Raw genomic sequence first — 54,079 nt, 5'->3', positions numbered from 1 at the left:
TGCGCGATGTCGCGCTGGATGGCACCGGGGTTCTGGACCAGGTAGCCGAGCACGAAGCTCTGCGCGTGGCTGAGGTCGCGCTCCCGGATCCAGGCCTCGCCGGCCCGCATCTGGGCCCAGCCGATCCAGCGGACGAGTCCGAGGCTGGTGGCGAAGGCGTTCTCCGGTGCATCCATAGTCAGAACTCTAATTGTTAGAACTCGAACTGTCAACCGTCGAACTGGGACCGGCTTCCGCTGCTGGGACGTGCACGCACGGCACAGATCCGCGCATCCTCGACCAACTCGCCCGTCGCGCTCCGACCTAGCGTCCCTTGGCATCCACCTGCACGAACCAGGGAAGGCGATGACGTCATGAGCGAGTCCCCTCGACAGACACTGACCGAGCGTGAGCTCGCCGAGCTCGAGGCAGCCAACGGCTCGGGTCGACGACCCGTGATGTTCGTCCACGGGCTCTGGCTGCTGTCCAGCAGCTGGGATCGTTGGCGCACGCTGTTCGAGGGGGCCGGCTATGCGACGGTGGCTCCCGGCTGGCCCGACGACCCGGAGACCGTCGCTGAGGCGAGGGCCAACCCCGAGGCTTTCGCGCACAAGATGGTGCAGGCCGTGACGGACCACTACCTCGAGGCGGTCCGCGAGCTGACCGTGAAGCCCGCGATCGTCGGCCACTCCTTCGGCGGTCTGATCGTGCAGAAGATCGCGGGCGAGGAGGTCGCCGCCGCGACGGTGACCATCGATCCCGCCCCGGGCCGTGGTGTCCTCCCGCTGCCGGCATCTGCTCTCAAGGCCGGCTCGCCGGTTCTGGGGAACCCCGCGAACTCCCGCCGCGCCGTGACCCTGACGTTCGACGAGTTCGTGTACGGCTGGGCCAACAACCTCGAGGAGGACGAGGCCAAGGCGCTGTACGAAGACTTCCACGTGGCCGCGTCGGGCGTCCCCATCTTCCAGGCTGCCGCGGCCAACCTGAACCCCTTCAGTGAGGCGAGGGTGGACTACAAGGCGCCGGACAGGGGGCCGCTGCTGGTCGTGTCCGGGGAGAAGGACCACACCGTCCCGCACGCGATCTCCTACGCCGCCTACAAGAAGCACAGCAAGAACGCCTCCGTGACGGAGTTCGTGGAGATGGCGGGCCGTGGCCACTCGCTGACCATCGACCACGGGTGGCAAGAAGTCGCTCAGACCTCGCTCGAGTTCATCGAGCGCTTCGCCCCGGCCTCGCCCGCGTAGTCCCGACCTCCGACGGTGGTGTGTGCTGAGCGTGCAGTCCTCGGTGCCGTGTCTGCGGCTCGGCCGCGGCGGGGTTGTGCGCTGAACAGACCGCGACGATGCTGGACCCGCCTGGCCACCGGGCCGCCACATCGATGCTCACCGGGCAGGGATGGGGTGCGGGCATGACGACCGTCTGGAGCGCCACCGAGGCGCCGGGCGCCGATCGCGCCGCCGCCGTCCGTGACGCCGTCGGCAGCAACGTCGTCCGCGTCGACATCGACCTGCCGGAGGATCCCCGCGACATCGACGTCGAGCTGGCCCTCTCGGCCGCCGGACCGGTCCAGGTGCTGACTGTGCGGTCGATCGCGACGACCGTGACTCGCAGCCCCCGGCTTGCGCACGACGGTTCGGAGCCCCAGCTGTTCCTCACACTGCAGGGCAAGGGCGGCTCGGCGATGGCTCAGCACGGCCGGCATGTCCGGTTGGGCACGGGCCAGTTCGCCGTCTACACGACGACGAGCCCGTACACACTGATGTTCGACGGTGGCCTGGACGCGCACTTCTTCCGGATCCCGATCGCCGAGCTCGCGCTTCCCGACTCCGCCATCCGCGAGGTCTCCGCCCGAGCGCTCGGGGGCAACGATCCGGTCGCAGCACTCACGTCCTCGTATCTCGGCCAGCTCGCCCTGAGCCCCGGACTGCGGTCCCGTGCGGTCGCCGACAGCCTGGCCCAGCCCACGATCGACCTGGTCCGCGCGGCCCTGGTCTCCAGCCTCGGTGACCCTGCCCTCGGCAAGGAGTCGCTGCAGACCACTCTGGAGATGCGGCTCCTCGACTACCTGCGCTCGCACCTGGCCGACAACGACCTCAGTCCTGGGAGCGTCGCGGCGGCGCACAACATCTCGGTCCGGCACCTCTACACGGTGCTCGGTCGCTCGGGTGTGAGCTTCGGCGACTGGGTTCGCACGCAGCGGCTGGAGGCATGTCGCCGCGAGCTCTCCCACCCGCACGCCCGGTCGCGGACGATCGCCTCGATCGCCCGCCAGTGGGGCTTCCTGGACGCGACGCACTTCAGCCGGGTCTTCCGGGAGGCGTACGGCATCACGCCCCGGGAGTGGCGCGAGCTCAAGACCGAGCAGCGAGCGCCCGGGCTCGCCTAGGAGCGCGGGACCGCGGGCCAGGGGCTCAGCGATGCCGGCGTCCCGGACCGACGCCACGATCACGGCCACCCCCGACAAGGGGCGACGATCGGACCGACGATCGCCGACAGCGTCACGCCCCGGCGGCTGCGGCCATGCGAAGGGCCCGTGAGCAGCTGCTCACGGGCCCTTCGACCGGCGGAGGATGGGGGATTCGAACCCCCGAGGGCTTTCACCCAACACGCTTTCCAAGCGTGCGCCATAGGCCACTAGGCGAATCCTCCCGGCCGACAGAGGATACCCGAACGCGGGCTCCTGACCGAACCGCCCCGGGCTCAGGTGTCCCAGGTGTACCAGAGCAGGTGCGTGCGCTCGTGGTCGATGTACAGGTCGATGGTCACGGGGCCGCTGGAGCCGTCGGGGCGGGTGCCCATGGCGGAGCAGCTCATGACGAACGCCTCGGCGCCCGGCGCGGGGAGCCGGACGATGTCGCGGGCGTCGCGCGCGACCGCGGCGCCGGTGACAGAGGCGAGCGGGTCGAGGTCCTTCTCGACGGCGGCCAGCTGGATGGCCTCGTCGGCGACGTCGTCGCACGTCATCGTCGTCACGGATCCGACGTTCCCGCGGTCGTGCTGCTCGCGGTAGACCGGGATGGCAGCGGCGACCAGCAGGGCGACCACCACCGTGCCCGCGACGATGCCGCCGACGATCAGCAGACCGGTCCGCGGTGCCCGCCGGGTCGGCTCGACGGCAGGCGGGACCGCCCCCGTCGGCGCCGGACCGTAGTGCTCGGTCCAGAACCGGCCGTCGAACCAGCGGACCGCGGACGGGTCCTTGGGGTCCGGGTACCAACCGGGTGCCGCGTTGTTCATGGTCCTGTCCGGATCACTCGTCCCAGGCGTAGGCGACGAGCTGCTGGGTGCTCGAGTCGATGTAGAGGTTGGCCGTGACCGGCGCCGTGGTGCCGTCCGGCTTGGTGCCGGTGCCGACACAGCTCAGGACGAATGCCGGGTCCCCGCCCGCGGACGGGACGCGCACCGAGCCGCGGTTGTCCTGCGACATCGACACCCCGGTCATCGAGACCAGCGGGCCGGCGTCCTGCGACTGCCCGGCGTCGGAGATCTGCACGGCGTAGTCGGCCACCTGCTCGCAGGTCACCCCGTCGAGACCGATGCCCGACGCCTCCGACCTGGCGCGCTGGTTGAGGTACACCGGGATGGCGATCGCCGCGAGGAGGGAGATCACGACGAACCCGACGACGATCGACGCCAGGACGATGAGCGTGATCTTCCCGCCGCCCATCTTCTTCTTGGCGGGCTGCTCCCACGGCTGCGGTCCGCCCTGCCAGGGCTGGCCGGGCGGCGGGAAGCCGGGTGCCGGTGCGGTCGGGGGCGCCGGGAAGGCGGCGGGCGCCTGACCGAACGGTGCCTGGCCGAACGCGGCCGGCGGCTGCCCGAACGGAGCGGGCGGCTGCCCGAACGGGACGGGGGCCGGAGCGATCGGGGGGAGCGACTGGGCCACGTAGGGCGGGAGATCGGGCTGCGCGACGGGCGCAGGTGCGTACTCGGCGCCGTACTGCGCCGGAGCCGGCGCGAACTCGGCGCCGTACTGCGACGGAGCCGGCGTGAACTCGGCGCCGTACTGCGCCGGGGGTGCCGACGGGGCCGGCGCGTACTGCTGCGGAACGCCGGGCATCGCCGGCGGTGCCGGTGCGAAACCCTGGCCGTAGGGCGGCGCGGCCGGCTGCGCGTAGGGCTCGGCGGCGGCCTGCTCGGGGGCGGCGGGCAGCTCGGGCGCGACCGGCTGCTCGGGTGCGGCCGGCTGCCCGGGAGCGGTCGGCTCGGCGACGGCAGCAGCCGCGGGCTCGTCGTACCCGTACTCGTCCTCGAACTCGTCCGGCTCGTCGGGCTCGAGCAACGGGATGACCATCGCGACGGGCGGGTGCGGGCTGGGCACCTCCTCGGTGCGCGCCGGCAGCGTCGCGACGGCGGCGCGGGGGCGCGTCGCCTCGGCGGCCTCGGCGGTCGGTGCGGGTGGCGGCAGAGGGGCGGATCCGGGTTCGGGCGCGGGCTGGCTGTTCGCCGTCCAGGTCTGGCCGTCGAACCACCGCACGCGTGTCCGGTCCGCCGGGTCGCGGTACCAGCCCTGAGGTGTCGTGTTCATCGTGAAATGGACATCGGCACGGAGAAGCCGCTGCTGAAGCCCGAGTTTGTTGCCATTGCGTGACGGCTCAGCCACGTAGTCTGCGCGCCATGGACGCGACCGAGGCGGTTCCGCCTGCCCCAGCGCCGGGTCGGCGGAGGCGGACGCTCCTCGTCGTCGGGGTCGCCCTCGCCTGCGGGTTCATCGCCTTCATGTCCGTGATCGTGTGGGCGCTGCAGGGTCTCGACACCGCCGAGGCGCGTGGGTCCTGGCCTCTGGTGGTCCTGGCCGTCGCCGTCGTCACACCGCTCGTCGTCGGCTACGTGCTGCGACGATGGCGCGGGGTCAGCTGGGGTGCGCTCGGCCTGATCGGAGGGGTCTTCCTGACGTTCGTCGGCGTCTCCGTGGTCGGGCTCGTCGTCGCGTCCGTCAGAGGCTGAAGCGCGCCACCTGGCGGATCTTGTTGGTCGCGTCGAGCGCGGCGACCTTGTACGCCTCGGACAGCGTCGGGTAGTTGAGGACGGTGTCGACGAGGTAGTCGACGGTCCCGCCGCACGCCATGATCGCCTGGCCGATGTGCACGAGGTCCGTGGCCGACGTCCCGAAGATGTGCACGCCCAGCAGCTCGCGGGTCTCGGTGTGCACCAGCAGCTTGAGCATCCCGTACGAGTCGCCGACGATCTGCCCGCGGGCCAGCTCGCGGTAGCGCGCGACGCCGACCTCGTAGGGGACCGCCGCCGTCGTGAGCTCCTCCTCGGTGCGACCGCAGTAGGAGATCTCGGGGATCGTGTAGATGCCGATGGGCTGGACCGACTGCAGCTCGCGGGCCGGCTCCCCGAACGCGTGGTACGCCGCGAGGCGCCCCTGGTCCATGCTCGTCGCCGCGAGCGCGGGGAAGCCGATGACGTCGCCGACCGCGAAGATGTTGGGCACGATCGTCCGGTACTGGTCGTCGACCTTGATGCGTCCGCGCGAGTCCGCCGACAGGCCGGCGTTCTCCAGCTGCAGCGAGTCGGTCTGACCCTGCCGGCCGGCCGAGTACATGACCGCGTCGGCGGCGATCCGCTTGCCCGACGCGAGGCGCGTGACCGTCCCGTGCGTGTTGCTCTCGACGCCGGCCACCTGCTCGCCGAACCGGAACGACACCGACAGGTCGCGCAGGTGGAACTTCAGCGACTCGGCCACCTCGGGGTCGCACATCTCGAGCATCGCGGGCCGCTGGTCGATGACGGTCACCCGGGTGCCGAGTGCCGCGAACATCGACGCGTACTCGATGCCGATGATCCCGGCGCCGACGACCACCATCGACCCCGGAACGCTGTCCAGCTCGAGCACGCCGTCGGAGTCGAGCACCCGGCTCTCGTCGAACTGCACGGTGTCGGGGCGGTGCGGCTTCGAGCCGGTCGAGATGACGACGAACCGCGCCGTGATCGTCGTCGGATGGGCCCCGCCGTCCTCGACCGCGATCGTGTGCCGGTCCACGAACGAGCCCGTGCCGTTGAGGATGTCGACGTGGTTGCGCAGCAGCTGCGCGCGGATGACCTCGATCTCGCGGCCGATCACGTGGTGCGTGCGGGCGAACAGGTCGTCCATCGTGATGTCGGACTTCACGCGGTAGCTGGCGCCGTAGACCTCTCGCTGCGCCATGCCGGTGAGGTACATGACCGCCTCGCGCAGAGTCTTGCTGGGGATCGTGCCCGTGTTGACCGACACCCCGCCCATCATGTGCCGACGCTCGATGATCGCGACCTTGTGCCCGAGCTTCGCCGCGGCGATCGCCGCCTTCTGGCCGCCCGGTCCGGAGCCGATGACGGCGAGGTCGTAGTCGTAAGGACCTTCGTCGGGAGCAGGCACGTCCAGCACTTCCTCAACCGTCATGAGCGCAGTCTGCCCACAATCCTGCTCCTGCGTGAGGGCCTTGGCACATCGGTAACCCACCGGACACACCCGGATGTGCTGAGGTGTCCCGATGAGCCCTCTGCCCGTGCGCGCCGTCCGCGTCCAGGACCGGGAGCCGGTCCCGCGCGACGTCTGGTTCACGCACGTGCCCGCGGTGGCGCAGGTGCTGCGCGAGGGCTGGCCGCTCGACCAGGTCACGGTCCTCGTCGGCGACAACGGGGCCGGCAAGTCCACGCTCGTCGAGGCCGTCGCGATGGCGTTCGGCATGGGCGCCGAGGGCGGGTCCACCGGCTCCATGCACGCGACCCGCGCCACCGAGTCCGACCTGTGGCAGCACCTGCTCCTCGAACGCGAGGCCGGAGGACCTCGGCGCGGGTACTTCCTGCGCGCCGAGACGATGCACTCGTTCTACACGTACCTCGAGGCGAACCCGGGAGGGCCTGAGCCCGCCTTCCACGAGATGTCGCACGGCGAGTCGTTCCTGTCCCTCATCACCGACCGCATGACGCCCGATCGCCCCGGCTTCTTCCTTCTCGACGAGCCCGAGTCGGCCCTGTCGTTCACCGGCTGCCTCGCTGTCGTCTCGCACCTGACCACGCTGGTCCGCACGAGCTCGTCGCAGGTCCTCCTCTCGACCCACTCGCCCGTGCTCGCGGCCATCCCGGGCGCGACGATCTACGAGGTCGGCGACTGGGGCATGCGCCGCAGCGAGTGGGAGGAGCTCGAGCTCGTCCAGCGCTACCGCGGCTTCCTCGACGACCCTCGGCGCTACCTGCGGCACGTGATCGAGGACCCCTCCTGGCTGGGCTAGAATCGTCCACGACCCCTCGTGCGGCGTCATCTCGCTGAACTCCCCCAGGGCCGGAAGGCAGCAAGGGCAGGTGAGCTCTGGCGGGTGTGCGGGGGGTCCTCGCATGCCCGGAGCCGGGCCGTGACCCGCACCCGCACCCGACCGCCCCCGCTCGGCTCCGCGAGAACAACCTCAACGACGTCATGAGAACGCTTGCCGTTCATATCCTTGTTCTCGAGCGGCACCCAGGGCGTCGCGGACGGTGAGACCCACCGTGCCGATGTCGTGGTGGGTGAACCGCAGGAGGTCGATCGCGCCGCGCATGAGCATCGCGTTCTGGCGGCTGCGGTCTCGAAGCAGCGCATCGGGTCGTTCGTGGAACTCGCGCCCGTCGATCTCGGCGACGAGCCACCGGTTCCCCGGCAGCCGCCATCCCATGTCGCCGCGCCCGAGGAATCGGCCGTCGGGTGCCTTGATCTCTACCTGCAGCTCGTCCGGCGCGACGCCGGCGTCCACGCAGTCGAGCCGCGCAATGGTCTCGAGCGGAGACTCGGCGCGACCGTCGACGAGGGCGATCCAGGCTGGCGCCTCCGCGCAACCGCGTCGACCGCTCAACCGGGTCTGCAGGCCGTCCAGCTGGGTCGGCGAGAGCATCCCGCGATGGACGAGGTCGTCGAGAACTGCCACGGAATGGACCCGCCCCAGTGCCGGGATCGCGGTGAGCAGCGCATACGGCACCGTCGCGATCCGGCGGTCGCCGAACCGGGTCGACGCGACCTCGGCGAGCTGTCGCACGAGCATGCCGTCGCGGTGCTTCCCGAACACCCCATGGGGAAGCGTGACCTCGGGACGGATGTCCAGCGGGAGCCCGCGGACACCGTGCAGCGCCAGGGCGGCAGGACCGACGGCGACCGCGTCCGGACCGTAGGCGAGCATGCCGAGCCACGCAGCGCGTCGTCGGCGATGATCCGGTTCGCGTCGGCGGTCGCGCGCCGGCTCGGTGTCGTAGACGCCCCGCGTCGGGCGAGCCCAACGGCCATCGGCGACCAGGCGGCTCCGCATCCCCATCGTGACACCGAGTGCATCGCACTGGTGCGACGAGACGAGGTCCTCCTGGCGATAGGCGAGCGAGCGCAGCGAAGCCGGCGGCTCGAACTTCGGGCGCATGCCTGATCCGACCATCCGGACCTGCCGCGCGAGAGCGACCCCGCACTCGCCGAACCACACCGGGGCTGTGGGCACGTCACGGCCGCCCGGCCCCTGAGCCCGATGTACGCCGCGAGAACAACCTCATGAACGCCAAGAGCATTCATGACGTCGTTCAGGTTGTTCTCGCGCGGGCAGGGGCGGGGGCGGGGGCAGGGGCGGGCTCGGGGAAGGGGCGCGGATGAGCGGCGGCGGGCCGGGCGGGGGCGTCGCTCGGTCTTCAGCCGCGCAGGGCCAGGCGGGTGAACGTCTGACCGGCGCCGGCTTCGCGCTTGAGCCGGCGGACGAGCTGGTCCAGCGCCGACGGGTCCGCGACGACCGCGTGCAGCAGGTAGTCGTACGAGCCGGTCACGTGGACGGCGTCGAGCACCTGCGGGAAGCCGCGCGCGAGCGCCGCCGTGAACTCCTCGTTCGTCGTCCCGTCGGCCATCCGCACCTCGACGAAGACCTCCAGACCCGCCGGCAGCGACGCGGACGAGCCGGTCAGGACGGTGAAGCCGCGGATCGTGCCGTTGTCGACGAGGCGGCGGACGCGGTTGGCGGCAGCGTTCGGGGACAGGCCGACCCGCTCGCCCAGGTCGCTGTAGGGAAGCCGCCCATCGAGCGTCAGCTCGCGCAGGATTGCCTCGTCGATGGGGTCCATGCAGCGATCATCGCAGCTCCACGACGATATCCGCAGTTTCCGCGTGACCTCGTCGGAACCCGGAACCACGCTGGCCCCATGTCGGCGTTCCTGCTCGGTGCGCTCGCCGGGCTCGCCGTCGCGATGCCCGTCGGGCCTGTCGGCGTGCTCCTGATGCGCAGCGGGCTGGTCGACGGGCTGCGCGTGGCGGTCGCGGCGGCGTGCGGGATCGCGACGGTCGACCTGCTGTACGGGGTCGTGGCGGTGGCGGTCGGCGCGCCCGTGAGCGGGCTGGTCGAGGCGCACGAGCGGGCGATCCGCGTCGTCAGCGCGGCGGTGCTCGTGGCGATCGGCGTGTACGGGCTGCTCAGGCGTCCGCAGCCCGACCAGGCGAGAGAGCCGGGATCGACGCACGGCACCTACCTGCGGTTCGTCGGGCTCACCGCGGTCAACCCGCTCACGGCGGTGACGTTCACGACCGTCGCGATCGGCCTGGCCGCCGGCCTCGGCGGATCCTGGTCGGCGGCGGTCGCGTTCGTCGCCGGCGTCGGTCTGGCGTCGCTGACCTGGCAGCTCGTGCTGGCGCTGTCGAGCGGACTGCTCGGGATGCGGATCCCCGAGGCGGCCAAGAGGTGGGTCTCGATCGCCGGGTCGGCGGTCGTCGTGCTGGTCGGCGTCGCGGTGCTCGTCTGAACCCTGGGGTGGACCGCCGTCCCCCTGGGGGTGCACGGACCGGCGCCCGGGACGCGCCCGTGGGCCGACGACCGACCGTGGGACCGTCGGCGACGCTGGACACATGAGCATCGAACCTCGGCTGTCCGCCCGCGGGCTGGTCAAGACCTTCGGCAGCACCACCGCACTGGCCGGCGTGGACGTGAACCTCCTCGACGGCGAGTCGCTGGCAGTCATGGGCCCGTCCGGCTCCGGCAAGTCGACGCTGCTGCACTGCCTCGCCGGCATCCTCGTGCCGGACCAGGGATCCGTGTCGCTGAAGGGACGCGACGTCGGCGCCCTGAACGACCGCGAGCGCTCGCTGCTGCGGCGCCAGCACTACGGCTTCGTGTTCCAGTTCGGGCAGCTGCTCTCGGAGCTGCCCGCGGTGGAGAACGTCGCGCTGCCGGCCATGCTGCTCGGCGCGAGCCGCAAGGACGCGACCGCGCAGGCGATGCGCTGGCTCGGCTCGCTCGGGCTCGCCGGGATGGAGGGCCGGCGCCCGGGCGAGCTGTCCGGCGGCCAGGCGCAGCGGGTCGCGGTCGCGCGTGCCCTGATCACCGGTCCGGACGTGGTCTTCGCCGACGAGCCGACGGGTGCGCTCGACCAGTCGACCGGCTACGACGTCATGCGGATCCTCGTCGAGACGACGAAGGCTGCGGGGGCCTCGCTCGTCGTCGTGACCCACGACGCGCAGGTCGCGGACTGGTGCGACCGACGGATCGAGGTGCGCGACGGGCTCGTCGTCGGGGCCGGGGTCCCCCGATGAATCCCGTCGTCGCCCTCGCGCCCCGGTTCCAGCGCGCCGGCGGCCGCGACTCGCGCGTCACCACCGTGCTCGCCATCACGGCGTTCGCCGTCACCACCGGTCTGACCCTGTGCGTCGTCGGCGGCCTGCTCGGCTTCATCACGCGTGCCGACGAACCCCTGGCGCCCGGCGAGACCGACATCCGCTCCGTCTACGAGATCCTCGCGTGGGTCGCGGTCGTCCTGCTCGTCGTCCCCCTCGTCACGCTCGGCGGCAGCGCCGCTCGCCTCGGGGTCGCCCGCCGCGACGCGCGTCTTGCCACGCTGCGCCTGCTCGGCGTGACGTCGCGCGAGGTGGTCGGGCTGACCCTCGTCGAGACCGCCTGGCAGGGTCTGATCGGCGCACTCCTCGGCATCGCGCTCTACGGGCTGCTGCTGCCGTTCGCCGCGATGCTGCCGTTCCAGGGCACGACGTTCACGGTCGGCGAGCTGTGGGTGGGGTGGCAGGGGCTGCTGATCGCGCTGGTCGCGGTGCCGCTGCTCGCCGGGCTGTCCGGGGCGTTCTCGCTGCGTCGGGTCGCGATCTCGCCGCTCGGGGTCGCGCGACGGACCATGCCCAAGGCGCTGGGCTTCGTCCGGCTGCTCGTCGCGCTCGCCGGGATCGGGCTGTTCATGATCGTCAGCGCGGTCGGGGGTGCACTCGGTGCGGCCGCGATCGCCGCGCTCGTCGGCGCCCTGGCGGTCGGCTTCGCGACGCTCAACGCGGTCGGGCCGTGGGTGCTCGGCCTCGTCGGCAAGGTCCAGCTGCGCCGCGCGACGACGCCCGCGCGACTCCTCGCGGCCCGCCGCCTGCTCGACGACCCTCGTGCCGCCTGGCGCGTGGTCGGCGGGCTCGGGCTGGCCGGGTTCGTGGCCGGTGCGCTCGCCGTGATCCCGTCCCTGACCCGGGTGGACGCGTCGCAGGACCCGCAGGGCGCGATCCTGCTGGACGACCTGGTCACCGGGGCACTCGTGACGCTGGTCGTCGCGTTCCTGCTGGCGGCCGTCTCCGCGGGGATCGCGCAGGCGGCAGCGGTGCTCGACCGTCGTCGCGAGATCGCCCTGCAGAACCTGGCCGGGATGCCCGTCGAGCTGCTCGACTCCGTGCGCCGGCGGTCCGTGCTGGTGCCGCTGCTCTTCGTGTCGGTCGGGTCGGCGGCGGTCGCGCTGCTCATGTTCCTGCCGTTGCTCGGCACCGTCGCGGTGACCGACCCGACCGGGCTGCTGCTGCTCGTCACGTTCCTGGCGGTCGGGTGCGCGCTGGTGTTCGCGGCCACCGAGACGTCGCGCCCGCTGCTGCGGTCGGTGCTCGCCGACACGGTGGTGCGCGCGGACTGAGCCACCCGGGCGACCGGGCTCAGGTCCGACATCTCGACAGTCGATACGTGGAGGGAACGTATCGACTGTCGAGATGGAGGATCTCCGCTCAGGGGAGGGCCTCGCGACACTCGTCGATCGCCTCGTGGGCCCAGCGGACCTGCTGCGGCGTGCCCCAGCGCTGCGCGGCGTCGAGGGCCTTCTCGAACTCGGTCAGGGCGGCCGCCGGGTCGCCGGCGTCGAACAGCGACCAGCCGCGGTTGTTGTGCAGGGCGACGCGCCAGCGCAGGGTGCGCTCGTCGGTGACGGCCTCCAGGACGCCGAGCGCGCGCGTCGTCGCGGAGTCCGACCGCGCCGGGTCGGCGATCGCGAGCATGTGCAGGGCGTCGACGACGAGGAACGGGTCGACCTTCTCGGTGGCGGCCTCCTCGAAGAACGGGATCGCCTGCGCAGCGCGGCCGGCGCTGTTGTGGACGCGCCCGTGCTCCAGCGCCAGGCGCGCGCGGACGGTCGGGGTGTCGCGATCGATCGTCGAGAGCAGCGCCGCGGCCTCGTCGTACCGCTCCTGCAGGCCGAGGCTGCGGGCGACCTGGGTGAGGAGCTCGTCCCGTGCGCTGCCGGTCGTCTGCGCAGCCGCCGTGCGGAGGCGGCCCTCGCTCGCGACCGGGTCGGAGAAGTCCCAGAGCACGTCCAGCGCGCGTTGATCGATCGCCACGAACGGATCGTAGGTGTTGGTGGGGGCGTCTAGGGTTCTGGCGTGAGCACAGCCCTGTACCGGCGGTACCGGCCCGAGAACTTCGCCGAGGTGATCGGGCAGGACCACGTCACCGCACCCCTGCGGCAGGCGCTGCGCAGCGGTCAGGTCAACCACGCGTACCTGTTCTCCGGCCCGCGCGGCTGCGGCAAGACGACGTCCGCGCGCATCCTGGCCCGCATCCTGAACTGCGCCCAGAACACCGAGGAGAGCCCGACCGACACCCCGTGCAACGTGTGCGAGTCGTGCGTCGAGCTGGCGCGCGGCGGCCCGGGCAGCCTGGACGTCGTCGAGATCGACGCGGCCAGCCACGGCGGCGTCGACGACGCGCGCGAGCTGCGGGAGCGCGCCACGTTCGCGCCCGCGCGCGACCGGTACAAGGTGTTCATCCTCGACGAGGCCCACATGGTGTCCAACCAGGGCTTCAACGCGCTGCTCAAGATCGTCGAGGAGCCGCCGCCGCACATCAAGTTCATCTTCGCGACGACGGAGCCGGACAAGGTCATCGGCACCATCCGCTCGCGGACGCACCACTACCCCTTCCGGCTGGTCCCGCCGGACGTCCTGGTCCCGTACCTGCAGCAGCTCTGCGACTCCGAGCACGTCCAGGTGGCCTCCGGCGTGCTGCCGCTGGTCGTGCGCGCGGGTGGCGGATCCGTGCGCGACACCCTCTCGGTCCTCGACCAGCTGATCGCCGGGTCCGGTGGTGCCGAGCTCGCCTACGAGGGTGCGGCCGACCTGCTGGGGTACACCCAGGCCTCGCTGCTCGACGACGTCGTGGAGGCCGTGGCGGCCCGCGACGGAGCGTCCGCGTTCCGGGTGGTCGACCGCGTCATCTCGACCGGACACGAGCCGCGCCGGTTCGTCGAGGACGTGCTCGAACGATTCCGCGACCTCATCGTCATCGCCGCGTCGGGGGACGCCGCCGAGGCCGCCCTGCGCGACGTGCCGTCCGACCAGCTGACGCGGATGCGGCTGCAGGCTGGGCACCTGGGCGCCTCCGAGCTGTCGCGGTCGGCCGACCTGGCCAACGCCGCGCTCACCGAGATGACCGGCGCGACCTCCCCGCGCCTGCACCTCGAGCTGCTCATGGCGCGGCTGCTGCTGCCGGCCGCCGAGGACACCCGGTCGTCGATCGGCGCCCGCCTCGACCGGCTCGAGCGCGGGCTGCCCGCCGACGGGGTCCGCGTCCCGGTCGCGACGACTCCCGCGGCCCTCCCGCCGCCGGAGCCGGCCCCGCGGCCTGCTCCCACGGCCGCACCGGTGGCCGACCCGGCGCCCGTGCCTGCACCCGCAGCCGAGACGGCGCCCGTCGCGCGTCCGGCCGAGCAGGCGGTCACCGAGCCCACCGACGTGCCGGCCGTGCCCGATGACGTGCCCGACTCGCCGGCCGAGCGTGACGTCGAGGCAGGGTCCGACGTCGAGCCGGTCGTCCCCGAGGCGGTGGCGGCGGTCGAGACCCAGCCCGCCGCCGGCGTCGATCCCGAGCCCGTCGCAACGCCTGCGCCGGTCGTCGCACGGGCGCCGGTCGCTTCCGCGCCGGCCGGTGGCGGTCCGGAGACCGAGGTCATCCGTCGGCGCTGGCCCGAGGTGCTCGAGACCGTCAAGGGCCTGCGCCGCGTGACCTGGGCGCTCATCGACCCGCGCAACGCGCAGGTCGCGGACCTCGACGCGACGACCCTGCGCATCGCGTTCGACAACCCCGCGCTCGCGACCACGTTCCGCAACGGCGCCCACGCGGACGTCGTCGCCCGAGCCGTCCGCGAGACCCTCGGGTTCGACGTGCGCGTCGAGGGCATACTCGCCGAGCAGGCCGCGGCCGCGACGGCCGTCAAGGAAGCCCCCGTCCGCCCGGTGAACGACCGCGAGAACCCGCGCGCGGTCACCCCGGCCGAGGCGGCGGCGTCCTGGGACGACGAGCCGCCCGCCGCCGAGCCCCCGCTGGACGACCCGGGCGAGCCGGCCCACGCGCCCGAACCGCCGGAGGACCTCGACGCCACCGGCCCGGGGCCGCAGGGATCCGCCCGGGAGCGCGGCATGGCCGCGGCGCGCGAGTCGGCGGCCCGGGTCGTGCCCGGGGTGCCCGACGAGCCGTCGCCGGACGACCCGGAGATCAGCGGCTCCTCCCTGATCGGTGCGCCGCTGGTGGCGCAGATGCTCGGCGGCACGGTCATCGACGAGCAGCTGGACGACGGCACGGCGTGACCGAGGGTGAGGGTGCCGGGCGCGAACCGTCGGGGAGCGCAGGCGACCTGCACCACCTGGAGATCTGGGTCGGCGACCTGACGGCTGCGGAGCGGTCCTGGGGCTGGCTGCTCACCGCGCTCGGCTACCGGGAGAGGGACCGCTGGACGGGCGGCGTGAGCTGGTCGCGGCCGGACGGACCGTACGTCGTGCTCGAGTCGGGCCCGGACGTCGTCGCGACCCGTCACGACCGCCTCCGACCGGGCCTGAACCACCTCGCGTTCCACGCGGGCTCCCGCAGCGACGTGGATCATCTGGTGGTCCAGGCCCCTGAGCATCGGTGGACGCTGCTCTTCGCGGACCGGCACCCGTTTGCGGGCGGCCCGCAGCACTACGCGGCGTACCTCGAGGACGACAGCGGCTTCGAGGTCGAGCTCGTCGCCGGCGGGGCCCGCGCGCCCGCCGGTTCCGCGGACCCGACCCCGTAGGCTGGCGGGCGTGTACGAGGGTGCGGTCCAGGATCTGATCGACGAGCTCGGGCGGCTGCCCGGCGTCGGTCCCAAGAGCGCCCAGCGCATCGCGTTCCACCTGCTCGCGGCGGACCCGGCGGACGTGCGACGGCTCGCCGACGCGCTCACCGAGGTCAAGCTGCGGGTCCAGTTCTGCGAGATCTGCGGCAACGTCGCGCAGGAGACGCAGTGCCGCATCTGCCGCGACCCGCGCCGCTCGCTGGCCACGATCTGCGTGGTCGAGGAGCCCAAGGACGTCGTCGCGATCGAGCGCACCCGCGAGTTCCGCGGCAGGTACCACGTGCTCGGCGGCGCCATCAACCCGATCGCGGGTGTCGGTCCCGATGACCTGCGCATCCAGTCGCTGCTCACGCGGCTGGCCGACGGCACGGTCACCGAGGTGATCCTCGCCACGGACCCCAATGTCGAGGGCGAGGCGACAGCGACGTACCTGGCGCGCATGCTGGTACCGATGGGCCTGACGGTCAGCCGGCTCGCCTCGGGTCTGCCGGTCGGCGGCGACCTGGAGTACGCCGACGAGGTCACGCTCGGGCGGGCATTCGAAGGTCGACGCCGGATCAGCGCGTAGGGAGGACGGGACGATGACACCGCACCAGACGACGGTCGACGCCGATCTGCGGGACATCGCGGTCTCCGTGGCCGACGAGGCACGCCGCTACCTGAGCACGGTCACCGAGGTCGCGGCCGGCTCCGCCCCCGACGCCGCCCTGCCGCTCTTGCTGCTGGCCGTCTCCGACATCCTCGCCTCGGGCGCCCGCCTGGGCGCGACGACCGACGTGGTGCCGCTCGAGCGGTTCGAGCCGGACCTGGGCCCGGACCCGGACGTCGACCCGCTGCGCGCCAACCTGGCCAACGTGTTCGAGGGCATCGACGAGTACGCCGAGGTCGTCGACCCGCTGCTGGGCGTCGAGGTCGAGCGCTCGAGCGTCTCCGGCGACCTCGTCGCCATCGCCGGGGCCTTGGCCCAGGGCCTGCGCCACTACGAGAGCGGCCACGTGCTCGAGGCCCTCTGGTGGTGGCAGTTCAGCTACCTGTCGGACTGGGGCGAGCGCGCGTCGAGCGTGCTGCGCACCCTGCAGGCGATCCTCGCCCACCTGCGCCTCGACGTGGAGGACGACGTCGCCGCCGAGGCGGAGTACGACGCGCTCCAGCCGTGACGTCCGAGCAGACGTAGGCCCGGGCGCACCTCTGCTCGGACGTTGCGCTACGCCACGCGCGTGCCGCGGGCCAGCTTCTTCTGCGGGATGCGCAGGCGGCGGACGGCGACCGTGAAGCCGGCGGCGCCGAGCAGGAGGTTGGCGCCCAGGCCCCAGAACCAGAACGGGTTGTCGGAGATCTCCGGCCGCTCCAGCGGGGTGCCGTTCACCCAGCACTCGTCCGTCGAGGTGGTGCCCGCGCGGAGGATCCGGACGCCCGAGCGGATGACGGCCAGCGGATCGTCGAAGGGCTCCGGTCCCGTGCGGGCCGCCTCGGCACCGTCCGCGAGGACCACGAACGGGTTGATGCCCAGCAGCCACCAGGTCCGTTCGGTGTGCGCGACGTCGCGCTGCGCGGTCACGTAGTCGCACTCGTAGTCCTGGCCGTCGGCCGTCGGGACCGTCGTGTAGACCTGCACGGTCTCCTCGCGGGTGATCGACGGGTACGTCGTCGCGAAGAGGATCGGGGTGAGCAGGGTCAGCGCGGCGACCGTCAGGAACGTCAGCACGGTGGACCCGGCCGTGCGTGCGACGAGCGAGGAGTAGCCCAGGCCGATCCCGCAGACGGCGGCCAGCAGCAGCGCGACGATCACGACGACCCGGACCAGCGACATCACCGGCGTGCCGCCCATGACGAGCGCGAGGATGAGGAACGGCAGGCTCTCGACGAGGAACGCGCACGCGGCGAACCAGGCGGCGAGCACCTTGCCTGCGGCGATCTGCGACGGCGTCAGGAGCGTGACCTGCAGCGTCGCGAGCGTGCCCGCGTTGCGGTCGCCGTTGATACCGGTCGACGTGAGCGTCGGCGTGACCAGCAGGCCCAGGCCGAGCACCAGGAACGAGACGACCGCGAACAGCAGCGGCCCGTTCGACGAGGACGAGGCGGCGTCGTCCGACAGGGTCGCCAGAGCGCCGGACGTGAGCAGGGTGATGCCGCCGACCACCACGAACCACACGACCAGGGCGACGATCCACCGCGTGGACCGCACGCGCTGCCGAAGCTCCAGCACGGTGACGGTCCAGACGCCCGACCACCAGCCACCCCGCTCGGTGGGGACGGAGGGCTCGATCGGAGGATCGACCTCGAGCTCCACGGTCTGCGTCGTCATCGCCGGTCCTCCTCGAGCGCCAGGTAGGCGTGCTCCAGGGCGCCGCCGACGGGATGCAGGGACACGATCGGGACGCCGGCCGCGACCGCGTCCGCGACGAGCTGCGCCGCACCCTCGTCGCCGTCGATCTCGACGAGGACCGCCCCGGGTGCGTCACCGGGCCGCCACTGCGCCCCGACGGAGGTGAGCCAGGCCGGCAGCGCGTCGGTGAGGGCTCGGACGTGCCAGGACCGCTGGGAGGGACCCTGGGACGGGATCACCGTGCGGCCGCGGGAGAGGAAGACGGCGTCGTCGGCCATCTCCTCCAGCTCGGACAGGACGTGGCTGGAGACGAGCACCGCGGTGCCGTCGTCGGCGAGGCGCCGCAGCAGGATCCGCAGGTCGACGCGCGACCGTGGGTCCAGGCCGCTGGCGGGCTCGTCGAGGAGCAGGACGTCGGGGGAGTGCACGAGCGCGCGGGCCAGGCCGAGGCGCTGCTTCTGCCCGCGGGACAGGACGCTGGCCGGGCGGTCGGCGAACTCGGTGAGGTGGACGGTCTCGAGCAGCTCGGCAGCCCGGGAGCCGGCGTCGCGCACGCGGTAGGCGCGGCCGAACGTGGTCAGGACCTCCCGCGCGGTCAGCGAGTCCCAGGTGCCGAACGTGTCGGGCATCCAGCCGGTGCGGGCGCGGGCTCCGCGGCTGTCGAGCACGGGGTCGATCCCGGCGATGAGCGCCTGGCCGCTGTCGGGCACCAGCAGCCCCGCCAGCACCAGCAGCAGCGTCGTCTTGCCCGAGCCGTTCGGGCCCACCAGTGCCGTCACCGCACCGGCCCGCGCCGTCAGGTCCACGCCGTCGAGGGCCTGCACACGACCGAAGGCGCGGCGCAGGCCGCTGACCTGGATACCGGCGTCGTCGTCCATGGGCGACACGCTAGGACCGGGACGACGTCGGCGTCCCGGAACTCTGTGAAGTGTCTGTGTCGATCCGGCATCTGAAACCGCGTTTCCAGCAGATGAACACCGCCGTACACTCGCCCGGTCCAATCCCGAGCCCGCGAAAGAGCTCCCCCGTGGCCCTGATCGTGCAGAAGTACGGCGGTTCCTCCGTCGCCGACGCCGCCAGCATCAAGCGTGTCGCCAAGCGGGTCACGGAGGCGAAGCGGGCGGGCCACGACGTGGTGGTCGTCGTCAGCGCGATGGGTGACACGACGGACGAGCTCATCGACCTCGCCCGGCAGGTCACGCCGCTGCCGCCGCAGCGCGAGATGGACATCCTCCTGACCGCGGGCGAGCGCATCTCGATGTCGCTCCTGGCGATGGCGATCCACAACCTGGGCGTCGAGGCCAAGTCGTTCACCGGCCAGCAGGCGGGCGTGCTCACCGACGAGGCCTACGGCAAGGCCCGCATCATCGACGTGACGCCGAGCCGCATCCGGCAGACGATCGCGCAGGGGTCCGTCGCGATCGTCGCCGGGTTCCAGGGCGTGAACCCGTCTACCAACGACGTGACGACGCTCGGCCGCGGCGGCTCGGACACCACGGCGGTCGCCCTGGCGGCAGCCCTGAAGGCCGACGTCTGCGAGATCTACACGGACGTCGACGGCGTGTTCACCGCCGACCCGCGGATCGTGCCGAACGCGCGCAAGCTCGAGCGGGTCACCTACGACGAGATGCTGGACCTCGCGGCGAGCGGCGCCAAGGTGCTCGTCCTGCGCTGCGTCGAGTACGCCCGCCGCTACGGGGTACCGATCCACGTCCGTTCGTCGTTCAGTACTCATACCGGCACGCTCGTGACAGACGAGCCCGCCCCCGAAGGAGAGACCGTGGAGCAGCCGATCATCGCGGGCGTCGCGCACGACCGCAGCGAGGCCAAGATCACCGTCGTCGGCGTCCCGGACGTGCCCGGCAAGGCTGCGCGCATCTTCGAGGTCGTCGCCGCCGCCGGCGTCAACATCGACATGATCGTGCAGAACGTGTCGGCCGCCTCGACCGGCCTGACGGACATCTCCTTCACGCTCCCGGCCACGGACGGCGCCGCCGGCACGGCCGCGCTCACCGAGCACCAGCCGGATATCGGCTTTGCGTCGCTGCAGTACGACGACACGATTGGCAAGCTCTCGCTCGTCGGCGCGGGCATGAAGTCGCACCCCGGCGTCTCGGCACGGTTCTTCGCCGCGCTGTCGGACGCGGGCATCAACATCGAGATGATCTCGACGTCGGAGATCCGGATCTCCGTGGTCACCCGGGCGGACTCGCTGGACGAGGCCGTACGCGCGGTGCACACGGCGTTCGATCTGGACTCCACGTCGGACAAGGCCGTCGTGTACGGCGGGACGGGACGGTAGGGCTGTGGGACTCAACATCGCGGTGGTCGGCGCGACCGGCCAGGTCGGCGGCGTCATGCGCCGGCTGCTCGAGGAGCGCGACTTCCCCGTCGACTCCATCCGCTACTTCGCCTCGCCGCGGTCCGCGGGCACGACGCTGCCCTGGAAGGGCACCGACGTCGTCGTCGAGGACATCTCCACCGAGGACCTGTCCGGGATCGACGTCGCCCTGTTCTCCGCCGGGGGCGCGGCCTCGAAGGTCCACGCCCCGCGGTTCGCCGCGGCCGGCGCGCTGGTCATCGACAACTCGTCCGCCTGGCGTCGCGACCCCGAGGTCCCGCTGGTCGTCTCCGAGGTGAACCCGGGTGCGATCGCCGACGCGGTCAAGGGCATCATCGCCAACCCGAACTGCACCACCATGGCCGCGATGCCGGTGCTCAAGGTGCTGCACGACGAGGCCGGCCTGACCCGCCTCGTCGTCTCCACCTACCAGGCCGTCTCCGGCTCCGGCCTCGCGGGTGCCGACGAGCTCGACAGCCAGATCCGCGCAGCGGTCGAGCAGGACACGCTCGCGTTGGTCCACGACGGTTCCGCGGTCACCCTGCCCGAGCCGGTCAAGTACGTCGCGCCCATCGCGTTCGACGTCATCCCGCTGGCCGGCTCGCTGGTCGACGACGGCTCGTTCGAGACCGACGAGGAGCAGAAGCTGCGGCACGAGTCGCGCAAGATCCTCGACATCCCGTCGCTGCTCGTCTCGGGCACTTGCGTGCGTGTGCCGGTGTTCACCGGGCACTCGCTGTCGATCAACGCGGAGTTCGCCTCGGCCCTCAGCCCCGAGCGTGCGCTCGAGCTGCTCACCGACGCCCCCGGTGTCGTCGTGACCGACGTCCCGACCCCGCTGCACGCCGCCGGCAAGGACCCGTCCTTCGTCGGCCGCCTGCGCCGGGACGAGGGCGTGCCGGACGGTCGCGGGCTCGCGCTGTTCGTCAGCAACGACAACCTGCGCAAGGGGGCCGCCCTCAACGCGGTCCAGATCGCCGAGCTCGTCGCCGCTCAGCGCCTGACCACCGTCTGACCACTGCAACGTCCGCACTCGTGGGGCCTATAGCCCTCACGAGTGCGGACGTTGCTGTCTCTATAGCGGCCCCTCAGGGTTGCGCCTCTCCCCGGTTCTATGGTTAGTTGGTCATGTAATGAACCAGTGAGGAGGTGATCGGCGTGTTCGACGGACGAGATCCGCTGTACGTGCAGATCGCCGACCAGATCCGGGCGGACGTGCTGTCGGGCGCGCTGCAGGCGGAGGAGCAGGTCATGTCGACCACGCAGTACGCGACGACGTTCCGGATCAACCCGGCGACCGCGGCCAAGGCGTTCACCGAGCTCGTCGACGAGGGCGTGCTCTACAAGCGTCGGGGCATCGGGATGTTCGTCGCGCCGGGCGCCCGCGAGCGGCTGCTCACCCAACGCCGGGCCGCTTTCTTCGCGGACGTCGTCGACCCGGTCGCGGCGCAGGCGAAGGTCCTCGGCATCCCGGTCGAGGACGTCATCCAGCACCTGAGGAACGGGGGACCGCGATGAGCGGCTTCGGTGTGCAGGTCAGCGACCTGACGGTCCGGTACGGAGAAACGACCGCCCTGGACGGCGTCTCGTTCGCCCTGAGGCCCGGTGTGATCACGGGGCTGCTCGGGCGCAACGGCTCGGGCAAGACGACGGCGCTGTCGGTGCTCGCGTCGTTCCTGCCCAAGAGCGACGGGACCGTGCTCGTCGACGGGGAGGAGCCGTGGGAGAACGCGCGGGTGATGGGCGGGACGTGCCTGATCCGCGAGAGCGGCGACCTGCTGCCGGACCGACCGGTGTCCGAGATGGTGCGCATGCTGGCGAACCGGCGCGCGACGTTCGACGTCGGGCTCGCGGCGAGGCTCCTCGACACGTTCGAGCTCGGGCCCGACGACCGTCCCGACCGGATGTCGCGGGGCAAGAAGTCGGCGTTCGGGGTCGTCGTCGGCATCGCGAGCCGCGCCCCGCTGACCCTCCTCGACGAGGTGCACCTCGGCATGGACGCACCCGCCCGGTACGCGTTCTACGACGCCCTCCTGGCCGACTGGCTCGAGCACCCACGCACGATCGTCCTGTCGAGCCACCTCATCGGCGAGGTCGAGCGGTTGCTGGAGGACGTCGTCGTGCTGGACCGCGGGTCGGTGCTGGTGCAGGAGGACGCGGAGTCGCTGCGCACGCGCGGCATGACGGTCACGGGTCCGGTCGACGCGGTCGAGGCGTTCGTCGTGGGGAGGGACGTCGTGGCCCGCCAGCGACTCGGGAGCACGGTCCAGGCCACGGTCGTCGGCGCGCTTCCCGACGACGAGCGCAACGCCCGCCTGGGCGGGCTCGAGCTCGGACCCGTCCCGCTGCAGGACCTGTTCGTGCACCTCACCGACCACGCGACGGAGGCCGTCCGATGAGCACCCTGACCCTGGACGCGCCCGCGCGACGCGGGGCCGTGGACCTGACCGCCCGCTGGTTCCTGAGCGCGCAGCTCCGCGTCGCGAAGTGGTTCTGGGCGATCGCCGTCGTCGTGTCCGTGCTGGCGATCTCGGTCTACGCGCTGGTCGCCGACGAGGTCACGACGAGCGTCGTCGCCTTCGGCCGGCAGGCGACCATGTGGGTCCCGTTCTCGATCTTCATCGGCCTGACCGCCGTCTACCTGCCCGTCCACGTGGCGTCGGGGCTCACGCGTCGTTCGCTGTCCCGGGGCTCGGTGATCGGCGCCCTGAGCACCGCACTGCTGTACGGCGGCGGGTACGCACTCCTCCTCGTGGCCGAGCGTGCGACGTACGCCGTCTTCGGGTGGCAGTGGAAGATCGCCGAGGGCGTGTCCGTGAACGTCGGGTCGTCGGGCTCGTACCTCGCGGCGTTCCTCGTCGCGAACGCGGCGACCCTCGTCGTCGCGTACGTGTCGGGACTGCTCGTCGCGGCCGTCTACCTGCGGGGCGGTGGCTGGTGGGGGACGCTGACCCTGCCGCTGACGGTCGGCCCGCTCCTGGCGCTGTCGAGCCTGCTCGGGTGGGGCACCGGGCTGTTCGGCGGTGTTCGCGGCCTCCTCCTGGGCAGCGTGCTCGCTCTGGTCGTGGCGGCGGTCCTCGCTCTCGTCTACGACCAGCTGGTGCGCGGTGCGCGGGTCCCGACCAAACGGTAGGGCTGACCCCACCACGCGTTCGTGGGTGGGCTGGCTGTCTGGTCGTGGCCCGCGACCCCTAGCGTCTGTGTCATGACCTCAGACCTCTCGACGGACCTGGACGCGGGCAGCGCCGGCGTCCCCGGCGCCGCCGACCTGCGTGTCGTCGCGCCGGCCTTCACCGGCTGGCGGCCGCTGCTCCTCGCTCCCGTGTCGGGTGCCACCTGGGCGGGCATCTCGCAGACGGTGATCGGCGCGTTCTTCGTCGGCGCCGTGCTGACCGCCGCCGTGGTCTGGCTCTCGGTCGCCGCCGGCGTGCTGGTGCTGTTCGTGGGCATCCCGATGCTCGTCGTCGCGCTGCTCGCCGCGCGCCCGTTCGCCCGGCTCGAGCGGGCCCGCCTGCACGCGATGCTGCGGGTGGACATCGACGTCCCCACCTACAAGCGTCCGCGTCGGCCGGGCTGGTGGGCGTCCTGGACGGCGGTGCTCGGCGACAGCCGCTCCTGGGCGCACCTGGCCTACCTCGTGGTGGGGAGCCTGATCCTGACCGTCTCCACGGTGATCGTCTCGTTCGGCCTCTCGGGCGCGCTGGCGCTGCTGGGCTTCGTGATCTTCTACGGCGACACGGTGACGATGCCCGTGCCCGCGCCCCTCCTGGTCGTCGCGGCGCTCGTCGCGGCCTGGGTGGGTGCGCTCGGGGTGCAGGCCTCGTCGTTCGGGCTCGTCCGCGCGGCCCGGTCGATGCTCGGCGGGTCGCCGCGTGCGGAGGCCATGGAGGCCGCGCGGCAGGCACGGGCCCGGGCCGACGAGGCCGAGGGCCGCGCCGTCGTCCTGACGCAGACCCGCACGGCCGCCGTCGGTGCCGCCGACGAGGAGCGCCGCCGGATCGAGCGCGACCTGCACGACGGCGCGCAGCAGCGGCTGGTCGCCCTCGGCGTCGAGCTCGGTGCCGCCCGCCGCAAGGCGTCGAGCGACCCGGAGGCCGCCGCGGCGCTGGAGCACGCGCACCAGGAGGTCAAGGAGACCCTTGCCGAGCTGCGCGACCTCGTGCGCGGCATCCACCCGGCCGTCCTGACCGACCGCGGGCTCGACGCGGCGCTGTCAGCGCTGGCCGCCCGCAGCCCGGTGCCCGTCACCGTGGACGTGCCCGGGCCGCTCAACCGCGCCAGCACCTCCGCGCAGGCCGCCGCGTACTTCGTCGTCGCCGAGGCCCTGACCAACGTCGCCAAGTACGCCCAGGCCTCCCAGGTCACGGTGACGGCGACGATCACCCCGTCGCAGAACCTGCGGCTGCAGATCTCCGACGACGGCGCCGGCGGCGCCACCCCGACGCCCGGCAGCGGTCTGGACGGGCTGCGCAGCCGCGTCGCCGCGCTGGACGGCACCTTCGACCTGGACAGCCCGGCCGGAGCCGGCACCCGACTCACCGTGGAGGTGCCGTGCGCATCGTGATCGCCGAGGACTCCGTCCTCCTGCTCGACGGCCTGACCAGGCTGCTCGAGGCCGAGGGCCACGAGGTCACCGGCTATACGACGGCGGATCAGACCGTGGCAGCCCTCGGGGCCGGCGTACAGCTGCCCGACGTGCTCGTCACCGACGTCCGGATGCCCCCGACGCACACCGACGAGGGCCTGCGCGCGGCCGTGCACCTGCGGAGCGTGCACAAGCGGCTGCCGATCCTCGTGCTCTCGCAGTACGTCGAGCAGCGCTACGCCCAGGAGCTCTTCGCGGGCGACGTGCGCGGCCTGGGGTACGTGCTGAAGGACCGGGTGGCCGACGTCGACGAGTTCCTCGACGCCCTCGGCCGCGTCGCGTCCGGCGGCACCGTGATCGACCCCGACGTCGTCGCCCAGATCCTCGCCCGGACCAGACGGTCGGGCCTCGAGACCCTCACTCCCCGCGAACGCGACGTGCTGGGCCTCATGGCGGAGGGCCGCTCCAACGCGGCCATCGCCGAGCGGCTGGTGGTCGGACTGCCCGCCGTCGAGAAGCACGTCACCTCCATCCTGACCAAGCTGGGGCTGGCCCAGGACGCCGACGACCACCGTCGCGTGCTGGCGGTGCTCCGCTGGCTCGAGCACGAACCGGGAGACCACTCATGACCACGACCCTCGCCCGCCCGCCCGCACCGCCGCAGCGGTCCGAGGGGGCGCGCGTCCTGCTCTGGTTCGGCGCCATCCTCGGAGCGCTCATGCTCGCCGCGGGCGCCTACAGCCTGGTCAACCTGCTCGTGTACACCAACGGCGACCCGTCGACCGTGGTGGGCACGGCGTCCTACGACGCGGCTCCCGTGGTCGAGATCGTGGCCGACGGCGACATCACCGTGACGACCGGGGACACCGGTGTGGACGTCGAGCGCACGTCGCGCACCGCGTCGACCGAGGCGAAGTACACGGCGTCCCTCAGCGGGGAACGCCTGATCGTGAAGCACACCTGCGACTGGTGGCGGCCCGGGTTCTGCACCGCCGGCCTGAACGTCCGGGTGCCCGAGGGCACCGAGGTCGTGGTCCGGGCCTCCGACGGGTCCGTCGAGGCGACCTCGCTGACCGGCCCGCTGACCATCCGCACGAGCGACGGGTCGACGGTCGTCGAGGACGTCTCCGGCGACGTCTCGCTGCACGCGTCGGACGGCAGCGTCTCGATCGACGACGTCCGTGGCGACGTCGACGCCCGGACCTCGGACGGATGGATCGACGTCTCCCGCGTGACGGGCGAGGTCTCCACGCACACCGAGAACGGGCACACGACCGTCGAGGCGGTCGAGGGCGACATCGACGCCCGCGCCTCGGACGGTGACGTGACGGTCTACGGCAACGGCGAACCGGTCGCCCTGACGATCGCGGCCCGCGACGGCAGCCAGACCGTCGACGCCCCGACCGACCCCAACGCCTCCGTCAAGGTCGGCATCCACACCGCCGACGGCGACGCGTCCTACCTGGGGCCGCGCAGCTGATACCCGGCGCGGTCGATCGCGTACACATGGGCCGGGACACCGTTCGACGGAACGACGGTGTCCCGGTCCAGGTGCATCCCGAGCTTGGTCATCACGCGCTCCGAGGCCGTGTTCTCGACGTGGCAGACGCTCACCACGCGGTCCAGGCCCACGTCCTCGAACGCGAACGCCAGCACCGCCTCCGCACCCTCCGTGGCCAGCCCCCGCCCCCACGCGGCGCGCGAGAGCCGCCAGCCGATCTCGACCGCCGGCAGGATCTCCGGCAGGAACGCCGGCACGGCAAGACCGACCCAGCCGACGAGGTCACCGTCCTCCTCGGCGGCGAACAGCCCGAATCCCTGGGCCTCCCACGCCGCGCGGAACCGGTCCAGCGCGGCGGCCGTCTGCGCACGGTCCCGCGGGCTCCCGTCGCCGATCCAGCGCATGACCTCCGGGTCCGCGTCGATGGCGGCGAGGGCGTCCAGGTCGTCGTCGCGCCACTGCCGCAGCAGCAGCCGGTCGGTGGTGAGCTCGGTCATCAGACCTCCCAGGAATACGACGGCCGGGCGGGTGCAGCGGTGACGTCTCGACGGGTCCGCTGTGTCGAGGCACGGCAGCCGGCACCGGCCCCGAGCGTAATGTCCACCTGCGCATCGGGGTCGGTCGGCTCGCTCGAGCACCGCATCCGACTGTCAGACTGCCTCGCATGGCTCAGATCGACACGGGCGCCACGCAGGCGACCCCGCTCTGGCGTCCTCACGTCCACTTCACCGCTGTCGACACGTGGCTCAACGACCCGAACGGGCTCGTATTTCACAACGGCGTGTATCACCTCTACTTCCAGAACAACCCGACCGGGGACCGATGGGGAGACATCGCCTGGGGGCACGCGACTTCTCCTGACCTTCTGACCTGGACGGCCCAGCCGATCGCGATCCCGGCCACAGCCGACGAGATGGTCTTCTCCGGCAGCGCCGTGGTCGACGTGCGCAACACCGCAGGATTCGGTGCTGGCGCGATCGTCGCCGTCTATACGAGCAGCTACAGACCAGGCTCGCCGCGCGAGGGGGTTCAGGCGCAGTCGCTCGCGGTGAGCGTGGACGGCGGCTACACCTTCGAACGGCACGCCCACAACCCGGTGCTCGACGAGCACCTGGCCAACTTTCGCGATCCCAAGGTCTTCTGGTTCGGCGGCGACGACGGACATTGGGTGATGATCGTCGCCGAGCCGCACGACCACCGCGTCGGCGTCTACACGTCGCCCGACCTGCGCACGTGGGCCCGCGCTTCCACCTTCGGGCCGATCGGCAACGTCGGAGGCATCTGGGAGTGTCCGGACCTGGTTCGTGTGCCGGTCCGCGACGAGGACGCGTGCGCATGGGTGATGATCATCAGCCTGAGCCCGGGCGGCGCGACGGGCGGGTCGGGCACCCAGTTCTTCGTGGGTGAGTTCGATGGCCATACCTTCTCCCCGACCCGGCCCGACGCGGCTTGGCTGGACCATGGACACGACTACTACGCCGCGGTGTCGTTCAACCATGCACCGGGCGGTGCGGCGATCACGATCGGCTGGGCGAGCTCGTGGGAGTACGCCGAACGGGTACCGACCCATCCGTGGCGCTCAGCCATGAGCCTCGCCCGGATCCTCGAGCTGGTGCGTGGTCCACACGGGGACCTCGTCCTGCACCAGGCCCCTGTCCTGCCTGACGGACACGACGTCGTCGAGCATGTGCTGAACCTCCGGGCCAGCGGCCGGGTGCGCCTGCACACCGCGGCCGACGCGGGCTCGTCGGAGGTCGAGGTGAACGTCGACCGCGAGGCGGGCACCGTCACGGTCGATCGCTCGCGTTGTGGGCCGGCCCTCGGCGAGCACTTCTCCTCCGTCGCGGTCGGGCCACTTCACTCGCGAGACGTGACCAACCTGCGGATCGTGGTGGACGCAAGCATCCTCGAGATCTTTGTCGACGGGGTCACCACATTCACCGAGCTGATCCTCCCGGACGCGCCCCTGACCGAACATGCGGTGACGTGGTCGTAGCTACGCGAGCGTCGATCGGTCTGTGCCCTAGGTGCGCGACGTGGTGCTCGGGGCAGCATCGCGCGACCGGTCACCGAAGATCTCGGCGCCCGGGCTGTTGGCCGGCGCCACGGACTCCCTGGCATGCAAGGGCAGGGGATACCGGTACACGCGTCCGTTCTCGACGCCGACACCGTTGTGCACGATCTCGATCAGAAGCTCCACCGCGCGGCGTCCCAGCTGCTCGTGGGGGATGGCGAACGACGACAGCCCGGGCCGGAGCCACTCCGCCAGGGGATAGTCGTCGAACGAGACGACGGAAACGTCATGGGGGATCGCCAGCCCGGCCTCGTGCAGCGCCTGGTAGGTGCCGAAGGCGAGGCGGTCGTTGAAGCAGATGATCGAGCCCGGCCGAGGATGCTTCTCGAGCAGGTCGCGCGCTGCCTTCCAGCCGTACGGTGGCAGCCAGTCCTCGCAGAGATGGCCTGACGCCGGCTCCAGTCCGGCAGCCTCGAGCGCCTCGCGGATCCCAGCGAGTCGTTCTGCCCCCGCGACCGTGGTGGGCGGGATGTCGTCGCGCTCCGGGCCAGCACCGATGAGGTGAATCTCGCGGTGGCCCGCCTCGATCAAGAGCCTGGCGGCGGCCCGCCCCGCCTCGATCTCGTCGGGCACGACCGCCGGGGCGACCGTCGTGTCTCGCGACAGGGTGTTGAGCAGCACGGTCGGGACGCGGTCGAGAACGGCGGGCACCTGTCGTGTGCGCGTGAACATCGAGGTCAGGATGATGCCGTCGACCTGCCTGTCGTGCATCGCGTCGAGCAGCGCGGCCTCTGTCTCGTCGTCGCCCTCGGTCTCACCGATGAACAGCATGAAGCCGTGGTCCCGGGCGGCCTCGATCGCCCCCTTGATCATGTCTCCCGCGAGCTGGGACGTCGCCACAGTGTCAGACACGAGTCCGAGGGTGCGCGTCTTACCCTTCCGCAGCCCGACCGAGACGATGTTCGGTCGGTACGACAGGTCCACGGCGGCGGCGCGGACGCGCTCCTGGACGATCTGGGAGATCCTCAGCTCGTCACCGCGGCCGGACAGGACCAACGAAGCGGTCGTGGATGACACGCCCGCTGCACGGGCGACGTCTGCCAACGTCACTCGACTACGACCCACATGACTCCTTCTGCCAGCTTGGATCCTAGACGGACGACCCCTCTGCGCGTCGATGCGCAACCCCGGCCGAACTGCCTGGGCGTAATCGATCTGTAACCGGAGCGTGCTTGACAGCACTGGTCTCGCATAGCGAGTATCGGTCGTGCTAAGCCGATTTAGCAACCGATCCGGCCTCCCCACCCGGACGCGCTTCGATGAAAGGGAGACACCGTTGTCTCGAACCAGGAAGAGGACCCGTCGCGCGACAGCCGCTGCGGCGCTGTGCCTCGCGAGCGTCATGGCCGCGGCCGCATGCAGTGCGCCCGGCACCGACAGTTCCGACTCGAACCCCACTGCCCGGAGCACCAGCGCCAGCGGCGCCGCCCCGACCTGCGGCACGGACCCCGTCGAGCTCAAGGCGTACATCGAGACCGGATTCCCGCTGCCGAAGGCGCTGTTCGACGAGTTCACGAAGCAGTACCCGAACGTGACCTTCGACGTCCGCGAGGACCAGTTCGCCGTCATCACGCAGAATGCTCCGCGAGTCCTGGTGGATGACCCGCCGGACCTCATGCGCCTGCCGCAGATGTCCGAGCTCGCCAAGGACGGACTTCTCTACAACATGGACCCGTACGCGGCGGCGTTCGGTTGGGACAAGTGGCCCGCTTCGCAGCTGGTGCAGATGCGTGTCGACGAAGACGGCCAGCGCGGGGACGGACCGCTCTACGCGATGGGACTGAACTCCTCCGTCACAGGCGTCTTCTACAACAAGCAGCTTGCCGAGCAGATCGGTATGACGAGCGCTCCGACGAGCCTCGAGGAGCTGGACTCCTACCTGCAGAAGGCCAAGGACGCCGGCATCACTCCGATCGCCCAGTTCAACGGCGGCGCGACCGGGGGTCTCGCGTTCCCGCTGCAGAACCTCATGGCGGCTTACGGCGACCCCGCACCGATCAACGACTGGATCTTCCAGAAGTCGGACGCCACGATCGACACGGACACCAACCAGCAGGCCGCCGAGCACCTCGACAAGTGGATCAAGGCTGGCTATTTCGCTGAGGACATCAACTCGCTCGACTACGCCACGATGATGAGCCGCTTCATCGGTGGTCAGAGCCTGTTCATCTTTGATGGCGACTGGGAGTCGGGCAACCTCGACAAGCAGATGCCGGGCAACGCCGGCTTCTTCCTGATGCCGTCCGCGACGGAGGGTGGGCCGCAGGCTGCGATGTCTGCTCCGCTCACCTACGGCGTCTCCGCGAAGGCCGAGCACCCGGACTGTGCGGCGTTCTTCCTCAACTGGACGGCGACCAACGAAGAGGCCCGGACGATTGGTGTCCAGGTGGGTGGATCTCGGCCGATGGGTGCGCCGGACGCTTTCATGCCGGATGTCGACCCCAACACGGTGACCGCGCAGACTCTCGCCGCCGGCTCGAAGGTCAGCGAGGACAACGGGGCGATGGACTTCATCGCCAACGCCACGGGCTCGATCTACGCCAAGAGCTGGACGCCGAACCTGCAGAAGCTGGTCGCGGGCGAGATCACGCCGCAAGAGCTCCTGCCCGCCGTCCAGAAGGACTACGAGAGCGAGCTGGGTAGCTGACATGACCGACCAGCGGCTGGTCCGGCCAGGGCCGGCGAGCCGCGGGGTATCGCACGAGGACTCGTCGTCCTCCGAAGGCAGGCGCCGCGGGTGGCTTGCTCTGGCCCTCGTGCTGCCCGCGGCGTTGTTCTATGCAGTATTCGTCCTCAGGTCGATCGCTCTGACCGTCCAGTACTCGTTCTACAAGTGGAACGGCGTGACTGCGGCGACGTGGGTCGGACTCGACAACTACGTCAGGGTCTTCCAAGACCCGGAGCTGGGCGGCTCGATCGTCAACGCCTTCGAGCTGATCATCTTCTTCAGCTTCATCCCGGTGGCACTGGGCCTGGCCACGGCTGCCACCATCCGCAAGTTCGCCACCAGTCCTCTGGCCGTGGGATCGCGCACCGTCCTGTTCCTGCCCCAGATCATCCCGCTGGTCGCCGCCGGCATCATGTGGAGCTGGATGCTGTCGACGAACGGTCTGGTCAACCAGTTCTTGCGCCTGATCGGACTCGGCTCGGTCACCAAGGCCTGGCTCGGTGACTTCGACACCGCGCTGCCCGCGGTCGGCGTCATCGGGGCATGGGTGCTGTTCGGGCTGTGCATGCTCCTGCTGCTGGCAGGGATGACGAAGATCGATCCGTCGCTCTATGAGGCGGCCCGCATCGACGGCGCGGGGGCGCTCCGGGAGTTCTTCTCGATCACCTTGCCGAGCCTTCGCCAAGAGGTCGGCGTGTGCCTCACCGTGACGATCATCGCGGCACTGGCGAGCTTCGACATCATCTACATCTCGACGCAAGGCGGACCAGGCAACAGCACGCTCGTGCCTGGGCTCGAGATCTACTACCTCGCGTTCTTCCAGCGAGAGATCGGTACTGCCTCCGCGCTCGCCGTGGTGCTCATGGTCCTCGTCCTCGTCGTCGTTCTGCCCGTACAGCGTCTGACCAGGAGCGACAAGTCATGATCGTCTCAGCCCGCGAGCGATGGATCGGACGCATCCTGCTCGTCCTCCTCATGCTTGTGACAGTCATGCCGTTCGTCAGCCTGTTCTTCACGGCGCTGCACGAAGCAGGAACGTATCCGGCGGGGCTGTCGTGGCCGGAAACGCCGCACTGGTCGAACTTCGTGACGGCCTTCCAGTCGGCGCACATGTGGCAGCTCCTGGTGTCGAGCTTCCTCATCGAGCTCGGCGTCGTGCCCATCGCGCTCCTGATCGGAACACTCGCGGGCTTCGCGCTCGGGCACCTGAACCCGCCCGGCGGACGCTGGATCTTCCTCGCGTTCCTCCTGGGCCTGACGCTGCCGTTCGAGGGCATCATCGTGCCGCTCTACAACTCGATCCGCGACATGGGCCTGCTCAACACCCGCTGGGCGATCATCCTGCCGCTCATCGGCCTGTACATGCCGTTCGCCGTGTTCTGGATGCGGGCCCACTTCATCAACATGCCTCACGAGCTCTCCGAAGCGGCAAGCATCGACGGTGCCTCGACGTGGAAGCTCTTCTGGCGGATCCACGTCCCCCTGTCCATCCCGGCGCTCTCCTCGCTCGGCATCCTGATGTTCCTGTGGACGTGGAACCAGTTCCTCCTTGCCGTGGTGCTCGTCGACGACCCCCTGAAGCGGACGATGGCCGGAGCTCTCGGCGCGTTCCAGGGCCAGTACGGGACCGATATCCCCCTGCTCTGTGCTGGCTCGCTCCTCATCCTGACGCCGACACTCATCATCTTCCTGGTCTTCCAGCGACAGTTCGTCGCCGCGCTGCTCCAAGGCTCGGTGAAGGGGTGACAGGTCTCGAACACGCCCGGCCGCTCTTCGACCGAGAGATCGCGGCGGAGCTCGTCTCCCAGGCGGACAACGTGGTGACGTCGCTCGCGCCCGACGAGATCGAGGACCTGCGCGCCAGAGCGACCGTGCCCGACCTGGCCACCGTCGCGGCGGACGCCCACTGCACCGTGAGCGAGCATCGCGCGCCCAGGTCAGCGGGAGACGTCCGCATCGTCCTGGTCCGACCCGAGCGCCCCACGAGTCCAGTGCCGGTGCTCCTGCACCTGCACGGAGGCGGCCTCGTCGCCGGCGACGTCAGCGACAACATCGACATGGCCCTGGACGTCGCTCCCGGCTGGGCAGTCGCCTCTGTCGACTACCGACTGGCGCCCGAACACCCCTACCCGGCGGCCATCGAGGACGCGTACGCCGCACTCGACTGGCTCCTTCGCCAGGCGACTCAGCTCGGTCTCGACCCCGACCGCATCGTCGTCACAGGAGTCAGCGCCGGCGGAGGATTGGCGGCTGCGCTCGCCGTACTCGCCCGCGACCGAGGCGGGCCGCCCATCTTGGGGCAGCTGCTGATCTACCCCATGCTCGACGATCGCAACGACAGCGCCTCGGGCCATCAGATGGCGGGCACGGGGTCGTGGGACCGGATCGCCAACGCCACCGGATGGGGGGCCTACCTCGGCGCGGAGGCGGGCGGCCCGGACACCCCGGGCTACGCATCCGCAGCACGGACGGCCAGTCTGCGGGACCTACCGCCGGCATTCGTCGACGTCGGCTCGGCGGAGACGTTCCGTGACGAGTGCGTCGCGTACGCCGCCCGCATCTGGGCGGAGGGCGGCGATGCTGAGCTGCACGTGTGGCCGGGCGCCTACCACGGGTTCGATGGGCTCGCGCCACGTGCGCGGCTGTCGCGCGCCGCTCGAGCCGCCCGTGCGAGCTGGCTCGACCGGCTCCTGCACCGCTCCGCCTGAACCTCGGCGCGCCTGCTGCGCCGCTGATCCGACCCCATGCAGCACTTCCTTCGACGGAGTCACTCTGTGAACAGCCACGGTCCTCAACTGATCGCGTATGCCGACCGGCTCGCCGGCACGGTCTCCGGCCTCGCCGACCTTCTCGACGGACCCCTCGCCGGAGTCTTCAGCGGAGTGCACGTCCTGCCGTTCTTCACACCGCACGACGGCGTGGATGCGGGGTTCGACCCGCGCGACCACACGGTCGTCGACCCGCGGTTGGGCACGTGGGACGACATACGGCGTCTCGCTGAGCAACGGACCGTGATGGCTGACGTCATCGTCAACCACGTCTCCGCGCAGTCCGCGCAGTTCCTTGATGTTCGCGAGCGCGGCGGTGCATCACCGTGGGCGCCCATGTTCCTCACGCTGTCATCGGTGTTCCCTGACGGCGCCACCGAAGCCGACCTTGCTCGTATCTATCGTCCGCGCCCCGGCCTGCCCTTCACCGCGATGCAGCTCGGCGACGAGCGACGTCTCGTGTGGACGACCTTCACAGCGGATCAGGTCGACATCGACCTCCGTACGAGCGAAGCCTGGGAGTACCTGGACTCGGTCGTCGACGCCCTCATCTCCGGCGGCGTGACCCAGCTCCGGCTCGACGCCGTCGGATACACGGGCAAGGAGGCTGGCACGGACTGCTTCATGACGCCCAGCACGGACGAGTACACCGAGAGGATCGTCCGACAGGCCCACGCGCGCGGCGCGACCGTCCTGGTCGAGGTTCACGGCCACCACACGCAGCAGATCGACATCGCTCGCAAGGTGGACCTCGTGTACGACTTCGCTCTGCCGCCCCTGGTGCTCCACGCGCTGACCGCCGGGGACCTCGCTCCCCTGGATCACTGGCTGCAGATCCGACCGACCAACGCCGTGACCGTGCTCGACACGCACGACGGCATCGGGATCGTCGACGTGGGGCCCTCCGACCTGCGAGCCGGCGAGGCTGGTCTGCTCAGGCTCGAGCAGATCGATGCGCTCGTCGAAGCCATCCATACCAACAGCGGCGGAACGTCGAGACTGGCCACCGGCGCAGCGGCGTCGAACCTGGACCTCTACCAGGTCAACTGCACGTTCTACGACGCCCTGGGTCGAGACGACCGGCGCTACGTGCTTGCCCGCCTGATCCAGCTGTTCGTGCCGGGCATTCCGCAGGTCTACTACGTCGGGTTGCTCGCCGGCACGAACGACATGGACCTGCTCGGCCGAACCGGGGTCGGCCGAGACGTCAATCGTCACTACTACACACCGGATGAGGTCGCCCTCGACCTCGCGCGACCCGTGGTGCGTGCCCAGCTCGAAGCCCTCCGGCATCGCACCGCGCACGCAGCCTTCGATGGCACGTTCTCCTGGGACGTCCGGGGCGCACGCGCACGGCTGATGTGGGCTGCTGGTGACGACCGCGCCGAGCTTGCCTTCGATGTCGCGGACGCTTCGTTCTCGATGACGGTGAGCAGCGACCGCGGACCGCTACAGGTCACGTCGGACGGCGACTTCGCCGTCCGCGCAGACGGCTAGCCCGACGACCCTGCGACCCGTCTGACGCATTCACCTGGCTGTGGACCGACGCCACGGCCGGAGGACCGAGGGGGCCCTGGTGAACGGGGCTGATTCGGGCGGCCCGCGAGGCGTGCGGCACGAGTGTGCAAAAGGCCCCTGTCAGCGTCTCCGCTGGCCAGGGGCCTTCTCCACAGTGTCGGGGTGGCGGGATTCGAACCCACGACCTCTTCGTCCCGAACGAAGCGCGCTACCAAGCTGCGCCACACCCCGTGGAGCCTGGCAAGGATAGCCGACGGATGCCCCTGCGACGAAACTGAAAGGCGCTCGCTGAGACCCGGGCCGGGCGCAGGCCGCGAACGAGCACAGCCCTGCGACGAAACTGAAAGGCGAGCGTCAGGGGGCGACGAGCGTCAGGAGCGTCGCCTCGGGCCGGCACGCGAACCGCACGGGTGCGTAGGGCGAGGTGCCCAGGCCGGCGGAGACGTGCATCCACGTCGAGCCCGCGCCGCCGGGGCGGTCGGGACGCGGACCGGGCCAGCCGTGCAGGCCCTTGGCGCGGCCGGTGTCGAGGTCGCAGTTGGTTACCAGGGCACCCCACAGCGGGACCGCGAGCTGGCCGCCGTGCGTGTGCCCGGCGATGGCCAGGTCGACGTCGTCGGCATGCATCGCGTCGAGCACGCGACGGTACGGCGCGTGCGTGACACCGAGGTGCAGGTCGACGGGGGTCGGGCCGGTGCGCGCATCGTCGGCTCCGCCCGCCTGCGGGTAGCGGTCGAGGTTCAGGTGCGCGTCGTCGGTGCCCACGAGCGAGAGCACGCGTCCGTCGGCCTTGACCACGTCCCGGCGGTTGGTGAGGTCGACCCAGCCGGCGGACCGGAACCGGGTCGCGAGCTCGCGCCAGGGCAGCGGGACGGCCTGCTTGGCGGCCGGGCGCCGGGCGTCCGGCAGCAGGTACCGCGCGGGGTTCTTGGGCGTCGGCGCGACGTAGTCGTTGGATCCGAAGACGAAGGCGCCGGGGCCGGCGAGGTGCGGCTCGAGGGCGTGCAACAGGTCCGGCATCGCGTCGAGGTGGGACCAGTTGTCGCCGGTGTCGACGACGAGGTGCGGCTGCAGCGACGCCAGGTCGCGCACCCAGTCGACCTTGCGCTTCTGACCGGGCACCAGGTGCAGGTCCGAGAGGTGCAGGATGCGCAGCGGCTCCTGCCCCGTGGGCAGCACCGGCACGGTCACCTCACGCAGCGCGTACCAGCGCACCTCGACGAGTGCCGCGTACGCGAGCGCCGCCGCGCCCGCGACGGCCAGCCCGCCGGCCGTGCGGGCGAGCGCCCGGCCGGCGTCCGACGACATCAGGGCTTGCCCCCGCCGGGGCCGTTGCCGCCACCGCCACCGCCACCGCCACCTCCGCCGTTCCCTCCACCACCGTTGCCGGGTCCGCCGTTGCCGGGGTTCGGGACGGTGTTCGGGTCGGGAGCAGGCGGCTGACCGTTCGACAGCGTCAGGGTGACGACCGAGCCACGGGTCGCGGTGCCGGACGGGTTCTGCGCGGCCACGGAGCCGGCCGGGACGGTCGACGGCACCTGGTCGGGTGCGGTCGTGGTGTTGAACCCGGCGTCCTCGAGGATCTTCTTGGCGTCGGCCTCGGAGCGGCCGACCACCGACGGCACCGGGATCTTCTCGCCGAAGACGAGCTTCTGGTCCGGCTCGGCGAACGGCGGGTTCGGTGCGCCCGCGAGCGCCTGCGACATGTACCGCTTCCAGGTCGGTGCGGCGATCGTCGCGCCGTAGGCGTTCTTCACGAACTTGCCGTTGATGACGATGTTCTGCACCGGGGTGAAGGCGTTGGAGAAGCCGACCCAGACGGCGGTGGCGAGCAGCGGGGTGTACCCGACGAACCAGGTCTCCTCGTTCTCGCTCGTCGTGCCCGTCTTTCCCGCCGAGGGGAAGTCCGGGGCGCCGACCGACTTGGCGGTGCCCTTCCAGACGTTGCTCAGCGCGAAGTTGATCGTGTTCGCGTACTTGGGCTCGATCGCCTGGTGGCAGTTGGCGCTCGGCACGGGCAGCGGCTGGCCGTCCGCGTCGACCACGCTGACGATCGCGACCGGCGTGCAGTAGACGCCGCCCGACGCGAACGTGGCGAACGCCGCGGCCATCGACAGCGGCGCGACCGAGTCGGTGCCGATGATGTTCGACGGGTTCACCTGCGGGGTGACGGTCCCGTCCTTGCGCGGCTTGGCCAGGTGCATGCCCAGGTCGGTGGCGCCCTGCATGATGTTGCAGACGTCGAGCTGCATGCCCATGGTCAGGTACGCGAGGTTGACCGAGTTCTTGGTCGCGTCCAGCACGGTCATGTTGCCGGCGCCACCCTCGGCGTTGCCGGGCTTCCAGGGCACGTTCGGGCCCTTGGAGCCGCAGGTGGTGAACATGTTCTCGTTCAGCGGGCGGACCGAGCCGTTGACCTGCTCGTAGAGGCTGTGCCCCTGCTTGAGCCACTCGAGCAGGGTGAACGGCTTGAACGTCGAGCCGGGGGCGAACCCGCCGGACGCGCCGTAGGCGAAGTCGGTGTTGAAGTTGACCGACTCGGTGCGGGCCGCTGGGTCACCGACCGCGGAGTAGTCGCGGTTCTGGGCCATCGAGACGATGGCGCCGGTGCCGGGCTGCACGGTGACGATCGAGCTGGCGACGCCGCTCGGGTCCTGCACAGGGATCCCCGCCTTGACCTCGGCGTCGGCGATCGTCTGGAGCCGCGGGTCGATCGTCGTCGTGATGGTCAGGCCGCCGCGGTACAGGCGCCCCGCGCGCTCGGCCTTCGTCGCACCGAAGGCCGGGTCGTTGACGATGACCTTGGTGACGTAGTCGCAGAAGTAGCCCGAGCCGGCGATGACCGTGCTCGCCACCGCGCAGCCCTGCTTGAGCTCCTGCGGGTGCATCGTGGCGGCGAGCGGGGTGGCGATGCCCGCCGTGTAGTCGGCGTCGGTGATGTAGCCCTGCTCGCGCATGAGGCGCAGGACGGTGTTGCGACGCGTCTGCGCGGCCTCGGGGTTCTTCACCGGGTCCCACTTGCTCGGGCTCTGCGTCACGCCGGCGATCGTCGCGGCCTCGAGGTAGGTCAGGTCCTTGGCGGGCTTGCTGAAGTAGTACTGCGCGGCCGACTCGGCGCCGTATACCTTGATCCCGAACTGCGCGATGTTCAGGTACTTCTCGAGGATCTGGTCCTTGGTCATGCGCTGCTCGAGCGAGATGGCGAGCTTTGCCTCACGCAGCTTGCGCGCGATGCCCTCGCTGCCCTCGGTGCCGCGGGCCTCCTCGAGCGCCGCCTGCCGCTCAGGACCCTCGTCCTTGGCGAGCGCGGCCTCGATGAGCACGTTCTTGACGTACTGCTGCGTGAGCGTCGAGGCGCCCTGCTGGCCGCCGGTCGAGGCCTGGTTCCGGATGAACGCGCGGAGCATGCCCGCGGGGTCGACGCCGGCGTGCTCGTAGAAGCGCTTGTCCTCGGTGGCGATCACGGCGTGCTGCAGCATCGGCGAGATCTCGGCCAGGGGGACCACCACGCGGTTCTGGTCCCAGAACTCGGCGAGCAGCGTCCCGTCGGAGGCCTTGATGACCGACTTCTCCGGAAGACCGGGCTGGTCGAGCTCGGTGGGCAGGTCGTCGAACGCCTGCGCCGTCACGTCGGTGGCGCCGTTGGCGAGCGCGACGCCCGGCAGCGCGAGACCCGCGGCGAGGACTCCGCCGACCCCGGCGACGAGCACGAAGGACAGCAAGAGGGCCAACGCCTGGAAGGCGTTGACCTGACGGCCGCGCGAGCGCGCAGGGTTCGGCATGCCGTCAGGGTAGTAGGCGCCGCTTCAGCACCGGTCCGGATGATCGAGCGTCGACGTGACCTCCACCGGACCCACACAAGCGGGCTACCGCCGATGGGGAGCTCGGCGGACCGGACGCCGAAGGCGGTCGGACGCGTTCCGACACGTTCAGACAACGATCGGCACGGCCCAGCACACCGAGTCACATCTGACACGAACGGGTGACGGAACACGCGATCGTGTCCACTTCCGGACATGTTCAAGCGTCCAACAGCCGGAACGACCCCTTCGGAGGCTCGCCAGAAGGGTCGCGGTACCGCTAGTTTCCCGGCAGGACAGGGGTGCGGTGGCCGCTTTCGGTGCAGCCCCCTCGGTAGGCAGGGGAGGTTGAGTGACCACACTCGTATCGGACACGCACTGGACCGCACTCGCGGAGTGCGGCACCGGCAAGATGGCTCCCGATGCCCTCTTCGTGGAGGGCGCAGCCCAACGCGAGGCGCGCACCATCTGCACGGGGTGCCCCGTCCGGCTCGCCTGCCTCGCCGACGCCCTCGACAACCGCATGGACTTCGGCGTCTGGGGCGGTATGACCGAGCGCGAGCGTCGGGCGCTCCTGCGTCGTCGGCCCGACGTCCGCTCGTGGCGTGCGGAGCTCGTCGGCTCGGAGCCCGTGCTGCTGGGCTGAGCCCGTCGTCCTGGCCGAGCCCGCGCTGCCCGGCCCAGACACCCACCACTAGGGTGAGCGCATGGCTACGACGTGGGAGTACGCGACCATTCCGCTCATCATTCATGCCACCAAGGCGATCCTCGACCAGTGGGGTGCCGACGGCTGGGAGCTCGTCCAGGTGATCCAGGGACCGGACGCCGGCCTGGTCGCCTACCTGAAGCGGCCCAAGGAGTCCTGATGGGCGCCGCCGAGAGGCTTGCCGCGCTCGGTCTTGAGCTGCCCGTGGTGGCCCCGCCGGTCGCCGCCTACGTGCCGGCCGTCCGCTCGGGCGACTACGTCTACACGTCCGGGCAGCTGCCGTTCGTCGCCGGTGCCCTGCCCGCGACGGGCAAGGTCGGCGGCTCCGTGAGTCCCGAGGACGCCGCCGGCTACGCCCGGACCTGCGCCCTGAACGCCCTCGCGGCGGTCGCCGGCCTTCTGGGTGGTGGCGCCGACGCCCTCGACTCGATCGTGCGCGTGGTCAAGGTCGTGGGGTTCGTCGCGAGCGAGCCGTCCTTCACCGGGCAGCCCGGCGTCGTCAACGGGGCGAGCCTGCTCCTGCACGAGGTCCTCGGCGACGCGGGCATCCACGCGCGCTCGGCGGTCGGGGTGGCGGTGCTGCCGCTCGACTCGCCGGTCGAGGTGGAGATCGTCGTCGAGCTCGCGCCGTCTGCCTGAGCGAACGCGTGACGGACGACTAGCGGGCGCGGCGCTCGAGCCGGTCGACGTCCAGCAGGACGACCGCACGGCCCTCGCGACGCACCCAGCCGCGAGCGGCGAAGTCGGCGAGCGCCTTGTTCACGGTCTCGCGAGAGGCGCCGACGAGCTGTGCGAGCTCCTCCTGAGTCAGGTCGTGCGCCACGCGGATGCCCTCGTCGACCCGCTCGCCGAAGCGCGTGGACAGGTCGAGCAGCGCCTTGGCGACGCGGCCAGGGACGTCCGAGAAGACGAGGTCCGCGAGCGCCTCGTTGGTGCGGCGCAGCCGGCGTGCCAGGGCCTGCAGGAGGTGCTGGGCGACCGTGGGCTTGTCGTGCAGCCAGCGGATGAGGTCGGCGTGCCCGAGCTCGAGGACCACGGCGTCGGCGACGACGGTCGCGGTCGCGGTGCGGGGGCCGGGGTCGAACAGGGACAGCTCGCCGAACATCTCGCCCGGGCCGAGCACGGCCAGCAGGTTCTCGCGGCCGTCGTTCGATCGTCGGCCCAGCTTGATCTTGCCCTCGCGGACCACGTAGAGCCGGTCCCCGGGCTCGCCCTCGTGGAAGAGGGCGTCGCCGCGGACGACCTCGATCGCCTTCATCGTCGCGACGAGCGCCTCGGATGCTTCCGGCTCCAGGCCGGCGAACAACGGGGCCGCGAGCACGATGTCGTCCTCCACGGTGACACCTCACCTCTCCTGCACAGGTCTGGCGTGGCGCCACGCAGACATAGGTGGCCGCTGGTCAGCGGCCTGATCCACGCTCAGTCTGCCCCATCGGAGCGGTCAACCGCGGCTCAGCGGCTCCGCGAGGCCGGACAGTGTCGCGCCGGGCTCCTGGGCGAGCCGTGAGATGAGCCGTTCGGTCGCCCGGTCGAGGGCCTGCTCGACGCCTTCTCCGTAGCGCGCGAGCTGCTCGTCCAACGCCCGGAGCTCGTCGATCCGCAGGTTCTCGGACTCGTTCGATCCCCCCAGCACGGCCGCCAGGACGGCCGGCCGAGGAACCTCGACCCCGACCTCCGGCGGCAGCTGGAACGCCATGTCCTCGCCGAGCGACTGGGGCTGGGCGGCCTGCGCGACGGCGAGGTCGAGCCTGGCGCGGACCAGCCGCCGCCACCACGTGACGCGGGCGTGCTCGGCGCGCAGCGCCCGGCGGTCCAGGCGCAGATCACGCACCCGGTGCTCCACGGCAGGGATCATGTAGGCGGTCCTCCTCAGGGGTTCCGTGTCTGGTTTCGGCCTGATCGCGAGGCACCTTGAGGAGGCGGGCGCGGTGTGGCCGACAGATCACTCCAAGGGAGCAACGCCGCAGGTCACGCGGGTGAATCGAGCATCCGGCCGGAACTTTGCGGCCGCACCCGGTGCGTGTGGGCGGTCGGTCGTACGCTGCCACCGTGACCCCGACGGACCTGGCCGCCCAGACCGAGACCGACCTCGCCCGCACCCGTCGCGCCCGTCGGATCGACCGGGCGCTGGCGGTGCGCTACCCCGACGCCCACTGCGAGCTCGACTTCAGGTCGCCGTTCGAGCTGCTGGTCGCCACCGTGCTCTCCGCGCAGACCACGGACGTGCGCGTGAACCTCACGACACCGACGCTGTTTGCCCGCTATCCGGACGCGGCCGCACTGGCCGCGGCGAACCCGGAGGAGGTCGAGGAGATCCTCAAGCCGACCGGGTTCTTCCGTGCCAAGACGAAGTCCGTGATGGGCCTGTCGGCGGCGCTGGTGGAGCGGTTCGGCGGCGAGGTGCCACCGCGGATGAAGGACCTGGTGACGCTGCCCGGGGTCGGCCGCAAGACCGCGAACGTGGTGCTCGGCAACGCGTTCGGCATCCCCGGGATCACCACGGACACGCACGTCATGCGGCTCTCGAAGCGCCTCGGGTACACCGCGAGCGACGACCCGCTGGTGGTGGAGAAGGAGCTGAACCACCTGCTGCCGCGGGCCGACTGGACCATGGCCTCGCACCGGCTGATCTTCCACGGCCGGCGCACCTGCTTCGCCCGCAAGCCCGCGTGCGGCGCCTGCCCGATCGCGTCGTCGTGCCCGTCGGCGGGGATCGGGGAGCTGGATCCGGTGAAGGCTGCGGCGCTGCTGAAGGGGTGACCACGCCGGTCCGGCCAACCTGGGCGGACAGGGCCGCGGTGCCGCTGGAGGGCTAGCCGCTCGGCGCGACCTCGCGCAGCCAGCCCAGCAGCAGGTCGCTGACCTGGTCGGGTGCTTCCTCGGGCAGGAAGTGGCCCGCCTGCGGGAGCAGCTCGAACCGGTAGCCCGGACCGACGAGCGCAGCGGTCTGGCTGGACAGGGCGGCGTGGGCGGCGGGACGGATGCCGTCGCGGCCGCCGTGGATCTGCAGGACCGGCAACGGTCGCGTGCCGGCGAGGGCCGCGTGGTAGCGCCGGCCGTCGGGTCGAGGCATCGAGCGCACGATCCAGCGCAGCTGCTCCATCTGGCTGTGGGCCGCGAACGGCACCTGCGCCGCGGAGCGGTAGACCGCCTCGTCGTCGGCGCTGATCCAGCCGGGGCTGCCGCCCCACTCGTGCAGCAGGCGGGAGACCAGGTCGCCCTCCGTGAGCGCGTGCTCGGGGAAGGAGGGCAGCTGGATGAAGGCGAGCCGCTTGGCCGCGGCCGGGCGGATCGCGGCGCGCAGGCTGCCACGGGTGTCGAGCGGGTGCGGGGCGCCCAGGGCGGCGACTGCGCGGGTGTGGCGCGGGTGCAGGCCCGCCATGGCCCAGGCGATCTCGCCGCCCGTCCCGGTGCCGACGACGACGGCGTTCGCGGCGCCCAGCGACTGGATGACCCCGGCGACGTCCGCGGCGAGCGTGGGGACGTCGTAGCCGACCGGAGGCTTGTCGGACCCGCCCGTGCCCCGGACGTCCATCGCGGCCACGCGGTACCCGGCGTCGGCGAGGACGGGCAGCTGGTGGCGCCATGCCCACCAGAACTCCGGGATCCCGTGCAGCAGCACCACGAGGGGAGCGTCGCGCTCGTCGGGACCCGCGAGGGCCACGTGGAACCGGGCTCCGTTGGCGGCTACGAAGCGGTGCTCCCAGGGGCCGTCGATCAGGAGCGTTGCGGAGTCGACCGTACTCATCGGTGCGAACCTACCCGCTCGCCGGCGCGGGAACGGCGCGCGCGTGGAAGCGGTCGCGTTGCACGAGCGCGAGGGCGCCGAGGACCGCGGCGACCGCGGACGCGATGATGATCGCGACCACGACGTGCTCGTCCTTCTCGCTCCCGGGACCGAACGCGAGCTCGCCGACGAGCAGCGAGACCGTGAACCCGATGCCACCCAGGAGGCCGACCGCGCCGACGTCGCCCCAGCCGAGGCCCGGCGCCAGCTGGGCGTGCGTGAACCGTGCGACCAGGAAGGTGGCGCCCAGGATGCCGAGGGGCTTGCCCACCACGAGCCCGAGTGCGACGCCCTGCGCCACGGGGTCGCTGAAGGCGCCCGAGATCGAACCGGCGGAGAGCGTAACGCCCGCGGCGAAGACGGCGAACACCGGGACCGCGACGCCGGCCGACAGTGGCCGCCACGCGTGCTCCCAGCGTTCGGCGAGCGACTCCCGCGGGGGCTCCGGCAGGTGCAGCGCCTTCTGCGTGGCCACGACGGTGCCCGGCACGACCAGTCCCAGCGCGACACCCGCGATCGTCGCGTGCACGCCGGACGCGTGCACGGCTGCCCAGGCGACCAGACCCAGGGGCACGAGCAGCCAGCCGCTGACCCAGCCCCGGCGGATCGCGAGCCAGAACAGGACCACGACGACCGCGCCCACCCCGAGCCACACCAGCGACACGCTCTCGGTGTAGACGACGCCGATGACGATGATCGCGAGCAGGTCGTCGACCACGGCCAGGGTCAGCAGGAACGCGCGCAGGGCGTTGGGCAGGCTGCGTCCGACGATGGCGAGCACCGAGACCGCGAACGCGATGTCCGTCGCCGTCGGCACCGCCCAGCCCTTCGGGGCACCACCGTCAGCGGTGAGGTTGATCGCCAGGTACACCGCCGCCGGCACCAGCATTCCGCCGACGGCCGCCACGATCGGGACGATGGCCGTCTGGAGCCGGCGCAGCTCGCCCGCGACGATCTCGCGCTTGAGCTCGAGGCCGACGACGAAGAAGAAGATCGCGAGCAGCCCGTCGGTCGCCCAGGTGGCGAGCGACAGGTCGAGGTGCAGCGCCGCAGGGCCGACGACGGTCTCGGAGACGGTTCTGTAGCTCTCCGGCGCCGCGTTCGCCCACACGAGGGCGAGGACGGTGCCGGCCAGCAGGAGGGCGCCGCCGACCCGTTCCTCACGGAGGGTGTCGAGGAGGTTGCGTTCGGAGCCGGGGGACAGCGATGAGAAGAGCCGACTGGGCACTGTGCTCCTCAGGAAGGTCCGCCTCAGGCGTCGGCGGGCTCGGGGATCTCCGTGCGTCCGTCGACCGCGCCGCGACGGTCCTTCGGCGGGTCGAACCGGTAGCCCACGTTACGCACCGTCCCGATCAGCTGCTCGTGCTCGGGGCCGAGCTTGGCGCGCAGTCGTCGGACGTGGACGTCGACGGTCCGGGTGCCTCCGTAGTAGTCGTAGCCCCAGACCTCCTGCAGCAGCTGGGCCCGCGTGAACACGCGACCTGGGTGCTGCACCAGGTACTTCAGGAGCTCGAACTCCTTGTACGTGAGGTCGAGCGGACGGCCGCGCAGCCGGGCGGTGTACCCGCCGGCGTCGATCGTGAGCTCGCCGGACGAGATCTCCTGCGGTGCGTCGTCGTACCCCGCGGTCGCTGCACGCTCCATGACGAGGCGGAAGCGCGTCTCGACCTCGGCGGGGTTGGCGCTCTCCAGGATGATGTCGTCGGCGCCCCACTCCGCGGTGACGACCGTCAGGCCGCCCTCCGTCAGGACCAGGACGAGCGGCACCGTCAGACCGGTGGCGCGCAGCAGCCGGCACGTGGTCCGCGCGGTGACGAGGTCACGACGCGCGTCGAGCACGACGATGTCGGCGTCCGGTGCATCCACGAGCGCTGACGGTTCGACCGGCAGGACGCGGACGCGGTGGGACAGAAGTCCGAGAGCCGGAAGCACCTGGGCGGAGCCTCCGGACGCTGGAGTGAGCAGCAGCAGATCCGCCACGTCCTACCTCCCTGCGTGCGAGTGGGGCACACGGTATCGCGTGTTCCGGGCACGTTGCGTCCGTTTGTCGAGGGCTGACCGCACGCACGGGTGGTGCGTCGGTGGTAACTCCGGGGAAATCGGCGCGAGATGCGACAATCGGCGGCGTGCTCCTGCCTGCTGCTCCGTCCTGCCTGTCCGTGGTGACCCCGGACGCAGGTCGGTAGGCGCATGCAGCTCGCCACCCGCGCGGTCGTCACAGCCGCGCTCTCCGCCGCCGTCGCGGTCGCCGGGTACCTCGGCGGCCTCCCGCTGACGCTCGCCGCCGCGCTCCTCGCCCTCGTGTTCGCGCTCGGGTGGCCCGCGCTGGTCGGCCTGCCGTTCCGGGTCGGCTCGTCGGTCGTCGTCGCGGTCGGCGGGGTCGGCGCCGTCGCCGTCGTCCACCTCACGCCCGAGCAGCCCTACCTGCGGTTTCTCCCCGTGGCGTTCGCCGGGGCGATCCTCCTCGCCTTCCTGAACGAGCTCCTGCGGCGCGACGGGCGCGAGCGGCTCGTCGAGTCCGTGTCGGGCACCGTCGCCGGGACGCTCGTCGCGGTCGCCTCGGCCGGCTGGGTGGCCACCGGACGCACGCCGGGCGGTGAGCCCCTCGTCGTCGTCGGCGCCCTCGCGCTCGCCGTCGGGTCGGCCGTCGTGGCGCTGCACCTCGCACGGTGGCTCGGCGCGGTCGTCACCAGCGTCGCCGCGGCCGGCGCCGGCGCGCTCGGCGGGGCGGTCCTGCCGGACATCGACGTGGCGCCCGGCCTCGTGCTCGGCCTCGCGGTCGGTGTGCTCGTCGCCACACTCCACGCGCTGTTCGACGAGCTCCCGTCACTCGAACGGCGCTGGCCGTCGCTCGCGGCCGTCACCCTCCCGGTGACGGTGACCGGGACGCTCGTGTACGTCGTCGGCCGGGTGCTGGTGGGCTGACGTGCGCAACGTGCTGCTCCTCGTCGTTCTCCTCGCGGTCGCCACTGTGATCGGGTTCTGGTGGAGGTCGCGCAACGGCCGGTACACCGCCGTGGACCCGGCGCTGCTGGCCGGGGCCCCGGCGTCGGACGTCGCCGACGACACCCGGCTCACCGCCGCCGAGCTCGGAACCCCGCTGGGTGCCCGCGCCACCTTCGTCCAGTTCTCCAGCGAGGTCTGCACGCCCTGCCGCCGGACGGCAGCCGCGCTCGAGCACCTGGTGTCCGAGCAGCCCGGCCTCTCGCACGTCGAGATGGACGTGGTGGAACACCTCGACCTCGTGCGACGCTTCTCCATCATGCGCACCCCGACGACCCTCCTGCTCGACGCCCGCGGCGTCGTGGTCGGTCGTCTGTCCGGTGCGACGGACCGCCGGCACGCGCTCACCGCGCTCGAGGCGTGTCCGGGCGGGGTCACCGCTCCCTGAGCTCGCGCCCGTGAGGGCCGCCGGCCGGGCGGCGATGGCCCCGGCCCCGGCCCCGTCCCGCGTCCGCACCCTTGGAGTCCCCGATGTCCGAGCCCGCCCCCACGTCTGCCCCCACCTCGTCCACCACGCGTCCGGCACCCGCCGGGATCGATCCCCGCGGGCCGCGCTTCGGTGCGTGGATCAACCTCGTCCTGCTCGCCGGTGTCCTGCTGCTCGGTGCCTGGCCGGCCGCGGCGACCGCGCTGCTCGCCGTGATCGTCGTCAGCTTCGCGATCGGCGCCTTCCGCGGCGTCGGCCACACGTGGCAGGGCTGGCTGTTCCGCCGGTTCGTGCGCCCGCGCCTCGCACCGCCCACCGAGCTCGAGGACCCGCGCCCGCCGACGTTCGCCCAGCTCGTCGGCCTGGTCATCACCGGCGCCGGTCTGCTGCTCGGGCTCGTCGGCGTGGGCGCCGCCGTCCCGGTCGCCGCCGCGCTCGCCCTGATCGCCGCGTTCCTCAACGCGGTCTTCGGCCTGTGCCTCGGCTGCGAGCTCTACCTGCTGGGCATCCGCCTCCGCGCGGGCCGCGCCACCGCCTGAGGGCTGAGCGGCCCCTCGCGTGTGCCGAGGTAGCCGCACCTGGGACGCATGACGACGGGTGTGGTGGCCGTGGCGCCACACACGGTCACTCCTGTCCCAGGAGCGGCTAGGTCGACACGCGTGTCAGTAAACGAGCGCCTGGGCGTTGTCCGCCAGGACCTCCTCGACGAACACCGCCGCGCCCGCGATGCGGATGCCCGGCAGGACGTCGGCGGGGCCGATCGAGCGGCGGGCGGCGCACTGGGTGCAGACCGTGACCGTGCCCTCCTCGAGCACCACGGCGAGCAGCTCGGCCAGCGGGGTCGCGTGCTCCAGGACGAGGTCGTCGGCGCGCCCGGGAAGGGCCAGCCAGGCGGACTCGCCGGTGAGCCAGAGGCTGACGGTCGCGCCGGAGGCGACGGCTGCAGCGGCGACCGTGAAGGCCTGGTTGGTGGCCTCGGGACGGTCGGTGCCGGACGTGGTCTTGATCACCAGAGGGCGCGCGGGGGTGCTCACCGGAACAGGTTAGGGGCCCGTGCTCGTTAGGATCGGTGCATGACTGCGCTCGAGGGACTCTTCATCGGCCTGCTGGTCCTGGCGACGCTGGCGATCGCGTCGATCTCGCTGCTCGTCGTCTACCGGCTCTACAAGGGTCAGAGCTGACGCAGTCCTGCGTCCGACCGTGACCAGGAGGCTCTGAAGATGGCGTTCGTCCTGCCCGACCCTGAGGGCATGGCCCCCGAGGTCTACCCGCTGGCCTGGCTGGTCGGCACGTGGCGCGGCGAGGGCGTCGTGGACTACCCCGGTATCGACGAGGCCGCGTTCACCCAGGACATCGTCTTCGACCACGACGGCGGCCCGTACCTGTCGTACTCGTCGACGATCCGGCTGGTCGAGGCCCCCGCGGACACCTCCGCGCTCGAGGGCGACGTCCCGCCGGCCCCCGTCTGGCAGACCGAGTCCGGGTACTGGCGCGTCCCGCCGCAGCGGCCGACGGACCACGGGCTCACCGCCGAGCAGCACCCGGTCGAGGTGCTCGTCGCGGACCCGTCGGGCCGGGTGGGCCTGTACATCGGCGCGGTGGGCAAGGGCCGGATCGACCTGGTCAGCGACGCGATCGTCCGCGCGGCCAGCGGCGCCGACGTGAGTGCGGAGAAGCGGCTCTACGGGCTCGTCAACGGCGAGCTCATGTGGGCGCACGACATCGCGGCCTTCGGCCACCCGATGCAGTCGTACGCGTCGGGGCGGTTGTCCCGCGTGGAGAGCACCGACCCTGAGGACGCGTCATGACGGCACCGGTCGAGGAAGTTGTCGAGCGGCACGGCGAGCCCCCGCGGCACGCGAGCCCGCTGCTGAACCGCCGGGGTGCGGTGCGTGCCTCGGGTCCCGACGACGGCGTCGCCTGGCACTACGGCGATCCGACCGCCGAGCAGCGCGCCCTGAGCCGCGGCGGCGCGGTGGTCGACCAGTCGTACCTCGGCGTCGTCACGGTGACGGGTCCGGACCGGCTGAGCTGGCTCAACTCGATCACGTCCCAGGAGCTGACCAACCTCCCGCCGCGCACCAGCACCGAGCTGCTCGTGCTCAGCCCGCAGGGGCACATCGAGCACGCGGCCGGGGTCGTGGACGACGGCGAGACCACCTGGCTGCTCACCGAGACGCCGATCGCGCTCGCGGCGTGGCTGAACCGCATGAAGTTCATGCTGCGCGTCGAGATCGCGGACGTGACCGACGACTGGGCGGCGATCGGTGAGCCCGTCGACGCGGAGGGCACGTCCGAGGAGCCGGTCACGTGGCGCGACCCGTGGCCGACGACCGCCGAGGGGGGCACGCGCTACGGCCCGGCCGACGACGAGCACCCAGGCGCGGACCGCGACTGGCGGCTCGTGCTCGTCCCGCGCGCGGACCTGGTCGACGAGGTGCGCGCCCGCGAGTCGGCCGGCTGGCCGCTGGTCGGCACCTGGGCCAGCGAGGCGATGCGCGTCGAGTCGTGGCGGCCGCGGGCGTCCCACGAGGTCGACCACCGGACCATCCCGCACGAGCTGGACTGGCTGCGCACCGCGGTCCACCTGCACAAGGGCTGCTACCGCGGGCAGGAGACGGTCGCGCGCGTGCACAACCTAGGGCGCCCCCCGAGGCGGATCGTCATGCTGCACCTCGACGGCTCCGGGCACGTGCTGCCCGAGGTCGGCGCGCAGGTGCACGACGTGGTCCGTACGGAGACGTCGCAGGAGCCGGGGCGCGCCGTGGGGAGCGTGACGACCGTCGCGCGGCACCACGAGCTCGGGCCGGTCGCGCTGGCCGTCGTGAAGCGGTCCACGCCGACCGACGCCGAGCTCGTCGTCGACAGCGACGGCGGTGCCGTGGCGGTCAACCAGGAGGCGATCGTGCCGGGCGAGGGCGTGTCGACCGACCGACCGGCGCCCCGTGGACCGGTGGCCCGCGGGCTGGGGCAGCACCCGATGCTGTGAGCGCCCCGGCTGCCGTCGACCCTCGGCGCAACCCTCGGGTGGTCCTCGAGACCCGTCTGCGGCAGGGCGTCTCGCGCGTCCACGCCGGGTGGTTCCCGATCCTGCAGGCAGCCCTCGCGGCGGCGATCGCGTTCGGCCTGGCCCGGTACGTCGTGCACCACCCGTACCCGTTCTTCGCCCCGGTCTGCGCGTGGGTCGCGCTCGGCTTCACCGCCGACCGGTCGGCGCGCCGGGTGGCCGAGCTGGCCGTCGGCGTCGCGATCGGTGTCGCCCTCGGGGATGTGCTCGTTCGCCTCATCGGCAACGGGATCTGGCAGGTCGCCGTCGTCCTGTTCCTCGCCGCGACGATCGCGCGGTTCATCGACCGCGGCGTGCTGCTCACGACGCAGGCGGGCGTCCAGGCGCTGGTGATCGTGGGCCTGCCCGCGCTGACCGCCAGCGGGGGACCGCTCGGGCGGTGGATCGACGCCGCGATCGGGGGTGTCGTCGCGCTCGCGGTGGCCCTGCTCACGCCGCGCGACCCGCGGCGGCACTCCCGCGCGCTGGCCCGCGCCGCGTGCGACGAGCTGGCCGGCGTGCTGCGCCTGTTCGGGCGCGGGCTGCGCACGGGCTCGACGGACGACGTCGAGGACGCGCTGGTGCGGGCGCGGGCGTCGCAGCCGGCCTTCGACGAGTGGTCGGAGACCGCCAAGAACGCCGGCGACCTGGCGCGCATCTCCCCGACCATCCGCAGGTTCCGCGACGAGCTCGCGGCGCTCGAGGGCCGGGCGGTGCTCGTCGACCGGGCGATGCGCAACACGCGCGTGCTGGTCCGACGGTGCCTGGCCGCGGTCGAGGCCGGCACCCACGACCTCTCGCCCATCGCGGCGCAGGTGGAGGCGACCGCCCGGGCCGCCGCCGAGCTGTCCGCGGCGCTCGGCTCCGGACGCGACCCGGCCCGCGCGCGGTCCGAGCTGCTCACGATCGCGCAGTCGCTCGACCCGTTCACGCTCGACGACTGGCAGGTCCAGAGCCTCGTCCTGCTTCAGCGGTCGCTGGTCGTCGACCTGCTGGAGGCCGCGGGCACCGGGCGACAGGCCGCCCGGGACGCACTCCCCGAGATCTGATCGCCCGCTCGCACCCCCTCTGGCCTCGGTGTTCGGTACGGTCGCCGTGTGGACGTCTCGGTCAGCGCGCTGCGCGCAGAGCTCAAGCAATGGATCGAGGCCGCGCGCACCGGCGAGGACGTGGTGATCACCGAACGTGGGATCCCCGTCGCCCGGCTGAGCGGCATCGAGTCGGCGGACCTGCTGACGCGCCTCGAGCGCGAGGGTCTGCTCAAGCCCGCCGCCGCACCGCGCCCCGCGGCGAGGGCCGGGGCCAAGGGCGGGGTCTCCGACCTGGTCCGCCGGCTGCGGCGCTGACGGGGCTCCGATGGCGATCGTCTACCTCGACACGAGCGCGCTCGTGAAGCTCGTCGTCGACGAGCCCGGGTCCGCGCTCGCGGCCGCGCTGTGGGACGGCGCCGACCTCGTCGTGACCTCGCGGCTGGCGGACGCCGAGGTGCGGGCGGTGCTCGCCAGCGGTCACCGGTCCGGTCGCTTGGAAGGTCGGGAGGCCGGCGCCGAGTGGGAGCGGCTCTGGCCGGGGCTCCACGTGATCGAGCTGGGCGTGAGCGTCACGACGAGGGCCGCGCAGCTCGTCGACCAGCACCCCCTGCGAGCCGCCGACGCCCTGCACCTCGCGTCCGCGCTGGAGCTGCGGTCGCCGGACCTGGTCGTGGCCGTCTGGGACGAGCACCTCGCCGCCGCGGCGCGCGCCGAGGGCCTGCGGGTGGTCCCGTGACGTCGTCTCGTAGGCTCACCCCGTGATCGCCTCCATGCAGCTGCTGCTGTTCTTCGTCTTCTACTTCGCCATCCTCGCGATCTCGGCGTGGGCGCTGATCGACCTGTCGAGGCGGCCCGCGAGCGCGTTCACGCAGGCCGGCAAGCTCACGAAGACCAAGTGGGGCCTGATCCTGGGCGCGGCGACGATGATCGCGTTCATCTCGCTGCCGTACCCGTTGAACCTCCCGTTCCCGGACTTCCTGGCGCTGCTGTCCGCGGTCGCAGCGATCGTGTACCTGGTGGACGTGAAGCCCGCGATCGCCCCGTACTCCCGGCGTCGGGGCGGCGGCCCGAGCCGCCCGTCCGGCGGCTGGTGACCGTGTCCGACGTCGCCTCGGCGGCCGTCCCGCTCGCGCGGGTGCTGCGGGGTGACCTCGTCGAGTCCGTGCACCTCGGTCACCTGGTGGTGCTGGCGCCCGACGGTTCGGTGCGGCTGGCGCTCGGCGACCCGTCCGTCACGATCTGGGCGCGGTCGTCGCTCAAGCCGCTGCAGGCCGTCGCGATGCTGCGCGCCGGGCTCGACGTCGACCGGGCGCTGCTGGCCCTCGTCTGCGCCAGCCACAACGGCGAGGGCGGCCACCTGGCCGTCGTCCGCACCCTGCTGTCGCTGGCAGGCGTGGGTTCCGACGACCTGCGCAACACCCCCGACTGGCCGCTGGACCCGGACGCGGCCTTCCAGTGGCGCTCCGACGGGCACGGCACGGAACCGATCACCCAGAACTGCTCCGGCAAGCACGCCGGGATGCTCGCGACCTGCGCGGAGAACGGCTGGTCGCTGGGCGACTACCTCGACCCGGCCCACCCGCTCCAGGAGGCGGTCCGGGCGACGGTGGCGGACCTGACCGGCGTCCCCGTCGAGCTCGAGACCGTCGACGGCTGCGGAGCGCCCCTGTTCTCGACGACGCTGCTCGGCCTGGCGCGGTCGTTCGGTCGGGTGGCGGCGTCGGACGACGGGCCCGAGGCGCGGGTCGCGCGCGCGATGTCCGGCCACCCCTGGCACGTCGCGGGAACCGGACGGGACGCCACGCGGTTCATGGAGGCCGTGCGGGGGCTCGTCGCGAAGGACGGTGCCGACGGGGTCTACGCGGCGGGGCTGCCCGACGGGTCCGCGGTGGCGTTCAAGATCCTCGACGGATCCGCGCGACCCCGGCCCGCGGTGCTCGCCGCCGCGCTCGTCGTCGCCGGGGTCGACCCCGGGCTCGTCGAGGCCGTCGGGCTGACGCCGGTGCTCGGGCACGGGGTCCCCGTCGGCGAGGTCGTGGCAGCCCTGGCATGAGGGCCGTCGTCCAGCGCGTCACGCGCGCGTCCGTGACGGTCGACGGGATCGTCGTCGGCGCGATCGACCGGCCCGGGCTGCTGGCGTTCGTCGGGGTCACGCCCGGCGACGGACCGGCGCAGGTGGAGCTCATCGCCCGCAAGATCGCCGAGCTGCGCATCCTGCGCGACGAGCAGGCCGCCGTCGACATCGGTGCACCGGTGCTCGTCGTCAGCCAGTTCACGCTCTACGCGGACACCCGCAAGGGCCGGCGCCCGACATGGAACGCGGCGGCTCCGAGAGCGGTTGCAGAGCCTTTGGTGGATGAAGTTGTGGCGGCTCTGCGCGCTCGCGGGCTCGAGGTCGCGACGGGCGTTTTCGGGGCGGACATGGCCGTTGAACTGGTCAATGACGGTCCGACGACCATCCTGCTGGAGTCGAACGCCTGACCCCCGACGGCGCATTTGGCGATTAGTCCGATTCCGTGATATGGGCTACCGGGCCGTAACATCCGCCAACGCTGTCACACGACCGCCTCGGACCGGGGCGTGCGGTGATCTCGTCCACCAGTTGCGACAACTTGGCGCCCGGACCGGGCGTCGCAGGAGGTCCCGTGCGTCGTCCTCGTCTCGTCCTCACGACCGCCGCGCTCGGTGCGGCCGCCCTGCTCCTCACCGCGTGCGGTGCCGACAGCGGGGGCTCCGCCTCGGTGCTGCCGCCCGGCGACAACCAGTCCTTCGGCCCGAGCGCCATGGTCAAGGACGACGCCATCGCGGCCCTCGTGCCCGAGGAGATCGCGAGCACCGGCACGCTCGTCGTCGGGACCGACACGTCCTACGCCCCGGCCGAGTACATCGACGAGTTCGGCGAGGCCGCCGGCTACGACATCGACATCGCGAGGGCCGTCGCGGCAGTCCTCGGCCTGAAGGCGGACATCCAGTCTGCCGACTTCGGCGCGATCATCCCGGAGACCGGGTCGACATACGACCTCGGCATCTCGTCGTTCACCATCAACGCCGAGCGCCTGGCCGACGTCAACATGATCCAGTACTTCCAGGCCGGCGAGGCCTTCGCCGTGGAGAAGGGGAACCCCCAGCAGATCTCCGGCGGCGACCTGTGCGGCCTGACGGTCGGCGTCCAGACGGGCACGATCGAGGAGGAGGAGCTCGCCACCCTCG

General features: G+C 71.8%; 60 protein-coding genes, 2 tRNA genes and 1 other RNA gene (2 of these 63 running past the window's edge). 42 read left to right on the top strand and 21 right to left on the bottom strand.

Annotated features, from left to right (window positions below; translation table 11 throughout):
* Window positions 1–176: the 5' end (the start) of a MarR family winged helix-turn-helix transcriptional regulator gene (locus AC1DUE_RS06165; RefSeq protein ID WP_477038518.1), read on the bottom strand. It extends 271 nt beyond the left edge of the window; only the first 176 of its 447 coding nucleotides appear in the window; the start codon lies at window positions 174–176; its stop codon lies beyond the left edge, outside the window.
* A 177-nt stretch (window positions 177–353) separates the two neighbouring features.
* Here AC1DUE_RS06165 and AC1DUE_RS06160 point away from each other — a divergent pair, with 177 nt between their 5' ends.
* On the top strand, window positions 354–1,226 hold the full coding sequence (locus tag AC1DUE_RS06160) for an alpha/beta hydrolase (protein WP_477038517.1): 873 nt from the start codon (window positions 354–356) through the stop codon (window positions 1,224–1,226).
* A gap of 164 nt (window positions 1,227–1,390) precedes the next feature.
* Window positions 1,391–2,368 carry a helix-turn-helix domain-containing protein gene (locus AC1DUE_RS06155; RefSeq protein ID WP_477038516.1) on the top strand — a complete coding sequence of 326 codons (978 nt, stop codon included), beginning with the start codon at window positions 1,391–1,393 and terminating at the stop codon, window positions 2,366–2,368.
* A 178-nt stretch (window positions 2,369–2,546) separates the two neighbouring features.
* Here the strand turns inward: AC1DUE_RS06155 and AC1DUE_RS06150 are convergent.
* The 3 genes from AC1DUE_RS06150 to AC1DUE_RS06140 form a co-directional block, all read right to left on the bottom strand.
* Window positions 2,547–2,631: transfer RNA gene (locus tag AC1DUE_RS06150), tRNA-Ser, on the bottom strand.
* A gap of 51 nt (window positions 2,632–2,682) precedes the next feature.
* Window positions 2,683–3,219, bottom strand: coding sequence for a DUF2510 domain-containing protein (locus AC1DUE_RS06145; protein ID WP_477038515.1), 537 nt, complete (start codon window positions 3,217–3,219; stop codon window positions 2,683–2,685).
* 13 nt (window positions 3,220–3,232) lie between these two features.
* A complete protein-coding gene (locus tag AC1DUE_RS06140; protein WP_477038514.1) occupies window positions 3,233–4,510 on the bottom strand; it encodes a DUF2510 domain-containing protein in 1,278 nt (425 codons plus the stop codon).
* A gap of 89 nt (window positions 4,511–4,599) precedes the next feature.
* On the opposite strand from AC1DUE_RS06140, the gene AC1DUE_RS06135 reads away from it, so the two are divergent.
* On the top strand, window positions 4,600–4,929 hold the full coding sequence (locus AC1DUE_RS06135) for a hypothetical protein (RefSeq protein ID WP_477038513.1): 330 nt from the start codon (window positions 4,600–4,602) through the stop codon (window positions 4,927–4,929).
* On the opposite strand, the gene sthA is transcribed toward AC1DUE_RS06135, so the two are convergent.
* The gene (gene sthA / locus AC1DUE_RS06130) at window positions 4,919–6,367 is read right to left on the bottom strand and encodes a Si-specific NAD(P)(+) transhydrogenase (RefSeq protein WP_477038512.1); all 1,449 of its coding nucleotides are present in this window, start codon (window positions 6,365–6,367) and stop codon (window positions 4,919–4,921) included. The two genes, AC1DUE_RS06135 and sthA, sit on opposite strands and share 11 nt — an antisense overlap.
* A gap of 91 nt (window positions 6,368–6,458) precedes the next feature.
* On the opposite strand from sthA, the gene AC1DUE_RS06125 reads away from it, so the two are divergent.
* Together AC1DUE_RS06125 and ffs are read left to right on the top strand one after the other, a co-directional pair.
* Window positions 6,459–7,199: an AAA family ATPase gene (locus AC1DUE_RS06125; RefSeq protein ID WP_477038511.1), complete on the top strand. Its 741-nt coding sequence runs from the start codon at window positions 6,459–6,461 to the stop codon at window positions 7,197–7,199.
* A gap of 7 nt (window positions 7,200–7,206) precedes the next feature.
* Window positions 7,207–7,303: signal recognition particle sRNA small type (gene ffs, locus AC1DUE_RS06120), an RNA gene on the top strand.
* Between the two features lie 76 nt (window positions 7,304–7,379).
* Here ffs and AC1DUE_RS06115 read toward each other — a convergent pair.
* On the bottom strand, window positions 7,380–8,345 hold the full coding sequence (locus tag AC1DUE_RS06115) for a type IV toxin-antitoxin system AbiEi family antitoxin domain-containing protein (protein WP_477038510.1): 966 nt from the start codon (window positions 8,343–8,345) through the stop codon (window positions 7,380–7,382).
* A gap of 259 nt (window positions 8,346–8,604) precedes the next feature.
* A complete protein-coding gene (locus AC1DUE_RS06110; RefSeq protein WP_477038509.1) occupies window positions 8,605–9,027 on the bottom strand; it encodes an Lrp/AsnC family transcriptional regulator in 423 nt (140 codons plus the stop codon).
* Window positions 9,028–9,105: 78 nt separating this feature from the next.
* On the opposite strand from AC1DUE_RS06110, the gene AC1DUE_RS06105 reads away from it, so the two are divergent.
* The 3 genes from AC1DUE_RS06105 (at window position 9,106) to AC1DUE_RS06095 (ending at window position 11,841) form a co-directional block, all read left to right on the top strand.
* Window positions 9,106–9,699 (top strand): LysE family translocator, encoded by a 594-nt coding sequence (locus AC1DUE_RS06105; protein WP_477038508.1) that lies wholly within the window; start codon window positions 9,106–9,108, stop codon window positions 9,697–9,699.
* A gap of 103 nt (window positions 9,700–9,802) precedes the next feature.
* Window positions 9,803–10,486: an ABC transporter ATP-binding protein gene (locus tag AC1DUE_RS06100; RefSeq protein ID WP_477038507.1), complete on the top strand. Its 684-nt coding sequence runs from the start codon at window positions 9,803–9,805 to the stop codon at window positions 10,484–10,486.
* Window positions 10,483–11,841, top strand: a complete 1,359-nt coding sequence (locus tag AC1DUE_RS06095; RefSeq protein WP_477038506.1) for an FtsX-like permease family protein — start codon at window positions 10,483–10,485, stop codon at window positions 11,839–11,841. The genes AC1DUE_RS06100 and AC1DUE_RS06095 overlap by 4 nt, the downstream gene beginning before the upstream one ends.
* 88 nt (window positions 11,842–11,929) lie before the next feature.
* Here the strand turns inward: AC1DUE_RS06095 and AC1DUE_RS06090 are convergent, their stop codons facing one another.
* Window positions 11,930–12,535 carry a hypothetical protein gene (locus AC1DUE_RS06090; protein WP_477038505.1) on the bottom strand — a complete coding sequence of 202 codons (606 nt, stop codon included), beginning with the start codon at window positions 12,533–12,535 and terminating at the stop codon, window positions 11,930–11,932.
* Between the two features lie 42 nt (window positions 12,536–12,577).
* Here AC1DUE_RS06090 and AC1DUE_RS06085 point away from each other — a divergent pair, with 42 nt between their 5' ends.
* The 4 genes from AC1DUE_RS06085 to AC1DUE_RS06070 are packed head-to-tail and all read left to right on the top strand — an operon-like array spanning window position 12,578 to window position 16,445.
* The gene (locus tag AC1DUE_RS06085) at window positions 12,578–14,779 is read left to right on the top strand and encodes a DNA polymerase III subunit gamma and tau (protein WP_477038504.1); all 2,202 of its coding nucleotides are present in this window, start codon (window positions 12,578–12,580) and stop codon (window positions 14,777–14,779) included.
* Window positions 14,776–15,246, top strand: a complete 471-nt coding sequence (locus tag AC1DUE_RS06080) for a VOC family protein (RefSeq protein WP_477038503.1) — start codon at window positions 14,776–14,778, stop codon at window positions 15,244–15,246. The genes AC1DUE_RS06085 and AC1DUE_RS06080 overlap by 4 nt, the downstream gene beginning before the upstream one ends.
* Window positions 15,247–15,256: 10 nt before the next feature.
* Entirely contained in the window at window positions 15,257–15,856 is a 600-nt protein-coding gene (gene recR, locus AC1DUE_RS06075; protein ID WP_477038502.1) for a recombination mediator RecR, read from the top strand.
* Window positions 15,857–15,869: 13 nt separating this feature from the next.
* On the top strand, window positions 15,870–16,445 hold the full coding sequence (locus tag AC1DUE_RS06070; RefSeq protein ID WP_477038501.1) for a DUF5063 domain-containing protein: 576 nt from the start codon (window positions 15,870–15,872) through the stop codon (window positions 16,443–16,445).
* Between the two features lie 47 nt (window positions 16,446–16,492).
* Here AC1DUE_RS06070 and AC1DUE_RS06065 read toward each other — a convergent pair whose 3' ends face one another.
* Together AC1DUE_RS06065 and AC1DUE_RS06060 are read right to left on the bottom strand one after the other, a co-directional pair.
* Complete coding sequence (locus AC1DUE_RS06065) at window positions 16,493–17,593, bottom strand: ABC transporter permease (RefSeq protein ID WP_477038500.1); 1,101 nt, start codon at window positions 17,591–17,593, stop codon at window positions 16,493–16,495.
* Window positions 17,590–18,492 (bottom strand): ABC transporter ATP-binding protein, encoded by a 903-nt coding sequence (locus tag AC1DUE_RS06060; protein ID WP_477038499.1) that lies wholly within the window; start codon window positions 18,490–18,492, stop codon window positions 17,590–17,592. The genes AC1DUE_RS06065 and AC1DUE_RS06060 overlap by 4 nt, the downstream gene beginning before the upstream one ends.
* A gap of 149 nt (window positions 18,493–18,641) precedes the next feature.
* On the opposite strand from AC1DUE_RS06060, the gene AC1DUE_RS06055 reads away from it, so the two are divergent.
* From AC1DUE_RS06055 to AC1DUE_RS06020, 8 genes are all read left to right on the top strand, one after another.
* Entirely contained in the window at window positions 18,642–19,916 is a 1,275-nt protein-coding gene (locus AC1DUE_RS06055) for an aspartate kinase (protein ID WP_477038498.1), read from the top strand.
* 4 nt (window positions 19,917–19,920) lie between these two features.
* Window positions 19,921–20,970 (top strand): aspartate-semialdehyde dehydrogenase, encoded by a 1,050-nt coding sequence (locus AC1DUE_RS06050; protein ID WP_477038497.1) that lies wholly within the window; start codon window positions 19,921–19,923, stop codon window positions 20,968–20,970.
* Window positions 20,971–21,113: 143 nt separating this feature from the next.
* Complete coding sequence (locus AC1DUE_RS06045; protein ID WP_477038496.1) at window positions 21,114–21,473, top strand: GntR family transcriptional regulator; 360 nt, start codon at window positions 21,114–21,116, stop codon at window positions 21,471–21,473.
* Complete coding sequence (locus AC1DUE_RS06040; protein ID WP_477038495.1) at window positions 21,470–22,354, top strand: ATP-binding cassette domain-containing protein; 885 nt, start codon at window positions 21,470–21,472, stop codon at window positions 22,352–22,354. Before AC1DUE_RS06045 ends, AC1DUE_RS06040 begins: the two co-directional genes overlap by 4 nt.
* Window positions 22,351–23,088, top strand: a complete 738-nt coding sequence (locus AC1DUE_RS06035; protein WP_477038494.1) for a hypothetical protein — start codon at window positions 22,351–22,353, stop codon at window positions 23,086–23,088. Before AC1DUE_RS06040 ends, AC1DUE_RS06035 begins: the two co-directional genes overlap by 4 nt.
* 72 nt (window positions 23,089–23,160) lie before the next feature.
* A complete protein-coding gene (locus AC1DUE_RS06030; RefSeq protein WP_477038493.1) occupies window positions 23,161–24,519 on the top strand; it encodes a sensor histidine kinase in 1,359 nt (452 codons plus the stop codon).
* Window positions 24,507–25,169: a response regulator gene (locus AC1DUE_RS06025; RefSeq protein ID WP_477038492.1), complete on the top strand. Its 663-nt coding sequence runs from the start codon at window positions 24,507–24,509 to the stop codon at window positions 25,167–25,169. Before AC1DUE_RS06030 ends, AC1DUE_RS06025 begins: the two co-directional genes overlap by 13 nt.
* On the top strand, window positions 25,166–26,020 hold the full coding sequence (locus tag AC1DUE_RS06020; RefSeq protein WP_477038491.1) for a DUF4097 family beta strand repeat-containing protein: 855 nt from the start codon (window positions 25,166–25,168) through the stop codon (window positions 26,018–26,020). The genes AC1DUE_RS06025 and AC1DUE_RS06020 overlap by 4 nt, the downstream gene beginning before the upstream one ends.
* Here the strand turns inward: AC1DUE_RS06020 and AC1DUE_RS06015 are convergent.
* On the bottom strand, window positions 25,999–26,538 hold the full coding sequence (locus AC1DUE_RS06015; RefSeq protein WP_477038490.1) for a GNAT family N-acetyltransferase: 540 nt from the start codon (window positions 26,536–26,538) through the stop codon (window positions 25,999–26,001). The two genes, AC1DUE_RS06020 and AC1DUE_RS06015, sit on opposite strands and share 22 nt — an antisense overlap.
* A gap of 167 nt (window positions 26,539–26,705) precedes the next feature.
* Between AC1DUE_RS06015 and AC1DUE_RS06010 the strand changes: the two genes are divergently transcribed.
* A complete protein-coding gene (locus AC1DUE_RS06010; protein WP_477038489.1) occupies window positions 26,706–28,037 on the top strand; it encodes a glycoside hydrolase family 32 protein in 1,332 nt (443 codons plus the stop codon).
* Window positions 28,038–28,064: 27 nt separating this feature from the next.
* Here AC1DUE_RS06010 and AC1DUE_RS06005 read toward each other — a convergent pair whose 3' ends face one another.
* Window positions 28,065–29,684 (bottom strand): LacI family DNA-binding transcriptional regulator, encoded by a 1,620-nt coding sequence (locus tag AC1DUE_RS06005; protein WP_477038488.1) that lies wholly within the window; start codon window positions 29,682–29,684, stop codon window positions 28,065–28,067.
* Here AC1DUE_RS06005 and AC1DUE_RS06000 point away from each other — a divergent pair.
* The 5 genes from AC1DUE_RS06000 to gtfA are packed head-to-tail and all read left to right on the top strand — an operon-like array spanning window position 29,647 to window position 35,048.
* A complete protein-coding gene (locus tag AC1DUE_RS06000) occupies window positions 29,647–30,762 on the top strand; it encodes an ABC transporter substrate-binding protein (protein WP_477038487.1) in 1,116 nt (371 codons plus the stop codon). The genes AC1DUE_RS06005 and AC1DUE_RS06000 overlap by 38 nt on opposite strands.
* Window position 30,763: 1 nt before the next feature.
* A complete protein-coding gene (locus tag AC1DUE_RS05995) occupies window positions 30,764–31,708 on the top strand; it encodes a carbohydrate ABC transporter permease (RefSeq protein WP_477038486.1) in 945 nt (314 codons plus the stop codon).
* A complete protein-coding gene (locus AC1DUE_RS05990; RefSeq protein WP_477038485.1) occupies window positions 31,705–32,529 on the top strand; it encodes a carbohydrate ABC transporter permease in 825 nt (274 codons plus the stop codon). Before AC1DUE_RS05995 ends, AC1DUE_RS05990 begins: the two co-directional genes overlap by 4 nt.
* A complete protein-coding gene (locus tag AC1DUE_RS05985) occupies window positions 32,526–33,491 on the top strand; it encodes an alpha/beta hydrolase (RefSeq protein WP_477038484.1) in 966 nt (321 codons plus the stop codon). Before AC1DUE_RS05990 ends, AC1DUE_RS05985 begins: the two co-directional genes overlap by 4 nt.
* Before the next feature lie 36 nt (window positions 33,492–33,527).
* Window positions 33,528–35,048, top strand: a complete 1,521-nt coding sequence (gtfA, locus tag AC1DUE_RS05980) for a sucrose phosphorylase (protein WP_477038483.1) — start codon at window positions 33,528–33,530, stop codon at window positions 35,046–35,048.
* A gap of 178 nt (window positions 35,049–35,226) precedes the next feature.
* Here the strand turns inward: gtfA and AC1DUE_RS05975 are convergent.
* The 3 genes from AC1DUE_RS05975 to AC1DUE_RS05965 all read right to left on the bottom strand — a co-directional run bounded on the left by AC1DUE_RS05975 (window position 35,227) and on the right by AC1DUE_RS05965 (window position 38,851).
* Window positions 35,227–35,300, bottom strand: a tRNA-Pro gene (locus AC1DUE_RS05975).
* A 123-nt stretch (window positions 35,301–35,423) separates the two neighbouring features.
* Window positions 35,424–36,377: a metallophosphoesterase gene (locus tag AC1DUE_RS05970; RefSeq protein ID WP_477038482.1), complete on the bottom strand. Its 954-nt coding sequence runs from the start codon at window positions 36,375–36,377 to the stop codon at window positions 35,424–35,426.
* Window positions 36,377–38,851, bottom strand: coding sequence for a penicillin-binding protein (locus AC1DUE_RS05965; RefSeq protein ID WP_477038481.1), 2,475 nt, complete (start codon window positions 38,849–38,851; stop codon window positions 36,377–36,379). Before AC1DUE_RS05965 ends, AC1DUE_RS05970 begins: the two co-directional genes overlap by 1 nt.
* A 370-nt stretch (window positions 38,852–39,221) precedes the next feature.
* On the opposite strand from AC1DUE_RS05965, the gene AC1DUE_RS05960 reads away from it, so the two are divergent.
* The 3 genes from AC1DUE_RS05960 to AC1DUE_RS05950 all read left to right on the top strand — a co-directional run bounded on the left by AC1DUE_RS05960 (window position 39,222) and on the right by AC1DUE_RS05950 (window position 40,214).
* Entirely contained in the window at window positions 39,222–39,515 is a 294-nt protein-coding gene (locus tag AC1DUE_RS05960) for a WhiB family transcriptional regulator (protein WP_477038480.1), read from the top strand.
* 61 nt (window positions 39,516–39,576) lie between these two features.
* A complete protein-coding gene (locus AC1DUE_RS05955; RefSeq protein ID WP_146847999.1) occupies window positions 39,577–39,735 on the top strand; it encodes a DUF4177 domain-containing protein in 159 nt (52 codons plus the stop codon).
* Complete coding sequence (locus AC1DUE_RS05950; RefSeq protein ID WP_477038479.1) at window positions 39,735–40,214, top strand: RidA family protein; 480 nt, start codon at window positions 39,735–39,737, stop codon at window positions 40,212–40,214. Before AC1DUE_RS05955 ends, AC1DUE_RS05950 begins: the two co-directional genes overlap by 1 nt.
* A gap of 19 nt (window positions 40,215–40,233) precedes the next feature.
* Here AC1DUE_RS05950 and AC1DUE_RS05945 read toward each other — a convergent pair whose 3' ends face one another.
* Complete coding sequence (locus AC1DUE_RS05945; RefSeq protein WP_477038478.1) at window positions 40,234–40,911, bottom strand: Crp/Fnr family transcriptional regulator; 678 nt, start codon at window positions 40,909–40,911, stop codon at window positions 40,234–40,236.
* Between the two features lie 105 nt (window positions 40,912–41,016).
* On the bottom strand, window positions 41,017–41,430 hold the full coding sequence (locus tag AC1DUE_RS05940; protein ID WP_477038477.1) for a hypothetical protein: 414 nt from the start codon (window positions 41,428–41,430) through the stop codon (window positions 41,017–41,019).
* A 194-nt stretch (window positions 41,431–41,624) separates the two neighbouring features.
* Here AC1DUE_RS05940 and nth point away from each other — a divergent pair, with 194 nt between their 5' ends.
* Window positions 41,625–42,335 carry an endonuclease III gene (gene nth / locus AC1DUE_RS05935; protein WP_477038476.1) on the top strand — a complete coding sequence of 237 codons (711 nt, stop codon included), beginning with the start codon at window positions 41,625–41,627 and terminating at the stop codon, window positions 42,333–42,335.
* 52 nt (window positions 42,336–42,387) lie between these two features.
* On the opposite strand, the gene AC1DUE_RS05930 is transcribed toward nth, so the two are convergent.
* From AC1DUE_RS05930 to AC1DUE_RS05920, 3 genes are read right to left on the bottom strand one after another with little or no spacing between them, the layout of a single operon-like run.
* Window positions 42,388–43,323 carry an alpha/beta fold hydrolase gene (locus AC1DUE_RS05930; RefSeq protein ID WP_477038475.1) on the bottom strand — a complete coding sequence of 312 codons (936 nt, stop codon included), beginning with the start codon at window positions 43,321–43,323 and terminating at the stop codon, window positions 42,388–42,390.
* A gap of 10 nt (window positions 43,324–43,333) precedes the next feature.
* Entirely contained in the window at window positions 43,334–44,590 is a 1,257-nt protein-coding gene (gene nhaA / locus AC1DUE_RS05925; RefSeq protein WP_477038474.1) for a Na+/H+ antiporter NhaA, read from the bottom strand.
* A gap of 23 nt (window positions 44,591–44,613) precedes the next feature.
* The gene (locus AC1DUE_RS05920) at window positions 44,614–45,342 is read right to left on the bottom strand and encodes a winged helix-turn-helix transcriptional regulator (protein ID WP_477038473.1); all 729 of its coding nucleotides are present in this window, start codon (window positions 45,340–45,342) and stop codon (window positions 44,614–44,616) included.
* A gap of 210 nt (window positions 45,343–45,552) precedes the next feature.
* On the opposite strand from AC1DUE_RS05920, the gene AC1DUE_RS05915 reads away from it, so the two are divergent.
* The 3 genes from AC1DUE_RS05915 (at window position 45,553) to AC1DUE_RS05905 (ending at window position 47,331) form a co-directional block, all read left to right on the top strand.
* On the top strand, window positions 45,553–46,287 hold the full coding sequence (locus AC1DUE_RS05915) for a hypothetical protein (RefSeq protein WP_477038472.1): 735 nt from the start codon (window positions 45,553–45,555) through the stop codon (window positions 46,285–46,287).
* 1 nt (window position 46,288) lies between these two features.
* On the top strand, window positions 46,289–46,753 hold the full coding sequence (locus tag AC1DUE_RS05910) for a thioredoxin family protein (protein WP_477038471.1): 465 nt from the start codon (window positions 46,289–46,291) through the stop codon (window positions 46,751–46,753).
* Window positions 46,754–46,836: 83 nt separating this feature from the next.
* The gene (locus AC1DUE_RS05905; RefSeq protein WP_477038470.1) at window positions 46,837–47,331 is read left to right on the top strand and encodes a DUF4395 domain-containing protein; all 495 of its coding nucleotides are present in this window, start codon (window positions 46,837–46,839) and stop codon (window positions 47,329–47,331) included.
* Between the two features lie 123 nt (window positions 47,332–47,454).
* On the opposite strand, the gene AC1DUE_RS05900 is transcribed toward AC1DUE_RS05905, so the two are convergent.
* Window positions 47,455–47,826, bottom strand: a complete 372-nt coding sequence (locus tag AC1DUE_RS05900) for a DsrE family protein (RefSeq protein ID WP_477038469.1) — start codon at window positions 47,824–47,826, stop codon at window positions 47,455–47,457.
* A 186-nt stretch (window positions 47,827–48,012) separates the two neighbouring features.
* Between AC1DUE_RS05900 and AC1DUE_RS05895 the strand changes: the two genes are divergently transcribed.
* The 9 genes from AC1DUE_RS05895 to AC1DUE_RS05855 all read left to right on the top strand — a co-directional run.
* On the top strand, window positions 48,013–48,600 hold the full coding sequence (locus AC1DUE_RS05895) for a heme-binding beta-barrel domain-containing protein (protein WP_477038468.1): 588 nt from the start codon (window positions 48,013–48,015) through the stop codon (window positions 48,598–48,600).
* Window positions 48,597–49,781: a CAF17-like 4Fe-4S cluster assembly/insertion protein YgfZ gene (gene ygfZ, locus AC1DUE_RS05890; protein ID WP_477038467.1), complete on the top strand. Its 1,185-nt coding sequence runs from the start codon at window positions 48,597–48,599 to the stop codon at window positions 49,779–49,781. The genes AC1DUE_RS05895 and ygfZ overlap by 4 nt, the downstream gene beginning before the upstream one ends.
* On the top strand, window positions 49,778–50,887 hold the full coding sequence (locus tag AC1DUE_RS05885) for an FUSC family protein (RefSeq protein ID WP_477038466.1): 1,110 nt from the start codon (window positions 49,778–49,780) through the stop codon (window positions 50,885–50,887). Before ygfZ ends, AC1DUE_RS05885 begins: the two co-directional genes overlap by 4 nt.
* 48 nt (window positions 50,888–50,935) lie before the next feature.
* Window positions 50,936–51,184 (top strand): type II toxin-antitoxin system Phd/YefM family antitoxin, encoded by a 249-nt coding sequence (locus AC1DUE_RS05880; RefSeq protein ID WP_477038465.1) that lies wholly within the window; start codon window positions 50,936–50,938, stop codon window positions 51,182–51,184.
* 10 nt (window positions 51,185–51,194) lie between these two features.
* Entirely contained in the window at window positions 51,195–51,605 is a 411-nt protein-coding gene (locus tag AC1DUE_RS05875; protein ID WP_477038464.1) for a type II toxin-antitoxin system VapC family toxin, read from the top strand.
* 22 nt (window positions 51,606–51,627) lie between these two features.
* On the top strand, window positions 51,628–51,963 hold the full coding sequence (locus tag AC1DUE_RS05870; protein ID WP_477038463.1) for a DUF2516 family protein: 336 nt from the start codon (window positions 51,628–51,630) through the stop codon (window positions 51,961–51,963).
* A 2-nt stretch (window positions 51,964–51,965) separates the two neighbouring features.
* Window positions 51,966–52,922 carry an asparaginase gene (locus tag AC1DUE_RS05865; protein WP_477038462.1) on the top strand — a complete coding sequence of 319 codons (957 nt, stop codon included), beginning with the start codon at window positions 51,966–51,968 and terminating at the stop codon, window positions 52,920–52,922.
* Window positions 52,919–53,350: a D-aminoacyl-tRNA deacylase gene (gene dtd, locus AC1DUE_RS05860; RefSeq protein ID WP_477038461.1), complete on the top strand. Its 432-nt coding sequence runs from the start codon at window positions 52,919–52,921 to the stop codon at window positions 53,348–53,350. The genes AC1DUE_RS05865 and dtd overlap by 4 nt, the downstream gene beginning before the upstream one ends.
* Before the next feature lie 164 nt (window positions 53,351–53,514).
* On the top strand, window positions 53,515–54,079 hold the 5' portion of the coding sequence (locus tag AC1DUE_RS05855; RefSeq protein ID WP_477038460.1) for an ABC transporter substrate-binding protein. It continues 353 nt past the right edge of the window; 565 of the gene's 918 nt are visible here — the first part of the coding sequence; its start codon is at window positions 53,515–53,517; its stop codon lies beyond the right edge, outside the window.

This window comes from Cellulomonas sp. P4_A2, assembly GCF_056402515.1.
The sequence above is the reverse complement of the archived record's forward strand: the minus strand, read 5'-3'. Positions and strand labels throughout refer to the sequence as shown.

Excerpts from the sequence above, each read along its gene's own strand:
- sthA (WP_477038512.1), bottom strand. The coding sequence starts at position 6,367 with ATGACGGTTGAGGAAGTGCTGGACGTGCCTGCTCCCGACGAAGGTCCT.
- AC1DUE_RS05965 (WP_477038481.1), bottom strand. The coding sequence starts at position 38,851 with ATGCCGAACCCTGCGCGCTCGCGCGGCCGTCAGGTCAACGCCTTCCAG.
- AC1DUE_RS06125 (WP_477038511.1), top strand. The coding sequence starts at position 6,459 with ATGAGCCCTCTGCCCGTGCGCGCCGTCCGCGTCCAGGACCGGGAGCCG.
- AC1DUE_RS06005 (WP_477038488.1), bottom strand. The coding sequence starts at position 29,684 with ATGACGGCGAACTGGTCCTCGCGGACGTCGAAGGTCACGTTCGGGTAC.
- AC1DUE_RS06140 (WP_477038514.1), bottom strand. The coding sequence starts at position 4,510 with ATGAACACGACACCTCAGGGCTGGTACCGCGACCCGGCGGACCGGACA.
- AC1DUE_RS05970 (WP_477038482.1), bottom strand. The coding sequence starts at position 36,377 with ATGTCGTCGGACGCCGGCCGGGCGCTCGCCCGCACGGCCGGCGGGCTG.
- AC1DUE_RS05940 (WP_477038477.1), bottom strand. The coding sequence starts at position 41,430 with ATGATCCCTGCCGTGGAGCACCGGGTGCGTGATCTGCGCCTGGACCGC.
- AC1DUE_RS06020 (WP_477038491.1), top strand. The coding sequence starts at position 25,166 with ATGACCACGACCCTCGCCCGCCCGCCCGCACCGCCGCAGCGGTCCGAG.
- AC1DUE_RS05990 (WP_477038485.1), top strand. The coding sequence starts at position 31,705 with ATGATCGTCTCAGCCCGCGAGCGATGGATCGGACGCATCCTGCTCGTC.
- AC1DUE_RS06145 (WP_477038515.1), bottom strand. The coding sequence starts at position 3,219 with ATGAACAACGCGGCACCCGGTTGGTACCCGGACCCCAAGGACCCGTCC.
- AC1DUE_RS06160 (WP_477038517.1), top strand. The coding sequence starts at position 354 with ATGAGCGAGTCCCCTCGACAGACACTGACCGAGCGTGAGCTCGCCGAG.
- AC1DUE_RS06035 (WP_477038494.1), top strand. The coding sequence starts at position 22,351 with ATGAGCACCCTGACCCTGGACGCGCCCGCGCGACGCGGGGCCGTGGAC.
- AC1DUE_RS06095 (WP_477038506.1), top strand. The coding sequence starts at position 10,483 with ATGAATCCCGTCGTCGCCCTCGCGCCCCGGTTCCAGCGCGCCGGCGGC.
- AC1DUE_RS05930 (WP_477038475.1), bottom strand. The coding sequence starts at position 43,323 with ATGAGTACGGTCGACTCCGCAACGCTCCTGATCGACGGCCCCTGGGAG.
- AC1DUE_RS06040 (WP_477038495.1), top strand. The coding sequence starts at position 21,470 with ATGAGCGGCTTCGGTGTGCAGGTCAGCGACCTGACGGTCCGGTACGGA.
- AC1DUE_RS05905 (WP_477038470.1), top strand. The coding sequence starts at position 46,837 with ATGTCCGAGCCCGCCCCCACGTCTGCCCCCACCTCGTCCACCACGCGT.
- dtd (WP_477038461.1), top strand. The coding sequence starts at position 52,919 with ATGAGGGCCGTCGTCCAGCGCGTCACGCGCGCGTCCGTGACGGTCGAC.
- AC1DUE_RS05915 (WP_477038472.1), top strand. The coding sequence starts at position 45,553 with ATGCAGCTCGCCACCCGCGCGGTCGTCACAGCCGCGCTCTCCGCCGCC.
- AC1DUE_RS05875 (WP_477038464.1), top strand. The coding sequence starts at position 51,195 with ATGGCGATCGTCTACCTCGACACGAGCGCGCTCGTGAAGCTCGTCGTC.
- ygfZ (WP_477038467.1), top strand. The coding sequence starts at position 48,597 with ATGACGGCACCGGTCGAGGAAGTTGTCGAGCGGCACGGCGAGCCCCCG.
- AC1DUE_RS06155 (WP_477038516.1), top strand. The coding sequence starts at position 1,391 with ATGACGACCGTCTGGAGCGCCACCGAGGCGCCGGGCGCCGATCGCGCC.
- AC1DUE_RS06010 (WP_477038489.1), top strand. The coding sequence starts at position 26,706 with ATGGCTCAGATCGACACGGGCGCCACGCAGGCGACCCCGCTCTGGCGT.
- AC1DUE_RS06135 (WP_477038513.1), top strand. The coding sequence starts at position 4,600 with ATGGACGCGACCGAGGCGGTTCCGCCTGCCCCAGCGCCGGGTCGGCGG.
- AC1DUE_RS05995 (WP_477038486.1), top strand. The coding sequence starts at position 30,764 with ATGACCGACCAGCGGCTGGTCCGGCCAGGGCCGGCGAGCCGCGGGGTA.
- AC1DUE_RS06060 (WP_477038499.1), bottom strand. The coding sequence starts at position 18,492 with ATGGACGACGACGCCGGTATCCAGGTCAGCGGCCTGCGCCGCGCCTTC.
- AC1DUE_RS06030 (WP_477038493.1), top strand. The coding sequence starts at position 23,161 with ATGACCTCAGACCTCTCGACGGACCTGGACGCGGGCAGCGCCGGCGTC.
- AC1DUE_RS06065 (WP_477038500.1), bottom strand. The coding sequence starts at position 17,593 with ATGACGACGCAGACCGTGGAGCTCGAGGTCGATCCTCCGATCGAGCCC.
- AC1DUE_RS06015 (WP_477038490.1), bottom strand. The coding sequence starts at position 26,538 with ATGACCGAGCTCACCACCGACCGGCTGCTGCTGCGGCAGTGGCGCGAC.
- AC1DUE_RS06070 (WP_477038501.1), top strand. The coding sequence starts at position 15,870 with ATGACACCGCACCAGACGACGGTCGACGCCGATCTGCGGGACATCGCG.
- gtfA (WP_477038483.1), top strand. The coding sequence starts at position 33,528 with ATGCAGCACTTCCTTCGACGGAGTCACTCTGTGAACAGCCACGGTCCT.
- AC1DUE_RS05895 (WP_477038468.1), top strand. The coding sequence starts at position 48,013 with ATGGCGTTCGTCCTGCCCGACCCTGAGGGCATGGCCCCCGAGGTCTAC.
- AC1DUE_RS06115 (WP_477038510.1), bottom strand. The coding sequence starts at position 8,345 with ATGCGCCCGAAGTTCGAGCCGCCGGCTTCGCTGCGCTCGCTCGCCTAT.
- AC1DUE_RS06110 (WP_477038509.1), bottom strand. The coding sequence starts at position 9,027 with ATGGACCCCATCGACGAGGCAATCCTGCGCGAGCTGACGCTCGATGGG.
- AC1DUE_RS05950 (WP_477038479.1), top strand. The coding sequence starts at position 39,735 with ATGGGCGCCGCCGAGAGGCTTGCCGCGCTCGGTCTTGAGCTGCCCGTG.
- AC1DUE_RS06105 (WP_477038508.1), top strand. The coding sequence starts at position 9,106 with ATGTCGGCGTTCCTGCTCGGTGCGCTCGCCGGGCTCGCCGTCGCGATG.
- AC1DUE_RS06100 (WP_477038507.1), top strand. The coding sequence starts at position 9,803 with ATGAGCATCGAACCTCGGCTGTCCGCCCGCGGGCTGGTCAAGACCTTC.
- AC1DUE_RS05955 (WP_146847999.1), top strand. The coding sequence starts at position 39,577 with ATGGCTACGACGTGGGAGTACGCGACCATTCCGCTCATCATTCATGCC.